This window comes from Burkholderia sp. MSMB1078WGS, from assembly GCF_001528895.1.
In the GTDB taxonomy this organism is placed as follows: domain Bacteria; phylum Pseudomonadota; class Gammaproteobacteria; order Burkholderiales; family Burkholderiaceae; genus Burkholderia.
The window spans coordinates 114,447-168,885 of record NZ_LPDI01000083.1; the positions used below are offsets into that span (position 1 = coordinate 114,447).

Consider the following 54,439-nt stretch of genomic DNA (forward strand, 5'->3'; position numbering starts at 1 on the left):
GATCTCTATGCGAATGAATTTGAAGAACATCGGCCTGATTGCCGCGGGCCTTGCCACGGGCGTGTTCGCCACGCTGCAGGTTTCCGCATCGGCCGAGCAGACCGCCACGGCGCCGCTTCCCCTCGACCAGCTCCGCCTGTTCGCGGAAGTATTCGGGCAGATCAAGCGCGAGTACGTCGAACCGGTCGACGACAAGAAGCTGCTGACGGCCGCGATCAAGGGCATGGTGTCGAGCCTCGATCCGCACTCGTCGTTCCTCGACAAGACCGACTATGACGAGCTCCAGGAGCAGACGAAGGGCCGCTTCGCCGGCCTCGGCATCGAGATCTCGCAGGAAGACGGCCTCGTCAAGGTGATCTCGCCGATCGAGGATACCCCCGCGTTCCGCGCCGGCATCCGTCCGGGCGACCTGATCACGCGCATCAACGACAAGCCGGTGCGCGGCATGACGCTCGACAAGGCCGTGAAGCAGATGCGCGGCGAGCCGGGTACCAAGGTCACGCTGACCATCTTCCGCAAGAGCGACGACCGCACGTTCCCGGTCACGGTCACGCGCGCGATCATCAAGGTCCAGAGCGTGAAGATGAAGATGCTCGATCCGGGCTACGCGTATGTCCGCATCACGAGCTTCCAGGAGCGCACGACGCCGGATCTCGCGCAGAAGCTGCAGGACATCGCGCGCCAGCAACCGAATCTGAAGGGCCTCATCCTCGACCTGCGCAACAACGGCGGCGGCCTGCTGCAGAGCGCGGTCGGCGTGGCCGGCGCGTTCCTGCCGCCCGACTCGGTCGTCGTGTCGACCAACGGCCAGATCCCCGATTCGAAGCAGGTCTACCGCGATACGTACGACAACTATCGCCTGCCGTCCTTCGACGGCGATCCGCTGAAGAACCTGCCGCCGATCTTCAAGACCGTGCCGATGATCGTGCTGACGAACGCGTATTCGGCGTCCGCGTCGGAAATCGTCGCCGGTGCGCTGCAGGATTCGAAGCGCGCGCAGATCATGGGCAAGACGACGTTCGGCAAGGGCTCGGTGCAGACGGTCCGCCCGATGACGGCCGACACCGCGCTGCGCCTGACCACCGCGTACTACTACACGCCGAGCGGCCGTTCGATCCAGAACAAGGGCATCACGCCGGACGTGCCGGTCGATCAGTACGCGGACGGCGATCCGGACGACGTGCTCGTCACGCGCGAGGTCGACTATTCGAACCACCTCGCGAACACGCAGGACCCGAACGAGAAGAAGGAGCAGGAAGAGCGCGATCAGCGCCGGATGGATCAGCTGCGCGTCCTCGAAGAGCAGAACGACAAGAAGACGCCGGAGCAGCGCCAGAAGGATCGCGATCGCAAGCCGATCGAGTTCGGCAGCGCCGACGACTTCATGATGCAGCAGGCGCTCAACAAGCTCGAAGGCAAGCCGGTCCAGGAATCGAAATCGCTGCTCGCCGAGAGCGTGACGAAGAGCCCGGCCGGCAAGGCCGCCGCGGCCGCGAAGGCATCGGGCGCGAGCGCCGCGAAGCCGGCCTCCGCACCGAAGCCGGCATCCGCGCCGAAGTAAGCGCCGGCCGGCATCCGACGGGCCATCGCGGGAAGACCGCGATGGCCCGTTTTTCATGCGCGCCTAAAATAACGAACGTCCGCCCGCCTCGCTCACGAGCCCCCATGAACGACGATCAACTCCTTCGCTACTCCCGCCACATCCTCGTCGACGAAATCGGCATCGACGCGCAACAGCGCTTTCTCGACGCGCATGCGATCGTCGTCGGCGCGGGCGGCCTCGGCTCGCCGGCCGCGATGTATCTCGCGGCATCGGGGGTCGGCACACTCACGCTCGTCGACGCCGATACGGTCGATCTCACGAACCTGCAGCGGCAGATCCTGCACGTGACGGCATCGGTCGGCCGCAGCAAGGTCGAATCGGGGCGCGACGCGCTCGTGCAACTGAACCCCGAGGTGACGGTGAACGCGGTCGCGGCGCGCGTCGACGATGCGTGGCTCGATGCCCACGTGCCGCATGCGAGCGTCGTGCTCGACTGCACCGACAATTTCGCGACGCGGCACGCGATCAACCGCGCGTGCGTCGCGCACGGCGTGCCGCTCGTGTCGGGCGCCGCGCTGCGCTTCGACGGCCAGATCAGCACGTTCGACTTCCGCGACGCGGCCGCGCCCTGCTATGCGTGCGTGTTCCCGGAAGACCAGCCGTTCGAGGAAGTCGCGTGCGCGACGATGGGCGTGTTCGCGCCGACCGTCGGGATCATCGGCGCGATGCAGGCGGCCGAGGCGCTGCGCGTGATCGGCGGCATCGGCAAGACGCTGAACGGGCGGTTGATGATGCTCGATTCGCTGCGGATGGAATGGACGACGATGAAAATCGCGCGCCAGGCCGATTGCCCGGTATGCAGGGGCCGGCACTGACGCGCGACGGGCATGCGCCAGGCCGCGCATGCATGACGTTTCGCCATGGTTAGCGGCGGCAAGAACGCCTAGGCAGCCGCATCCGCCCGCGGCTCGGCGACCGACAGCCGCTGCAGCGCCGCCTGCACTTCTTCCGGCTCGAACGCGGCCAGCACGTCGGCCGTCGGCTTTTCGAGCGCCTTCAGGTGTGCGCGCAGGATCTCCTGCTTCACGACGAGCAACTGGCTCGGGTGCATCGAGAACTCGGTGAGCCCCATCCCGAGCAACAGGCGCGTGAGCGCCGGGTCGCCCGCCATCTCCCCGCACACCGACACCGACACGCCCGCGCGCTTCGCTTCGCGCAACGTGTACGCGATCAGGTGCAGCACGGCCGGATGCAGCGGGTCGTACAGGTGCGCGACCGCGTTGTCGGCGCGATCGATCGCGAGCGTGTACTGGATCAGGTCGTTCGTGCCGATCGACAGGAAATCGAAGCGCTTCAGGAACAGCGGCAGCGCGATCGCCGCGGCCGGGATCTCGATCATCGCGCCGAGGCGCACGTTCGGATCGTACGCGAGCCCCGCGTCGTCGAGCTGGCGCTTCGCCTCGCGAATCAGGTCGAGCGTCTGGTCGATCTCCTGCGCGTGCGCGAGCATCGGGATCAGGATCTTCACCTGGCCGAACGCGGACGCGCGCAGGATCGCGCGCAACTGCGTGAGGAACATCTGCGGCTCGGACAGGCTCCAGCGGATCGCGCGCAGGCCGAGCGCCGGGTTCGGCGCCGTTTCGTAGCCTTCGTCGAGCGCCTCGAGCGGCTTGTCCGCGCCGACGTCGATCGTGCGGATCGTCACCGGCATGCCCTTCATCCACTCGACGGCGCGCTTGTACGCGGCGAACTGCTCTTCCTCTTCCGGCATCTCCTTCTGATGCATGAACAGGAACTCGGAGCGGAACAGGCCGACGCCGACCGCGCCGGCCTCGACGGCTGCCTTCGCGTCGTCGGGCAGCTCGATGTTCGCGTACAGGTCGATCTTCGTGCCGCACAGCGTTTGCGTCGGCGAGAACTTCAGGCGCTGAAGCTTGCGTTGCTCCAGCACCTTCTCGGACTGGCGGTACGAATATTCCTCGAGGACGATCGGCGCGGGATCGACGATCACGATGCCCTGGTCGCCGTCGACGATGATCAGGTCGTCCTGGCGGATCAGCGAACTCGCATGCTGCACGCCGACCGCGGCCGGAATGCCGAGGCTGCGCGCGACGATCGCCGTGTGCGACGTGCGGCCGCCGAGATCGGTGACGAACGCCTGGAACGACTGCGTCTTGAACTGCATCATGTCGGCCGGCGCGATGTCGTGCGCGACGACGATCATCTCGTTCGTGCCGTTCCTGGCCGCACCGTCGAGCGCCTGCGACGCGGACGGCGCACCGGCGAGCGCCTTCAGCACGCGCTCGACCACCTGCTCGATGTCGGCCTTGCGCTCGCGCAGGTATTCGTCCTCGATGTCGTCGAAATGGCGCGTCAGCAGTTCGAGTTGCTCGGTCAGCGCCCATTCGACGTTGTAGCGGCGCGTGCGGATCAGGTCGATCGTTTCCTGCACGAGCATCTCGTCGCTCAGGATCATCGTGTGGACGTCGATGAATGCGCCGACTTCGCTCGGCGTGTCGTCGGTCAGGTCGGCGCGCAGCGCTTCGAGCTCGCGACGCACGACGTCGCGCGCCGTGCGGAATCGCTCCACTTCGGCGTCGGTCTGGTTGGCCTCGATCAGGTAATGGGCGACGTCGAGCGCCGCCGGCGCGATCAGATAGGCTCGCCCGATCGCGATACCTCGTGAGACGGGAATGCCATGCAGCGTGAAGGACACGCGCACCTCCTCTGTACAAGTAAAGCCGCGGCACACTGCTGCGATGCGCTTATGACCCCGGTTAGCGATTATAAATTCCGCGACTCCCCGCTGACTGCATGCAGCGCAGCATTGCGCATTCCGCATCAATGCTTCCGACGAAAAAAATGCCGCGGTATCCGCGGCATTCTGACTGGAAACGGCAATGATTCCGCGTCGCGCTCACTGGCCTTCGCCGAACTTGTCGGCGATCAGCTTCAGCAGCGCGTCCATCGCTTCCCGCTCGTCGGGCCCGTCGGTCTCGATCGTCACGGTGCTGCCGATGCCGGCCGCCAACATCATCACGCCCATGATGCTCTTCGCGTTGATCTTGCGCCCGTTGCGTGTCATCCAGACTTCCGACTGGAAGTTGCCGGCCAGTTGCGTAAGCTTGGCCGATGCGCGCGCATGGAGCCCCAATTTATTGACGATGGTGGTTTCTTGTTGAAGCATGATTCTCGGTCGGGTCGGTCGGGACCGCCGGCGGCGCGCGCCGGCGGGTCGGTCTAAAACGGAAAACGGAGGCTCAGTGCGATTCGGTGCGCGGCTGCGGTTCGGGCGGAATCGGCGCGCACTGGCCGCAACCGGTTTCCGACGGCGGCGGCGGCGTGCCGGCCGACACCTCGTGGACGCCCTTCGCGCCGCCGGACAGCGCCTTGTCGACCAGCTTGTCGAGCGGCACGGTGCGGTAGCAGACGGCCCGCACGAGCATCGGCAGGTTCACGCCCGCGAGCACGCGCACGTTGTCGAGCTTCGCGAGCTGGCCCGCGATGTTCGCGGGCGTCGCGCCGTACATGTCGGTCAGCACGACCACGCCGTTGTCTTCCCGGAGCCGCGCGAGTTCCGCGTGCGCGAACGCCATCACCTGGGCCGGATCGCTGTCCGCCATCACGTCGATGCAGCCGATGCGGGCGGGCACGCCGCCGTAGATGTGCGCGATGCAGTCCCGCAGCGCGGTGGCGAGCGGCGCGTGCGCGATGATCAGAATCCCGGCCATGTCAGATCGCTCCCGGCCGCCCCTGGCGGGCCGATACCCCGCGGCGGGGCAATGAGCGTAGCGAGTGTGGGGAACGTTTCATGTTCAGCCTTGCAACAGTGTCGGCCCGACCGCCGGGCCTTCGGTGCGCCGATCGCGGCACCGGGCAAGCGGGCATTGTAGCAGGCCGGTCAGGCGGCTCCGGCGACGGGGGGCCTGCGCGGCCGCCGCCGGGGTTGCGCGGAAGGCGGCCTACGCGGCCGCACGCTCCAGCGCGTCGATGAACATCGCGGCGACGTCGAAGCCCGTCTGCTCCATGATCTCGCGGAAGCACGTCGGGCTCGTGACGTTCACCTCGGTCAGCCAGTCGCCGATCGCGTCGAGGCCGACCAGCAGCAGCCCGCGCGACGCAAGCACGGGCCCGAGCGTTGCGGCGATCTCGCGGTCGCGGGCCGTCAACGGCTGCGCGACGCCGAGCCCGCCCGCGGCGAGATTGCCGCGCACCTCGCTGCCCTGCGGAATCCGCGCGAGCGAATACGGCACCGGCTCACCGCCGATCAGCAGGATGCGCTTGTCGCCGGCCTTGATCTCGGGGATGAACTTCTGCGCCATCACCGAGCGCGTGCCGTCGTGGCTCAGCATCTCGACGATCGAGCCGAGATTCATGCCGTCTGGCTTCACGCGGAACACGCCCATTCCGCCCATTCCGTCGAGCGGCTTCAGGATCACATCGCCGTGCTCGGCGTGGAACGCGCGCAGCCGCTTCGCGTCGCGCGTGACGAGCGTCGGCGCGACGAACTGCGGAAATTCGCCGATCGCGAGCTTCTCCGAATGATCGCGGATCGACTGCGCCCGGTTGAACACGCGCGCGCCGGCGCGCTCGGCCAGCTCGAGCAGCCACGTCGACGTCACGTACTCCATGTCGAACGGCGGATCCTTGCGCATCAGCACCGCGCCGAACGATTCGAGACGGCGCGCATCGACCGGACCCGCGTCGAACCAGGTATCGCGATGCAGGTCGTCCAGTTCGCCGACGAACGTGATGCGCCGCACGTCGGCCTCGACGGCCGAGCCCGTCCACGCGAGGTGGCGCGGCTCGCACGCGTATACCGCATGCCCGCGCCGAGCGGCCTCCGCCATCATCGCGTAGGTCGAATCCTTGTAGATCTTGAAATGCTCGAGCGGGTCGGCGATAAAAAGAATGTCCATGCGGGTCCTGTACGTAGCGAAGGTCCGTTACACCTGGATGGCTTCGGGGTCGGTCTTTTCCAGTTCGATCGACGACGCGATCAGCGACAGCCGCGCGACGACGCCGTACATGTAGAAACGGTTCGGCGGCGCGGCGCCCGGCTTCGCGCCGGCATCCGGCAGCGCGGTGTGCTCGAAGCCGAGCGGCACGTAGTGCATGCCGGGCGCGTTCAGGTTCTGGTCGCGCTCGCGGCCGCCGTGCGTGCGGTAGAAGCCGCCGACCACGTAGCGGTCGATCATGTACACGACCGGCTCGGCCACCTCGTCGCCGACGCGCTCGAACGTGTAGACGCCTTCCTGCACGATCACGTCGCGCACCGCGAGGCCGGCCTTCGATTCGGCCATCTGCGCGCGCTCGGCCTTCGTCATGCGGCCGATCTCGGCCGCGTCGTGCACGGTCATCACGCCGCGGCCCGCGGTGCCCGCGTCGGCCTTCACGACGACGTACGGTTTCTCGCTGATCCCGTATTCGCGATACTTGCGCGCGATTTTCTTCAGCACGCCGTCGATCGCGTCGGCGAGCGCCTGCTCGCCTTCATGCGCCTGCCAGTCGACGCCTTCCACGTGCGCGAAATACGGATTCACCATCCACGGATCGACGCCGACCATCTTCGCGAACTTCTTCGCGACGTCGTCGTAGCACGCGAAGTGCGTCGACTTGCGGCGCACGGCCCAGCCCGCGTGCAGCGGCGGCAGCAGGTACTGTTCGTGCAGGTTTTCCAGCACGGCCGGGATGCCGGCCGACAGGTCGTTGTTCAGCAGGATCGAGCACGGATCGAAATTCTTCAGGCCGAGGCGGCGCTGCGAACGCTCGAGCGGCTCGAGCACGATCTTCTGGCCGTCGGCCAGCGTGATCGGCGTCATGTCGGTGATGCTGGGGTCGAGCGAGCCGAAACGCACGTTCAGGCCGGCCTGGCGCATGATCGTCGCGAGGCGCGCGACGTTTTCCAGGTAGAACGCGTTGCGGGTCGGCAGCTCGGGAATCACGAGCAGATTCTTCGCGTCCGGGCAGATCTTCTCGATCGCGGCCATCGCGGCCTGCACGGCGAGCGGCAGCACTTCGGACGGCAGATTGTTGAAAGCGCCGGGAAACAGGTTCGCGTCGACGGGCGCCAGCTTGAAGCCGGCATTGCGCAGGTCCACCGAACAATAGAACGGCGGGGTGTGTTCCTGCCATTCGAGCCTGAACCAGCGTTCGATCGCAGGCGTCGCGTCGAGGATCTTCTGCTCGAGTTCGAGCAGCGGACCGTTCAACGCGGTAACGAGGTGGGGAACCATGAATCACTCGCGAGCGGGAGAATGAAGATTGTAGAGCAATTGCCTTGCCCATTTGGGGATTGTTCCCGGCTTCACAAGGATATGGAGGAAGTTTTCGGCTATTGACCCGATAGAGTGAAGGGTTATCCGCTACGGCAGCACGCGTCAGGAGAAAAAAAGCCCGCCGGGTAGGCGGGCCGAAGTCGCTGCGCTCATTCGGGGCGGGCGCCGTCGTCGCGGCGGCCCGCCGTGGTTCGTGTGACTTATTCCACGTGCTCGCCGTGCAGCACCACGTCGAGGCCTTCGCGCTCTTCCTCTTCGGACACGCGCAAGCCGATCGTCAGATCGATCAGCTTCAGCAGCACGAAGCTCAGCACGCCGCTGTACACGAGCGTGATCAGCACGCCCTTCGCCTGCAGCAGCAGGCTGCCGTCCATGCCGCCGATGTCCTTGACCGCGAATACGCCGGTCAGCAGTGCGCCGAGAATCCCGCCCACGCCGTGCACGCCGAACGCGTCGAGCGAATCGTCGTAGCCGAGCTTCGACTTGAGCCACGTCGCCGACCAGAAGCACACGACGCCCGCCGCGATACCGATCACGAGCGCGCCCGCCACGCCGACGAAGCCGGCCGCCGGCGTGATCGCCACCAGACCCGCGACCGCGCCCGACACGATGCCGAGCACCGACGGCTTGCCCTTCGCGATCCATTCGGCAAACATCCAGCCGAGCGCCGCGCAGGCCGTCGCGACCTGCGTCGTCAGCATCGCGAAGCCGGCACGGCCGTCGGCCGCGACCGCGGAGCCCGCGTTGAAGCCGAACCAGCCGACCCACAGCATCGACGCGCCGATCATCGTCAGCACGAGGTTGTGCGGCGCCATCGATTCACGGCCGTAGCCGACGCGCTTGCCGAGCACCAGGCACGACATCAGGCCCGCGATACCGGCGTTGATGTGCACCACGGTGCCGCCCGCGAAGTCGAGCACGCCGTCCGCCGACAGCCAGCCGGTCGGCTCCCACACCATGTGCGCGATCGGCACATAGACGATCAGCGACCAGAGCGTCATGAACACGAGCATCGCCGAGAACTTCATGCGATCGGCGAATGCACCGCAGATCAGCGCCGGCGTGATGATCGCGAACGTCATCTGGTAGACGAAGTACACCGATTCCGGAATCGTCGACGCGAGATGGCTGACCGTCAGCGTCGTCGCCTTGTCGCCCTTGATGTAGCTCATGCCGTGCAGGAACACGCGCGACAGGCCGCCGATGAAGCCGTTGCCCGGCGTGAACGCGAGGCTGTAGCCGACCACCGTCCACAGCACCGTGATCAGCGCGGTGATCGCGAAGCTTTGCATCACGGTCGCGAGCACGTTCTTCTTGCGGACCATACCCGCGTAGAACAGCGCGAGGCCGGGGATCGTCATGAACAGCACGAGCGCGGTGGACGTGAGCATCCACGCGGTGTCGCCCGCGCTGATCTTCGACGAATCGACCGAGAACGGCGCGGTGGGCGCCGCCGGTGCGGCGGCGGCAGAAGCCGCGGCCGATGCGTCGGCCGCGCCCGAAGCGGGTGCGGCAGCGGCGGTGGCGGATGCGTCGGCGGCCGGCGCCGAAGCGGCCGGTGCGGCGGCAGCCGATGCGTCGGAAGCGGCGGCAGCGGGCGCGGAAGCAGCCGCGGTGGAACCAGCCGCGGCGGACGCCGCGTCGTCGGCGAGCGCGGAGCCGACGCCAGCCGCGATCAGCGAGCCGGCCATCAGCAGGGACATCAGAAGTTTGCGCATCTTGGGTTTCCTCTTGTCGCTTGTCTTGTCTGTTCTGTTACAGCGCGTCCGCGCCTGTCTCCCCGGTGCGAATCCGGATCACTTGTTCGATCGGCGTGACGAAGATCTTGCCGTCGCCGATCTTGCCCGTGCGCGCGGCCCGCTCGATCGCTTCCACCGCCTGGTCGACGAGATCGTCGGACACGGCCGCCTCGATCTTCATCTTCGGCAGGAAATCGACCACGTACTCGGCGCCGCGGTACAGCTCGGTGTGCCCCTTCTGGCGCCCGAACCCTTTGACCTCCGTCACCGTGATGCCCGAGACGCCGAGCGCCGACAGCGCTTCGCGCGTCTCATCGAGCTTGAACGGCTTGATGATTGCGGTAATGAGTTTCATGAAGTCCTCTCGCTGGGTTGTCCCGTCGGATGAGTTGGAATGTTGTGACGGACTCTTCTCAGCAACTCGCATGCCATGTTGGTCCGAGCACCGTCTCGAAGGGCTCCGGAACGGGGTCGCATCCCGCAACGTAAGGCGCGAAAGCCCGGCCGAATGGCCAACATGGCCCGGTTTGCTGGCGCGGCGAAAGGATCGTTGCTAGAGTGCACGCACGTCCCGGATCGCCGGGCCATTCACCCATGCGGGCGCCATGCCCGGAATTCGCGCCCCGCGCGCACCATTTCCGGTCATGCGTGCATCATGGGCACGTATGCAACTGAAGATGCACATTTTTTGTGCAAGGAAGGGGAATCACATGAAGCAACCCAGCGACGTTTTCAACGATCTGCAGTCGCGCGTCAGCGATTTGCTGAAAAACTCGCCGGCCAAGGACGTCGAGCGCAACGTGAAGGCCATGCTGTCGCAAGGCTTCTCGAAGCTCGATCTCGTCACGCGCGAGGAATTCGATACGCAGGCACAGGTGCTCGCCCGCACCCGCGTGCGCCTCGAGGAGCTCGAAAAGCGCGTCGCGGAACTCGAGCAGAAGCTCGCCGCCCCGCAGGCCTGACGCCCCACCCGGCCGCAAGGTCCGGGCGCGGGCCGCCCCGTGCGGCTCGCGCCCGCCACCCCGAAGCCGCTCCGCCGCACTTCATCGTCGGTCGTTCTTCGCAGCCCCTCTTCGTCGTCCATCGCTCTTCGTAGTCCATCGCTCTTCGTAGTTCGTCGCTCTTCGCAGTCCGTCGCTCTTCGCAGTTAGTCGTTCCGCAGCACCTCGTTCTTTCTCCGCGCCACGCCGGCAAGCGCGCATCCGATTCCTCCGCGTCCCGCGGCATGCGGCCCCGAACGGCCGTCGTCCGCCTGTTTACAGGAGCCTCGCCATGTCGCTCGCCGTGGTGCGCAGTCGCGCGCCCGCCTCCGGCCGCGCGCCGGACGTCACCGTCGAAGTCCATCTCGCCAACGGGTTGCCGTCGTTCTCGATCGTCGGGCTGCCCGATCTCGAAGTCCGCGAAAGCCGCGAGCGCGTGCGCGCCGCGCTGCAGAACTGCGGGTTCGAATTCCCGGTGCGCCGCATCACCGTCAATCTCGCGCCGGCCGACCTTCCGAAGGAATCGGGCCGCTTCGATTTGCCGATCGCGCTCGGCATTCTCGCCGCGAACGGCCAGATCCCGGCCGACGCGCTGGCCGGCCGCGAATTCGCGGGCGAGCTGTCGCTGACGGGCGCGCTGCGGCCGATGCGCGGCGCGTTCGCGATGGCGTGCGGCGCCGCGCGGGACCGGCGTGCGGAGGAATCCGGCGCGGGCCTGGCCGGCGGCCCAGGCGTGGATCCCGGCGCCCCGCGCGATTCGAGCGCGACATCGCGCCCGCCCGAGCTGTACCTGCCGCTCGACAGCGCCGCCGAGGCCGCGCTCGTGCCGGGCGTGACCGTATTCGGTGCGCGCGACCTGCCGGCGCTGTGCGCGCACCTCGCCGATGCGCCGGACGGGCGGCTCGCGCCGGTCGCCGCGCCCTGTCTCGACGGCCTGCCGGCACCTGCCGCGCCCGATCTCGCGGACGTCATCGGCCAGCGCGGCGCGCGACGCGCGCTGGAAGTCGCCGCCGCGGGCGGCCATCACATGCTGATGGTCGGCCCGCCGGGGGCCGGCAAGTCGATGCTGGCGGCACGGCTGGCCGGCCTGCTGCCGCCGCTGACCGACGACGAGGCGCTGACCTCGGCCGCGCTGCTGTCCGCGAGCCGGCTCGGCTTCTCGCCCGCGCAGTGGCGCCGCCGGCCGTTCCGCGCGCCGCATCACTCGTCGAGCGCCGCCGCGCTGGTCGGCGGCCGCAATCCGCCGCAGCCGGGGGAAATCACGCTCGCGCACCTCGGCGTGCTGTTTCTCGACGAACTGCCGGAATTCGACCGGCACGTACTGGAAATGCTGCGCGAGCCGCTCGAAGCCGGCCGCATCACGATCTCGCGCGCGGCCCAGCAGGCCGACTTCCCCGCCGCGTGCCAGCTGATCGCCGCGATGAACCCGTGCCCGTGCGGCTGGCACGGCGATCCGTCCGGGCGCTGCCGCTGCTCGCCGGACGTGGCCGCCCGCTATCTGCGCAAGCTGTCGGGGCCGCTGCTCGACCGCATCGACATCCAGATCGACCTGCCCGCGCTGTCGCCGGCCGAACTCGCGACCCGAGCGACGGCGCCCGGCGAACCGAGCGCGGCGGTGGCCGCCCGGGTCGCGCAGGCGCGTGCGCTGCAGCTCGATCGGCAGGGCAAGACGAATCACATGCTGAGCGGCCGCGAAACCGACGACCTGTGCCGACCGACCGACGAAGGCGAGCGGCTGCTGCGCGAGGCCGGCGAGCGCTTCGGCTGGTCGGCGCGTGCGTATTTCCGCGTGCTGAAAGTCGCGCGGACGATCGCCGATCTGGCCGGCGACCCGCTGCCGACGGCCGCGCAGATCGCCGAGGCGATCCGCTACCGGCGCGCGTTGACGGGGCTGTGAGCGGCCCAGGAGGACAAAATCATGCTGTCAAGACTTGACTTATGCACAATTTCGCGAATCCGGCCCCGGATCGCGGCTCGCCGCGGCCTTTGCCGGACGGAATTCGTATCCCTTTGTTTCGATTGATTTTTCTCAAAAGGAGAACGGGCGGCCAAACGGGCCGGAAGGCCGTCCCGCGCGGCTTCGCGAGAAATACCGGCCACTTTTCAACAAAGTTATCCACATGCGCTGTGGATAGCCGAAAAACCCTCGCAAAATCCGGCGATTAGCGTCGAAAGCTGCGAATGAACTTTCAGTTGTCACAGCGTGTCCGAGCGCCCTCGCCGGCCGTCGTCAATCCAGCTTGAACGAACCGAAAAACTGGTCGAGCTGCTCCTGCGCGAGCGGCCCATCGGCGATCACGACAGCCTGGTACGCGTGTCGGCCGCGCGCGGCGAGCCGCGCGACGATCGTCTTGCGCGCGCGATCGCCGCCGGCGGCGGCACCCGCGATGCGCAGCTCGAGCCCGTTCACGGCGCCGCCGGCCGCGAGGGGCACGGGCACCGTCGCCGTCTGCGGCGCGCCTTCGAGGTTGCGCGACAGCCCTGCGCGCAGGAATTCGAGCGCCGCGCGGCGTGTGTCGTCGCGGTCGTCGGGCAACGTCAGCGTGCCGACCGCGAATACCGCGCCGTCGACGTGCGCGGCCTGCATCCGCATCGGCATCGACGTACCGCCGAGCGCCACCGGCTGCTCCTCGACGGTCGGTTTCGCCGGCAGGTCGATCGTGTAGCCGGCGTCGTTGTGCAACGTGCGCCAGTCGTACGACGGCGAGCACGCGGCCAGCGCGGCGCTCAGGCAGGCCAGCGCGGCGAAGTGTCGCAGCGGGCGAAAAAGGGGGCGCAACGAATCGGTGACTTCCTTCGGCATGGCGTGGATCGCGGCAGGCAAAACCACCATTATCCGTCGAACCGGAAAACCGGAATGCGCGGCCGCCGCCGGTGCGCGCACCGCATTCGCGCTAAAATGAGCGCCGAATTTCGACGCCCTTTGCGTCGATCAGCGTCATCGACTCCGAGAGCACCAGATGAACACCACGCCTTCCGCCCGCCGCAGTGCCGGCCCCGTCCGCTACCTCGCCGCGGCCGCCGTCGTCGCGGCGATCGCCGTCGCCGGCTTCTTCGCGTTCAACGGCAAGTCCAGCGTGCCGGACGCGACCTTCACGCTGCTGTCGGGCCAGAAAGTCTCGACCGCCGGCGACCTGAAGGGCAAGGTCTATCTCGTGAACTTCTGGGCGACGAGCTGCGCGACCTGCATGCAGGAAATGCCGCAGATGGTCGACACCTACAATCGCTTCAAGGGTCAGGGGCTGGAGTTCGTCGCGGTCGCGATGAACTACGATCCGCCGATGTACGTCGCGAATTACGCGCAGACCCGCCAGTTGCCGTTCAAGGTCGCGCTCGACGACGGCAGCGTCGCGAAGCAGTTCGGCAACGTGCAACTCACGCCGACGACCTTCGTCGTCGACAAGGACGGCAAGATCCTGAAGCGCTACGTCGGCGCGCCGCAATTCGCGGAACTCGACGCGCTGCTCAAGAAGGCGCTCGACGGCAACGCTGCCTGAGCACCGCCGAATCCGGCCGGAAAGCGCGCGCACCGCGCCCCGCCGGCAAGAAACGGACCGCATGACCGGGCAACCCGGTTTCGCGGTCCGTTTGCTTTTCAGCGCTCGGTTTCGCCTTTCGCCGACAGCCCGTAGCGCTTCATCTTCTCGTACAGCGTCGCCTTGCCGACATGCAGCCGGTCGGCCGTTGCCGCGACCGCGCCGCCCGTCTGGTTCAGCGCCTGGGCGATCACTGCGCGCTCGAATTGCTCGACGCGCTCCTTCAGCGTCTGGTCGTTGTCGGCGTCGTCGCCCGCACCTGTTTGCTGCGGCACGTCGGCCACGCCGAGCACGAAGCGGTCGGCGGCGTTGCGCAGCTCGCGCACGTTGCCCGGCCAGTCGCGCTGCATCAGGCTCGCGCGCTGCCGGTCGGTCAGCACCGGCGCGGGCCGGCCGTAGCGCACGGCCGCATCGAGCATGAAGTGCTCGAACAGCGGCACGATGTCCTCGCGGCGCTCGGCGAGCGGCGGCAGCGCGATCGTCACGACGTTGAGCCGGTACAGCAGGTCGCGCCGGAACGTGCCGGCCGCGACGAGCTCGCTCATGTCGCCCTTCGCGGCCGCGACCACGCGGCAGTTCACGCGGATCGGCTGGTTCGAGCCGAGCCGCTCCAGCACGCCGTCCTGCAGCACGCGCAGCAGCTTCACCTGCAACGCGAGCGGCATGCTTTCGATTTCGTCGAGGAACAGCGTGCCGCCGGACGCGTATTCGAGCTTGCCGACGCGCCGCTTCGCGGCGCCGGTGAACGCACCGGGCTCGTAGCCGAACATCTCCGACTCGAACATCGGCTCGGGCAGCGCGCCGCAGTTCACGGCGATGAACGGCTTGTCGCGGCGCGGCGACAACTCGTGCAGGCTGCGTGCGATCAACTCCTTGCCGGCGCCCGTGTCGCCGTTAATCAGTACCGACGCGTCCGTCGGCGCGACGTTCGCGATCAGCTTGCGCACCTGCTCGATCGCGGGGCTGCGGCCGATGATGCGCGGCGCGACGACGTTCTGCCCGGCCAGCTCGCGCCGCAGCGCGTGATTCTCGAGCACGAGCTCGCGGCGCTCGAGCGCGCGGCGCACCGTCTCGATCAGGCGCTCGGCCGCGAACGGCTTTTCGATGAAGTCGTAGGCGCCGTCGCGCATCGCCTGCACGGCCATCGAGATGTCGCCGTGCCCGGTGACGAGGATCACCGGCACGTCGGGCACGCGCTCGCGGCACTGCGCGAGCACGTCGAGCCCGCTCGCGCCGGGCAGCCGGATGTCGCTGACGATCACGCCGGCGGTATCCGCGACGATCGCCTTCTCGGCCGCTTCGGCCGACTCGAAGCCGGCGACGTCGAAGCCCGCCAGTTGAAGGCTCTGCACGCTCGCCCGGCGCACGAGCGCATCGTCTTCGATATAGATCACTTGCAGCCGGTTGGCCATCGTACTCACTTGCTCCTGACGAGCCGCGCGCGGCTCTCGTTGATGCCGGTCGTTCGCCGACCGGGCCTGCTCACGCTAATGCGAGCCCGCCGGCTCGGACACGGAGTCCGGATGATGCGTGCGGGCGCGCCGCAGCGTCAAGACGAACAGCGCGCCGCCCGACGGTGCGTTGCGTGCGGTCAGCGCGCCGCCCGCGTCGCTCGCGATCGACGACGAGATCGCGAGGCCGAGCCCGAGCCCGCGCCCCATTTCCTTGGTCGTGAAGAACGGCTCGAACAGGCGCGGCAGCAAATCGGGCGCAATGCCGGAGCCGTTGTCGCGCACCTCGACCGCGAGCGTCGCGGCCGACACCGCGATCGTCACCTCGATGGCCGGCGCCGCGACGCCGGCCACCGCGTCGAGCGCGTTGCCGAGCAGGTTGATCAGCACCTGTTCGAGGCGCAGGTCCTCGCAGCGCGCGACGAGTTCGGGATAGTCGCGCGCCAGATCGAGCGGCGCGTCGCGCGCGGGCGAGACGGTCGCATCCTGCAGCGTCAGCGTGAGCGCGACGCCGCGCAGGCGCTCGTCGAGCAGCGACAGCACGCTGCGCAGCGCGCGCACGACGAGCGCCTGCTCGTTGCGCGGCTTCGCGCGGCCGACGAACAGCTTCAGCTGGTTGGTGATCTTGCCCATCCGCTCGGTGAGCGCGGCGATCGCCTCGAGATTCTCGCGCGCGGCGGCCTGCTCGCCGCGATCGAGCAGCACGCGCGTGTTGTCCGAGAAGCTGCGCAGCGCCGCGAGCGGCTGGTTCAGTTCATGCGTGATGCCGGCCGCCATCTGGCCGAGCGCGGCGAGCTTGCTCGCCTGGATCAGTTCGTCGTGCGCGGCGCGCAGCTCCTGCTCCGCGCGGATCCGGTCGCCGACTTCCTTCTGCAATTGCTCGTTCGCCTCCGACAGGTCGGCCGTCCGCTCCTCGACGCGCCGGTTCAGCTCCGCGTACGCCTGCTGCAGCAGCGCGCGGCCGCGGATCATCTCGCGCACGCGGGCGCGGCGCATCCGCCAGTAGAACGCGAGCAGCGCGACCGACACGAAGCCGAAGCCGGTGACGATCGTGGCGTTGCGCGCATCGGCATCGATCGGCGCGATCGGCGCGAGCGTGACGAGCAGCCAGTCGGGCTCGCCGATCCGGCGCTTGCTGGCGAGGAAGCGCGGCGCGCGCCGGCCGGCACCGAGGCGCACGATCTCCGCATCGGCGCCGAGCGTCTGCTCGACACGCAGCGGCAGCGGCGTGACCGGCTGCTGCGCGTACTGGCGCGTTTCGTAGATCGATGCGGCGACGGGCCCCGTGAGCGGGCGCAGCGTGTGGTACTTCCAGGCGGGCACGGACGACAGGAACACGACGCCGTGATCGTCCACGACGACGAGCGGCTCGGACGCGTCGGCGCCCTGGAACCATTCGAGATTGAGCTTCACGACGACGACGCCCGCGATCTTGCCGTCGCGCCACACGGGCTGCGAGATGTAGTAGCCGGGATCGCGCGAGATCGTGCCGATCCCGAAGAAGCGGCCGACCCGGCCGTTCATCGCATCGAGGAAATACGGGCGGAAACGGTATTCGATCCCGACGAAGCTGTCGGGTGCGCGCCAGTTGCTGGCGGCGACGCACAGGCCGTCCGCGCCGATCACGTAGGTGACGGTCGCGTGCGCGTGTTCGTTGAGATCTTCGAGATAACGATTGACGCGGGCGGTGTAATCGCCGCGCTTGGGCTCGGCCAGGAGGTCCTGCACGTACGGATGGCTGCCGAGCAGATAAGGCAACGATTCGTAGCGGTCGAGCGTGCTCTTGAGCGCGTTGGTGGTGCGCTCGACGCGCACCGCGGCATTGCGCTGCAGCTCGGCGACGCCCCGCTGCCACGTGATCGTCCACGTGAGCGCGCACGCCGCGACGAGCGCGGCGGCGAGCACGACGAGGATGAGCAGGCGGCGCGTCACGGTCGAGGCTTCCTGGCGATGCGGATCGCCTATTGTGTCATAGGCCTCCGCCCCGATGCCCCGACCGCCGCGGGCCGCACGGCCGGCGGGCCGTGCCGCCGCCTGCTCGTTCATCGCGTCAGACGCCGGCCGTCTCGGTCGGCGCGACTTCGGCGCCGCCCTTCAGCGCCTGGCGCAGCTTGTTGCGGTCGAGCTCCTTCTCCCACGCCGACACGACGACGGTCGCGACACCGTTGCCGACGATGTTGGTCAGCGCGCGGCATTCGCTCATGAAGCGGTCGATGCCGAGGATCAGCACCATGCCCGACAGCGGGATCGTCGGCACGACGGCCAGCGTCGCGGCGAGCGTGATGAAGCCCGCCCCCGTCACGCCGCTCGCGCCCTTGGACGTCAGCATCGCGACGGCCAGCAGCGTGAGTTGCTGCATCCACGTCAGCTCGATGTTGGTCGCCTGCGCGATGAACAGCACGGCCATCGTCATGTAGATGTTGGTGCCGTCGAGGTTGAACGAATAGCCGGTCGGCACGACGAGGCCGACGACCGAACGCGAGCAGCCCGCCTTCTCGAGCTTTTCCATCAGCTGCGGCAGCGCGGCTTCCGACGAGCTCGTGCCGAGCACGATCAGCAGCTCTTCCTTGATGTACGACACGAAGCGGATGATCGAGAAGCCGGTGAAGCGCGCGATCGCGCCGAGCACGACGAGCACGAACACGACCGACGTCAGGTAGAACGTGCCGATCAGCTTGAGCAGCGGCACCAGCGAGCCGACGCCGTACTTGCCGATCGTGAACGCCATCGCGCCGAACGCGCCGATCGGGGCCAGCTTCGTGACGATGTGCACGATGCCGAACAGCACGCGCGTCAGGCCGTCGATGAAATCGGTGACCACGCGGCCGCGCTCGCCGAGGTGTGCGAGCACGCTGCCGAACAGCAGCGCGATCAGCAGGATCTGCAGGATTTCACCCTGCGCGAACGCGTCGACCATCGTGTTCGGGATGATGTGCATCAGGAAATCGACCGTCGATTGCCCGTGCGCCTTCGCCGCGTACGACGCGACGGCCTTGCCGTCCAGCGTCGCCGGATCGATGTTGAAGCCGACGCCCGGTCGCAGCAGGTGCGTGGCCGCGAGGCCGAGCACCAGCGCGAAGGTCGACACGATCTCGAAGTACAGCAGCGCCTTGCCGCCGACGCGGCCGACCTTCTTCATGTCCTCCATGCCGGCGATGCCGGTGACGACCGTACAGAAGATGATCGGGCCGATCACCATCTTGATCAGCTTGATGAACCCGTCGCCGAGCGGCTTCATGTCGGTGGCGAGCGCCGGGTAGTAGTGGCCGAGGATCACGCCGACGATGATGGCGAAGATCACCTGCACATAGAGCACTTTGTAGAAGGGTTTCTTCTTCACGATGGTTCCTGCTGAAGTAGATGATGAGCCGGTGGAAACGGCGTCACGCGCGCGGGCGAATGTCACAGGAGAAAGCCAATCGCCCGCGCGGCTGCCGTGCCGCAACAAGCGATGCCTCAGAACATCCGACAGGGGAAGAAGGCGCTGGTCATCGATTGTCTCCTTGATGTAATAGTCAGGCCGAGGGGCGGCCATGCGCTTTATATTGCAAGGTCGATGCCAGGTTTCCGGAACCCCTCAAGCCGTTGTTTTCATTGTATTTCCCACAATGCGGCAGGCAAGGAAATCCGGGATTCCGGATTTCCGGAAAAGATCCGTCCGGCGATCCGGACGGATGGGCACATTGATCCGACGAATCAGTGCTGCACGGCCCGGCTCGCGAGCACGCCGGTCTGCGCGTAGAACTCCTGCCGCGCGAACGCGTCGCGCTCGCGGCGCGCGCGCTCGCCGCGATCCGCGAGCGAGCCGACGACGATCCCGACGAACGCGAGCGGCACCGACACGAGCGCCGGGTTGTCGAGGAACACCGGCGCGTGCGCATGATGCAGCACGTCGACCCACACCGACTTCGACAGCACCGTGAGCGCGACCGCCGACACGAGGCCGAGGCCGCCGCCGAGCACCGCGCCGCGCGTCGTCATCCCGCGCCAGAAGATCGACATCGCGAGCACCGGGAAATTCGCGCTCGCGGCCACCGCCGCGACGAGCCCGACCATGAACGCGACGTTCACGTGCTCGAACAGGATCGACAGCGCGATCGCGACGGCCGACAGCGCGATCGTCGCCGCGCGCGAGATGCGCATTTCCAGCCGCTCGTCGGGCTTGCCGCGCGCCCACATCTGCGCGTACAGGTCGTGCGAGATCGTCGTCGCGCCCGCGAGCGTCAGGCCGGCAACCACCGCGAGGATCGTCGCGAACGTGACGGCCGCGATGAACCCGTAGAACCAGTTGCCGCCGACCGCCTGCGCGAGCTTCACCGCGACCATGTTGGAGCCGCCGAGCAGGTCGTGCGTCAGGTTGAACGTGCCGTTCGCGCCGAGCCGGAAGAATTCCGGATGCTGCGCGAGCAGCACGATCGCCGAGAAGCCGATCACGAAGGTCAGCAGGTAGAAATAGCCGATGAAGCCCGTCGCGTAGAGCACCGACTTGCGCGCCTCCTTCGCGTTCGGCACCGTGAAGAAGCGCATCAGGATGTGCGGGAAGCCGGCCGTGCCGAACATCAGCGCGATGCCGAGCGACAGCGCATTGGCCGGATCGCGGATCAGCTTGCCCGGCCCCATGATCGACAGCGCACCCGGATGCACGGCCACCGCGCGGCGGAACATCGCGTCGATGTCGAAGCCGAATTCGCCAAGCGCCAGCAACGCGAGCAGCGTCGCGCCGAGCAGCAGCAGCACGGCCTTGATCACCTGCACCCAGGTGGTCGCGGTCATCCCGCCGAAGAACACGTAGACCACCATCAACACGCCGACGATCAGCTCGGCCGTGCCGTACGACAGCCCGAACAGCAACTGGATCAGCTTGCCCGCACCGACCATCTGCACGACGAGGTACAGCACGACGATCGTCAGCGCGTTCGCGGACGTCAGCAGCCGGATCGGCCGCTGCGCGAAGCGGTACGCGACGACGTCGACGAACGTGAACTTGCCGAGGTTGCGCAACGGTTCGGCGATCAGGAACATCACGAACGGCCAGCCCACCAGGAAGCCGATCGAATAGATCAACCCGTCGAAGCCGAACATGAACACCATGCCGGACAGCCCGAGGAACGACGCGGCCGACATGTAGTCGCCGGCGATCGCGAGCCCGTTCTGCAGGCCGTTGATGCCGCCGCCGGCCGTGTAGAAGTCGCGTGTCGAACGCGTGCGGCGCGCGGCCCAGCGCGTGAGCGCGAGCGTCGCGAACACGAACGCGAAGAACATCCCGATCGCGACCGGGTTCAGCTCGACCTTGTCGGGCATCGGGCCGGCGACGCCGGTCGCATGGGCGGCGGAAGAAACGAGAACGGCCAGCGCGCCGAGCGCGCTCGAAAGGAATCGCATGTCGGCCTCCGTTACGAACGCTGCAGGATCGCGTCGACGCGGCGATCGAACGCGCGGTTCGCGCGCAGCACGTAGCACGCGGTCAGGCCGATCGCGACGAGGATGATCGCGACGCCCGCGGCGATCCCGACCGTCGTCGTCGCGCCGCGGTACAGCGGCGCGGCGAGCACGTGCGGCGCGAGCGCGACGAGCAGGATGAAGCCGTAGTACGTGGCGATCATCAGCGCCGTCAGCATGAAGCTGAAGCGGCGCCGTGCCCGCACGAGCTGCTGGTAGTCAGGGCGCGCCGTGACCGATTCGATGACGGAAAGCTCCATGTTGTCTCCAATATCGTCTCGTCGTATCGCGAGAGCTGTCTCGTGGATGGTCGGCGCGTGTCGACTGCTCCGCCCGCGCCGCGGCGGCAATCCCTGCAACGCGTTACACGACGCGATCCGCACGCAGCCGCGCAACCGCGTCGGCCGACATCCCGAGCCAGTCGCCGAGCACCGCGTCGGTATCCGCGCCAAGCACCGGCGGCGCACCGCGCACCGGCAGCCGCGCGCCGTCGAAGCGGTACGGCGGCGCGAGCACGTCGACACCGCCCGCGACCGGATGCGGCTGCCGCGTGACGAGCCCGGCGCGGGTGGCGCGTTCCGACGTCAACGCTTCGTGCAGCCCGAGCACTTCGCCGCACGGAATGCCCGCGGCGGCGAGCGCCGCCAGCAGCGTCGCACGCGAGCGGCGCGCGAGTTCGCGGCGGATCTCGGGCAGCAGGTCGGCGCGATTCTCCGAACGGCCGAGGTTGGTCCTGTAGCGTTCGTCGGCCGCGAGATCGGGCCGCTCGATCGCGTCGCAGAAGCGCGCGAACTGCGTGTTGTTGCCGACCGTGATCACGAGCGGGCCGTCGGCCGCATCGAATACGCCGTACGGCACGATCGACGGATGCGCGTTGCCGTAGCGCGGCGGGTCCTCGCCCATCAGCAGCGCATCGAGCCCGTAGTACGCGGTGATCATCAGCCCGCAGTCGAACAGCGCCATCTCGATGCGGCGACCGCGCCCCGTCGCATGGCGTTCGTACAGCGCGGCGAGGATCGCCTGCGCCGAATACATGCCGGTGAACAGGTCGACCGCCGCGACGCCGAACTTCAGCGGCGGCTGGCCGGCCTCGCCGTTCAGCGCCATCAACCCGGCCTCGCCCTGGACGACGAGGTCGTAGCCGGGCCGCGCGGCCTCCGCGCCCGATCGGTCGTAGCCCGAGATCGCGCAGTGCACGAGGCGCGGATTCAGCTCGGCCAGCGCGTCGTAGCCGAGCCCGAGCTTCTCCGCGCCGCCGAACTTGAAGTTGTGGAGCACCACGTCGGCCCGCGCGGCCAGCTCGCGCGCGATGCGCTGGCCGGCTTCCGTCTGCAGGTCGACGCAGATCGAGCGCTTGCTGCGGTTCACGCTGTTGAAATAGGTGGTTTCGGTGTCGCCGATCCGCAGCCCCCAGTCGCGCGTATCGTCGCCGCGCGCCGGATGCTCGACCTTGATCACTTCCGCGCCGAAATCGGCGAGCACCATCGCGCACCACGGGCCCGCGAGCACGCGCGAGAAATCGAGCACCTTCACGCCGGCCAGCGGCAGCGCGCGCGCTTCGTTCGTCATCGTCGTCTCCTCCATTCGCGTTTGCGCCGTTATCGTTTGGACAGCGCGATGTAGCGCGCGAGATGGTGATCCTCGTCGCCGAGCTGGTGATCGATCATCACGAGCCGCTTCGCGTAGTGCGCCAGCGGCAACTCCCACGTCATCCCGATTCCGCCGTGCAGCTGGATGCTTTCCTCGGCGACGAGCGTGCCGATCCGGCCGATGCTGTATTTCGCCGCCGCGAGCGCGCGCTCGCGCACCGCACGCGGCGCATCGAGCTGCGCGGCCGCGTTGATCACGGCCGAGCGCGCCTGCTCGACTTCGAGCAGCAGATCGGCCATCCGGTGCTGCAGCGCCTGGAAGCTGCCGATCGGCAACCCGAACTGCTTGCGCGTGCGCAGATACTCGAGCGTCGCTTCCTTCGCGACGTCCATCGCGCCGAGCGCTTCCGCCGACAGCGCGAGCAGCCCGTAGCCGAGCACGCGTTCGAGCAGCTCGGCGCCCGCTTCGCCGTCGTGCGCGCCGAGCGCCGCATCGGCCGGCAGCGCGACGCGCTCGAAGCGCACTTCGGCCGCGCGGCCGCCGTCGATCTTCCGGTAGTCGCGCAGCGACACGCCCGGCGCCTCGGCCGGCACGACGAACAGGCCGATGCCGGCCGCGTCGTCGTCGCGCCCCGACACGCGCGCGCTGACGACGAAGAACGCCGCCTGCGCGGCCTGGTCGACGACGCCCTTCGCGCCCGTCAGCACCCAGCCGTCGCCTGCACGTTCGGCGCGCGTGCGCACGGTCGTCAGCTCGTAGTGCGAACCCGGCTCGTCGTGCGCGAACGCGGCGCTCGCGCTGCCGTCGATCAACGCGGCGAGCTTGTCGCGATGCGCATCGCCGCCCGCGAGCGACAGCGCACGGCCGGCCAGCAGCGCGCCGAGGAACGGCTCGACGACGAGCCCGCGCCCGAGGCATTCGAACACCACGGCGATGTCGAAGCCGGCGCCGCCGAAGCCGCCGTCGGCTTCCGGAAACAGCGCGCCGACCGTGCCGAGTTCGGCGAAGCGCCGCCACATCGCGCGGTCGAAGCCTTCGGCCGACTGCGCAATGCGGTCGCGCACCGGGAACGCGTACTGTTCGGCGATGAAGCGGTTCAACGTGTCCGCCAGCATCCGGCGATCTTCTGTGTGCTGAAAATCCATCGTCGCGTCCCTCGTTACAGCCCGAGCATCATCTTCGCGATGATGTTCTTCTGGATCTCGTTCGAGCCGCCGAAGATCGACAGCTTCCGGTTGTTGAAATACTGCTGCGCGGCGCTCGCGGCTTCGTCGGGGCCGACCGGTTCGCCAGCGTAGTCGGCGTCGAGCGCATCTTCGACGAACGGCTGCGCATACGGCCCCATCGCGCGCCGCATCAGCGCGGTGATCTCCTGGCGAATCTGCGTGCCGCGAATCTTCAGCATCGAGCTTTCCGCGCCCGGCACGCCGCCGCCCGCGACCGCGGCCAGCACGCGCAGGTTGGTCGTGCGCATGTTTTCCAGTTCGATCTCGACGCGCGCGACGCGTGCCGCGAAGAACGGATCGTCCGCGAGCGGCCGGCCGTTCTTCGTGACCTTCGCGGCCACCGCGCGCAGCCGGTCGAGGGCAGCGGTCGAGAAGCCGATGCCGGCGATGTTGGTGCGCTCGTACGTGAGCAGGTATTTCGCGCAGGTCCAGCCGCGGTTCTCTTCGCCGACCAGGTTTTCCACGGGCACGCGCACGTCGGTGAAGAACACCTCGTTCACCTCGTGCTCGCCGTCGAGCGTGATGATCGGGCGCACCTCGACGCCCGGCGTGTTCATGTCGATCAGCAGGAAGCTGATGCCTTCCTGCTTGCGCACGTCGGTCGCGGTGCGCACGAGGCAGAAGATCATGTTCGCGTAGTGGCCGAGCGTGGTCCACGTCTTCTGGCCGTTCACGACGTAGTGATCGCCATCGCGCACCGCGCTCGTCTTCACCGCCGCGAGATCGGAGCCGGCGCCCGGTTCCGAATAGCCCTGGCACCACCAGTCGGTGCCGTCGAGAATGCGCGGCAGCCAATGGCGCTTCTGCGCGTCGCTGCCGTACTTGATCAGCACGGGGCCGAGCATGTTCACGCCGAACGGCACGATGCGCGGCGCGCCGGCGAGCGCACATTCGTTGTCGAACAGGAACTTCTGCGCGACGCTCCAGCCAGGGCCGCCGTATTCGCGCGGCCAGTGGCTCGCGAGCCAGCCGCGCGCGTTCAGGATCGCGTGCCATTCGCGCATGTCGTCGCGCGTCAGATGCAGCCCGCCCTTCACCTTGCGCGCGATGCGCTCGGGCAGTTCGGCTTGCAGGAAGCGCTGCACTTCCGCGCGGAAGGCTTCTTCTTCGGGCGTGAAATCGAGGTCCATCTTCGTTCCGTTGCAAATGCGGTTGGCGTTCAGTCGATGCGGTTCAGGCTCGCGAAATCCGCGCCGCGCGCGACGAGATCGACGAGCAGCGGCGACGGCTTCCAGAACAGCGGATCTTCCTTCGCGAACGCGCGGATATCGGCGAGCACGTTCGCGAGGCCGACCGTGTCCGCGTAGTGCATCGGGCCGCCGCGATAGCGCGGAAAGCCGTAGCCGTACAGGAACACCGCGTCGACGTCGAGCGGGCGCAGCGCGATCTTTTCGTGCACGACGTTCGCGCCTTCGTTGATCATCGCGGCGAGGTAGCGGCGCAGGATCTCGCCGTCGCTGAACGTGCGCGGCGTGACGCCCTTCTTCGCGCGTTCCTGCGCGACGATCGCTTCCACTTCCTGGTCGGGCGTGCCGACGCGCGCGCCGTCCGGATACAGGTAGTAGCCGCGGCCGGTCTTCTGCCCGAACCAGCCGCGCTCGCACAGCCGGTCGGAAATCTCCACGTAGCGCGCGTTCGGGTCGCGCGTCGCCGCGCGGCGCTTGCGGGTCGCCCAGCCGATGTCGCCGCCCGCGAGGTCGACCACCTGGAACGGGCCCATCGGGAAGCCGAACTCGCGCACCGCGCGATCGATCTGGTACGGCGACGCGCCGTCTTCCATCAGGTAGTCGGCCGCCGTCCGGTAGACGGCGAGGATCCGGTTGCCGATGAAGCCGTCGCATACGCCCGCGCGCACCGGCGTCTTCTTCAACTGCTTCGCGAGCGCGAACGCGGTCGCGACGACGTCCGGGCTCACGCGCGCCGGCACGACGATCTCGAGCAGCTTCATCACGTTGGCCGGCGAGAAGAAATGCAGGCCGATCACGTCGGCCGGCCGGTCGATGCTTGCGGCGAGCGCGTCGATGTCGAGATACGACGTGTTGGTCGCGAGCACCGCGCCCGGCTTGCACACGCGGGCGAGCTCGGCGAACACGACCTGCTTCACGGCCATGTCCTCGAATACGGCCTCGATCACGACGTCGGCCTGCGCGAGCGCGTCGTACGACGTGCTGCCCTTGAAGCGCGCGAGCCGCGCGGCATGCGCGGCCGGCGTCATCCGCCCTTTCGCGACGAGGCCGTCGTACACCTTCTCGACGTGCGCGCGGCCGCGCGCGAGCGACGCTTCGTCGCGCTCGATCATCGTCACCGGCAGCCCCGCGTCGAGCGCCGCGACCGCGATGCCCGCGCCCATCGTGCCGCCGCCGACCACGCCGATCCGCTCGACCGGCCGTGCGCTCGCGCGCCGCGCCTCGGGCGCCTTCGCCGCCTCGCGCTCCGCGAAGAACGCATGCACGAGGCCCGCACGCTGCGGGCTGTCGAGGCACTGCAGGAACAGGCTCCGTTCGAGCTTCATCCCCGCATCGAACGACTGCGTGAGCGCGGCCTCGACCGCGTCGACGATCTTCGCCGGCGAGAAAAGGCCGCGCGACTTCTTCGGCAGTTCCGCGCGCGCCGCGTCGAGCGCGGCCTGCGCGGCCGCGCGGTCTGCCAGGCCCTGCGCGTCGCGCGTGCGGCGCACGGGCGCGCCGAGCGACACGAGCTCCTGCGCGTACGCGAGCCCTTCGGCGAGCGTGTCGTCGCTGTGCGCGATGCGATCGACGAGGCCGAGCGTGAGCGCCTCCTCGGCGCTCGCATGGCGGCCCGTCAGCATCAGGTCGAGCGCGGCTTTCGCGCCGATCAGGCGCGGCGTGCGCTGCGTGCCGCCCGCGCCGGGCAGCAGGCCGAGCGTCACTTCGGGCAGCCCGAGCTTCGCACCCGGCACCGCGAGCCGGTAGTGCGCGGCCAGCGCGACCTCCAGGCCGCCGCCGAGCGTCGCGCCGTGCAGCGCGACCACGACCGGCTTCGTGCTCGACTCGATGCGTTCGCACACGTCGGGCAGCGACGGCGGCACGGGCGGCTTGCCGAATTCGCGGATGTCGGCGCCCGCGATGAAGTTGCGGCCGGCGCCGACGATCAGCACCGCGCGGATCGCGTCGTCGGCCTGCGCGGCATCGATCGCGTCGGCGAGGCCGCGCCGTACGTCGGCGGACAGCGCGTTGACGGGCGGATGGTCGATCGTGACGACGAGGATCTTGTCGCGCCGCTCGCGCGTGACGGTGCCGGTTGGAGGGGTAGCGGGGGAATTCATGGCGTCTCCTGTCGAAGCTGTCGATGCAGCAGGCATGACCCGATTCTCGATTGATCGAGATTCGTTGACAATTCCCGCACGCTTTTACAAGCTGTCAAGTCCGACTTGACACCGAATCTTTCCGACCGTTAAACGGGCCGGATCAGGAGACACCCCGCATGGACCTGAACGCGCTGACGCTGCTCGTCGAGATCCTCGACGCCGGCAATCTCAGCAAGGCCGCGCAGCGGCTCAAGATGAGCCGGGCGAACGTCAGCTACCGGCTGAACCAGTTCGAGCGCTCGATCGGCCAGCAGCTCGTGCGGCGCACGACGCGGCGCATGGAGCCGACCGAGATCGGACTGAAGCTGTACGAGCACGGCCGGCGCATCCGCAACGAACTGCTCGCCGCGCAGGAATCGGTGACCACGCTCGGGCAGGATCTGCAGGGACGCGTGCGGCTGTCGGTGCCGAGCGGCTACGGGCAGATGGTGATGTCCGACTGGCTGCTCGCGTTCAAGCGGCGACATCCGGGCATCGTGCTCGACGTGGTGTTCGAGAATCGCGTGGAAGACCTGATGCGCGACGAAGTCGACATCGCGATCCGCGTGATGTCCGAGCCGCCGCAGAACCTCGTCGCGCGCGACATGGGCGCGGTGCGCTACGTCGCGTGCGCGTCGCCCGCGTTCGCGGCCGCGCACGGGATGCCGGCGAGCCTCGGCGCGCTGGCCGCCGCGCCGGTCGTCACCGCGACGGTGATGGGCCGGCAACTCCGGATCGCCGCGTATCTCGGCGACGAACGCCACGAGGTGCTGCTCGAACCCACGCTGATTTCGGAGAACTTCCTGTTCCTGCGCCAGGCGATCCTCGCGGGGATCGGCGTCGGCATCGTGCCCGACTACGTGATGCAGGACGACCTGCGCCGCGGCGCCGTCGTCACGTCGCTCGACGCGTACCGGCTCAGCATCTTCGGCACCCACATGTACATGCTCTACATGCCGAACCGCCACCATACGCGCGCGACGTCGACGTTCATAGAGTTCATCCTCGAACAGGCCGGAAAGACCGGCCGCGGCGGGCCCGGCGGGATGCGTCAGGGTTTCCTGTCGGATGACAAGCCGCCGGCCACGCGGCGACAATAGCGCGCCGGGGCGGGCAGCGCCGTTGCGTCAGCGCCAACGTCGACGCCGCCGTCTCCTTCGAATTCACTGCTGCCGAGGGTTCAATGTTCGACCGGATTCGTCCGCATTCGCGTCCCTGGACGCTGCTCGCCGCCGTCGCGCTCGTCGCGCTCGACGCCGGCTGCACGTCCCCGTCCGCGCCGTCGGGCGCCGTCGTCCCGGTTGCCGCCGCGTCGGGCGCGGCCGTCCCGCTGCCCGGCGTTCACGCGCCCGAACTGTCGTCCGGCTGGACCGACAAGCCGGGCTGGACTTCGCAGCACTTCATGATCGCGGCCGCGAACCCGCTCGCCACGCAGGCCGGCTACGACATGCTGAAAGCCGGCGGCACCGCGATCGACGCGGCCATCGCGACGCAGATGGTGCTCGCGCTGGTCGAGCCGCAATCGTCGGGCATCGGCGGCGGCGCGTTCATGCTGTACTTCGACGGCAAGACGACGCAGGCGTACGACGGCCGCGAAACCGCGCCGGCCGCCGCGACCGAGCGCCTCTTCTACGGGCCGACCGGCCAGCCGATGGGCTTCTACGAAGGTGTCGTCGGCGGGCGCTCGGTCGGCACGCCGGGCGTGCTGCGCATGCTCGACGCCGCGCACCGCGCGCACGGCAAGCTGCCGTGGCGCCGGCTGTTCCAGCCGGCCATCCGGCTCGCCGAGCGCGGCTTCACGATCAGCCCGCGGCTCGCGATGCTGATCGCGAACGACAAGTACCTGCACGACGACCCGGCCGCCCGCGCGTACTTCTACAATGCGGACGGCACGCCGAAGACTGCCGGCACGGTACTGAAGAATCCCGCCCTCGCGACCGTGCTGCGCCAGGTCGCCGACCGCGGCGCGAACGCGTTCTACAGCGGCGCGATCGCGCGCGACATCGTCGCGAAGGTGCGCAAGCACCCGACCAACCCGGGGCTGCTGTCGCTGCAGGATCTCGCGCGCTACAAGGCGAAGGTGCGCGCGCCGCTGTGTGCCGACTATCGGCGCTCGGTGGTCTGCGGGATGCCGCCGCCATCGTCGGGCGGCCTCGCGATCGCGCAGATGCTCGGCATTCTCGAGGCGATGCCCGACTGGCAGCAGATCGGCGCGCAGAAGCCGGTGCGCACCGAGCTCGGCTACGAGCCGACGCCGTTCGCCGCCCATCTGTTCAGCGAAGCCGGGCGTCTCGCGTACGCGGACCGCGCGCGCTACGTGGCCGATCCCGATTTCGTGCCGCTGCCGGGCGGCAACTGGGCGAGCCTCACCGACAAGACCTATCTCGCGCAGCGCGCGCGGCTGATCGGCGACAACAGCATGGGTGTCGCACAGGCCGGCACGCCCCAGGGCGCGACGCTCGCGACGGCCGACGACCGCAGCGCGGAATTGCCGTCGACGTCCGACATCGCGATCGTCGACCGCTACGGCCAGGCGCTGTCGATGACGACCAGCATCGAGGACGCGTTCGGCTCGCGGCTGATGGTGCGCGGCTTCATGCTGAACAACCAGCTCACCGACTTCTCGTTCGCGTCCACCGACAACGGCCGGCCGATCGCGAACCGCGTGCAGCCCGGCAAGCGGCCGCGCTCGGCGATGTCGCCGGAACTCGTGTTCGACAAGAAGACGAAGCAGGTGACGATGATCGTCGGCTCGGCCGGCGGCCCCGCGATCATCAATCACGTCGCGAAGACGCTGGTCGGCGTGCTCGACTGGGGGATGACGATGCAGCAGGCGATCGCGCTGCCGAACTTCGGGTCGATGAACGGGCCGACGCAACTCGAACGTGGGCGTGTATCGGACGCGCTCGTCGACGGGCTGAAGGGCCGCGGGCACGACGTGCAGATCGTCGAGATGAACTCGGGGCTGCAGGGAATCCAGCGGCTGAACGTGCAGGGGCAGACGGTGTGGTTCGGCGGGGCGGATCCGCGCAGGGAAGGAGTGGCGATGGGGGAATGAGGCCGGTAACGCGTGCGCGATCGTTGCGCATCGAACTGACGGCCCTCCCCTCCTCCACCGACGCATTGCGCCATGAATGCGACGACGCGCCTTCCGGACGTCGTCGCCGTTTCCCGGCTACGTGCCCCCCAACCCGCGCTCCCCTCATCGCATCGCGACATCGAACCGCCGCGCGATCGCGCACCCATAGCGTGTCCTATCCGCGCTAAATCACTTTCGTAACTGTCTGATCGACGACGCCTGCGTCCGTCCGTATAGTCGCTCGCTCAGTCCGGGCCCACGCGATAGCGGTCCGCCACTCGCGGCAACGACGCTGCGCCCCGCGCCTTTCGACGAAGCCGCACATGGATCCCGGGCTGCATCGAACATCTCATCGATCAGGATTACGAATAATATGTCACGCACATCCGCTGCAGATTCCCGTACCGCTCGGATCCGCTCGCATGCTTGCCCCGAACGGCAACGCGCGCCCTCCGCCCGCCTGCCGGCACTCGCCGTCGCCGTCGCCATCGCCGCGCTCGCACCGTACTACGTCCATGCGACCGAAAACGATCTGGTTCAGCACTACCTGACGATCAAGGACGGCGCCGGCGGCGAGCCGACCGCGTCCGGAGCCGGGTCGATCGCGATCGGACCTGGCGCAAAGGCGAATGGCGAGACGGGCGAGGACTACTCGGCGCTCGCGATCGGCGCACATGCCACCGCCGATGGGCGCGCCACCGTGGCCGTCGGCGAAGCCGCCCATATCCAGGGCGACCGCTCGAGCGCGGTCGGCGTGTCGTCGTACATCACGGGCGATCGTTCGAGCGCGTTCGGTTCGTCATCGCGAGTCGAAGCCGTGCGCGGCGTGGCGCTCGGCGCGGACTCCAAGGTCACCGCCAACGGTGCGGTCGCGCTCGGCCAAGGTAGTGTCGCCGACCGCACGAATACCGTGTCGATCGGCACGGCGGGCACCCAGCGCCAGCTCGTCAACCTCGGCGCCGGCACCCGCGACACCGACGCTACCAACCTGTCGCAGCTGAAACCCGTCGTCGCCGCGCTCGGCGGCGATGCGACCGTCGACGCGAACGGAACCGTGCGCGGCCCGACCTACACGGTCGACGGACAATCGTTCGACAACGTCGGCGGTGCACTGACCCAGCTCGACGGACGCGTCACGACGATCGACGGACGTGTCGCCACCGTCGAAAACAACGTGACGTCGATCCGCAACGACGTCACCGATCTCGGCACGCGGCTCGACAACGGCACGGCCGGCCTCGTCCGGCAGGATCCGGCGAGTCTCGCGATCTCGATCGGCGCCGGCAAGGGCGGCACGTCGGTGAGCGTCGCCGGCACGGACGGCACGCGCACGCTGACCGGCCTGTCGAACGGCATCGGCGACACCGATGCCGTGACGGTCGCGCAGCTCAAGGCGACCGGGCTGATCGATCCGAACGGCAAGGCGCTCGGCGCGATCGTGTACGACGACCTGAAGCTGGATCGCGCTACGCTCGGCGGCGTCGGCGGCACCTTGCTCGACAACGTCAAGGCAGGCGCCATCGCGGCGAACAGCATGCAGGCCGTGAACGGCGGGCAGCTCTTCTCGATGCAGCAGCAATTCGAAACTCGCCTGGAATCGCTCGACACGCGCATCAACAACATCGAGCAGGTCGGCCCCGGCACCAGGCCGCCGATCGGCGAGCAGGGCGGCCAGTTGGCGCAGCTGGGCGACGGCTCCGGCGCGACCGGCTCGAACTCGATGGCGCTCGGCCAGAATTCGAGCGCATCCGGCAACGGCAGTCTCGCGCTCGGCAACAACGCGACCGCATCGGGCCAGAATTCGGTTGCACTCGGCAACGGCTCCGTCGCCGATCGCGACAACACAGTGTCCGTCGGCGCGCCGGGGCAGGAGCGGCAGATCACCCACGTGGCGCCCGGCACTGCCCCGACCGATGCCGTGAACGTCCAGCAACTGAACGACCACATCGGCAGCGTTCGATCCGACATGGATCACTATCGACGTGACGCAAGCGGCGGCATCGCATCCGCCGTCGCGATCGCGAACCTGCCGCAGGCGTCGCTGGCGGGCGAAAGCATGGTCTCGGTCGCCGGCGGCACCTACAGCGGGCAATCGGCCGTCGCGTTCGGCGTGTCGACCGCCACCCGCAACGGGCGCTGGGTGGTCAAGGCGTCCGGGTCGACCAATACCCGCGGCACGGTCGCGGTCGGCGCCGGCGCCGGCTATCGCTGGTAACGCGCGCCACGGCGGCACCCTCCGCTTCAAACGGCAGGGGCCCGGGTCAGATCGACACGCACCCCGGCCCCTCGTCTTCTCGACGCGGGCGCCAACCGGCGTCCGTGCAGCCTGTACGGCCTACCCTCGCCCCTTCCACGGCACCACCCGCCGCTCGACCCACCGCATCGCCAGATCGAACAGCCACGCGATCGCGCCGATGATCAGGATCCCCATCACGACGATGTCGGTGCGCAGGAAGCTCGATGCGTTGAGCACCATCTGCCCGAGCCCGGCCGTCGCGGCGACCATCTCGGCCGCGACGAGCGTCGTCCACCCGAACCCGATCGCGATCCGCAGCCCGGTGAGAATTTCCGGCAGCGCAGCCGGCAACACGACGTGCCGCACGATCTGCGCGAAGCTGCCGCCGAGCGAGTACGCGGCGTTGATCTGCTCGACCGTCGCCGCGCGCACGCCGGCGCGTGCGGCCATCGCGATCGGCGCGAAGCATGCAAGGAAGATCACGACGAGCTTCGCCGTCTCGTCGATGCCGAACCAGATCACGACGAGCGGCAGATACGCAAGCGGCGGCAGCGGCCGGTAGAACTCCAGCAGCGGATCCAGCACGCCGCGTGCGATGCGGCTCACGCCCATCAGGATGCCGGCCGGCACACCGATCGCGGTGGCAAGCGCGAACGCACCGAACACGCGGGCAGCGCTCCACAGCAGATGGTCGGACAACGGCAGGCCGCCCTGGATACGGCCGTGCCACGCGTCGACGAACGCCGCCCACACCGCTTCCGGCGCGGGCAGGAACAGCGGCGGCAGCCACTGCAGATGCGTCGCGACCCACCACAGCACGGCCAGCGCCGCGATCGTCGCCGCGCTCAGCGCGGCCGTCTTCCCCTGCCCGGGCAAGCGATAGCGGCCCGACGAACGACGCGCACGCACAGCACGCGCCGCAGCCTCGGCCCGCGTCGTGCGACCGTCGTCCGGCTCGAAATCCGCGGCCGTTCGGTCGGCCGCCCACGAATCCTGCGTGCTCATGGTGTCCTGCCTGTGCAATGTACTGATCCGGCCACGCCCGACGGACGCACCCTGCCTCGCGAACTCGTGCATCACGCGGTCCCGGCGACTACCGGCTCGTCGCGATGCAGATACGCGATCAGCCGCTCGCGCCATCCGATGAATTCCGGCGACGACTTCACCGCACGTGCATCGCGCGTTTCGACGTAGCGGCGCGCGAACGGCAATTCGAAGGTTTCCGCGATCCGGCCGGGGCCCGGCGTCATCACGACGAGACGCGTCGCGAGAAAGAGCGCCTCCTCGACGTCGTGCGTGATGAAGAACACCGTCTTGCCTGTCCGCGCCCACACGTCGAGCACGAGCGCCTGCATCGTGCCGCGCGTCATCGTATCGAGCGCGCCCATCGGCTCGTCCATCAGCAGCACGCGCGGATCGCTCGCGAGCGCGCGCGCGATGCCGACGCGCTGTTGCATCCCGCCCGACAGTTCGTACACGCGCGCGTGCGCATGGCGCTCGAGGCCGACGAGCGCGAGCATCTCCGCCGCGCGCGCTTCGCGTTCGGCCTTCGGCACGTGTGCGAAGCGCAGCCCGAGCGCGACGTTGTCGAGCACGTCGAGCCACGGCAACAACGCGTATTTCTGGAACACGACGCCGCGATCGGCGCCGGGGCCCGTGATCGGCACGCCGTCGACGGATACGTCGCCCGTCGTCGGTGCGACGAAGCCGGCCATGCAGTTCAGCAGCGTCGTCTTTCCACAGCCGGACGCACCGAGCGCGACGACGAATTCACCGGCATCGATGCGCAGGTCGACGCGCGCGAGCGCCTGCGTCGTCGGCCTGCCGCGCTCGCCCGGATAGGCGACCGATACCTGGCGGACTTCCAGCGTACTCATGATCGAAGGGCTCCGCGATGAATGGGCCGAATGACCGCGCTCAGCGCGCGGCCTTCTGCACGAACTGCGGATCGACGCCCGCCGAATAGTCGGCGAGCACCGTCTGGATCGTGCCTTGCGATTTGAGGAACGCGGCCGTGGCCGCGAGCGACTTCGCGGCGCCCGATTGCGCGCCGCCGCCGAGCCACGTCGGCGAAGCCTGCTCGGCCGCCGTCGGGAATGCGTAGAGCGCGAGGCTCGCGGGCACATCTGCCGCGTTCGCGCCCGACACCTTCGCCACCGCCGCGACCTGCGGCGAGCCAACCTTCCAAGCCGCGGCATGCGCGCGGTAGTCGGCATCGGCGGCCGCGAGCACCTTCACGAAGCGCGTGACGAATTCGGGATTCTCGCGCGCGAACTTGCGGCTCACGACGAAGCCGTCGAAGGTCGACTTGCCGCTTTCCTTCGCAACTTGGCCCGACGTCGTCAGCACCGTGCCCGACTGCTTGACCTTCGCGAGCACCGGATCCCAGATATAGGTCGCGTCGATGTCGCCGCGCGTCCACGCGGCCGCGACTTCGGGCGGACGCAGGTTGATGATCTTCACGTCGTTCGGATTCACGCCCGCGGCCTGTAGCGCGACGAGCGTATGGAAGTGCGACGTCGACACGAACGGCACGCCGATCTTCTTGCCCTTGAGTGCGGCGACGCTGGTCACGCCCGAGCCGTTGCGCGCGACGAGCGCCTCGGCGTCGTTGATGTTGTCGAGCACCCAGAACAGCGAGATATCGAGCCCCTGCGACAGGCCGGCCGCGATCGGGCTCGAACCGGCTTCGCCGAGCTGCACGGAGCCCGACGCGAGCGCGCGGATCACGTCGGCGCCGCTGTCGAGCTTGCGGAACGTGACCTTGTAGCCGGTCGCCTTTTCGACTTCACCGCTCGCCTGCGCGTAGCGCCACGGCACGACCATGTCCTGGTACGCGATCACGACTTCGCGCGATTCGGCGTGCGCCGCGCCGAGCGCGGCAAAGGCGGTCAGCGCGACGGCGGCGCGACGGATGAAGCTGAAACGGGACATGCGGCTCTCCTTCGGAATGCGGGTGTTGCAAGCGGAGAGCCGACTTTACGAGCTTTGCGCGCGGCGGGAGCGAACTTATCGTGCGAAGCTATCGATGCCGTTTCAGCTTTGCTTTTCATGCTGGATCGGATCGCGCGTCCGGTCGGGTGACGATTGCCGTGCACATGCGCGGATCACCGCCGCGCCAACGAAAAAGCCCGCATCGCTGCGGGCTTTCGGGACTGCGGGTCTTGCGCGGATGGAGGCAAACGCCGTGCTCAGACCACCCCCGCCCCATGCGCCTGCAGATCGGCGTGATAGCTCGACCGCACCATCGCGCCGACGGCCGCGTGCGTGAAGCCCATCTTGTACGCCTCTTCCTCGTACATCTTGAACGTGTCCGGATGCACGTACGCGCGCACCGGCAGGTGGTGCTCGGACGGCTGCAGGTACTGGCCGATCGTCAGCATGTCGACGTCGTGCGCGCGCAGGTCGCGCATCACCTGCAGGATTTCCTCTTCCGTTTCGCCAAGGCCGACCATCAGCCCCGACTTCGTCGCGACGTCCGGATGCAGCGCCTTGAAGTCCTTCAACAGCTTCAGCGAGTGCGCGTAGTCCGAGCCCGGGCGCGCTTCCTTGTACAGGCGCGGCACCGTTTCGAGGTTGTGGTTCATCACGTCGGGCGGCGCCGCGTTCAGGATCGAAATCGCACGGTCGAGACGGCCGCGGAAGTCCGGCGTCAGGATCTCGATGCGCGTGTCGGGCGACTGCTCGCGCACCTCGCGGATGCACTCGACGAAGTGGGCGGCGCCGCCGTCGCGCAGGTCGTCGCGGTCGACGCTCGTGATCACCACGTACTTGAGCTTGAGCGCGGCGATCGTGCGTGCGAGGTTCTTCGGCTCATCCGCGTCGAGCGGATCGGGGCGGCCGTGGCCGACGTCGCAGAACGGGCAGCGGCGCGTGCACTTGTCGCCCATGATCATGAACGTCGCGGTGCCCTTGCCGAAGCATTCGCCGATGTTCGGGCAGCTCGCTTCCTCGCACACGGTGTGCAGGTTGTGCTCGCGCAGGATCGTCTTGATCTCGTTGAAACGCGAGCTGCCGGTGGCCGCCTTCACGCGGATCCATTCGGGCTTCTTCAGCTTTTCGATCGGAATGACCTTGATCGGGATGCGCGCCGTCTTCGCCTGCGCCTTCTGCTTGGCGGTCGGATCGTAGGCCGGGGTCGCGGCCGTATCGGCCGGTGCGGGAGAAGCGGTAACGTCAGTCATTCGATTGTTCCAGTGCGTGCGGCTTGTCGGCGGCCGCGGATGCGCCGTCGAGGTTGGCGATCAGACGGCCCACCAGCGTGTGGGCGACGTCGTTCCAGTCGGCGGCAACCTCGAGGCTCGCCATGTCGACGGTTTCCAGTCCGGCATAGCCGCACGGATTGATCGCAAGAAACGGGCGCAGATCCATCTTCACGTTCAGGCTCAGCCCGTGATAGCTGCAGCCGTTGCGGATCTTCAGGCCGAGGGCCGCGATCTTCGCGCCTTCGTGCACGCCGGATGCCACGTAGATGCCCGGCGCGCCCGCCTTGCGGACCGAAGCGAGATTATACGCCGCGAGGGTGTCGATCACGGCCTGCTCGATCTTCGTCACGAGCGTGCGCACCATCAGCTTGCGCCGGCGCAGATCCAGCAGCAGGTAGACGACGATCTGGCCGGGGCCGTGGTAGGTGATTTGCCCGCCGCGGTCGACCTTCACGAGCGGCACGCCGCTGTCGGCCACCAGCAGGTGCGCCGGGTCGCCGGCCTGGCCGAGCGTGTAGACGGGCGGATGCTCGACCACCCAGATCTCGTCGCCGGTGTCGGCCGTGCGCGTGTCGGTGAACGCGCGCATCGCGTCGAAGCTCGTCTCGTAGGCCTCGCGGCCCCGCCACCGCACGGTGACCGGCTGAGCCGGGGCGCCGGCGGGCGATGCGGAAACGGCGACAGGCGTGGACACGATGGAAACCGGCGAAACGGACATGGGCGGTAGTTTACCGAAAACCCGTGGGTCTCGCCGGCCTTGGGTGGGGGACGGATCGCCGGTATCCGTCGGACGAAACGACGGTCAGACGGTGCGCCAGCCGTCGTGGACCAATGCAGCGACGCGTTCGCGCAACCGGGCCAGCCCGCCGAGCGCGACTTCCCGCGGCGGCCGCGACACCGAGAACGCGACGCGCGCGCCTTCCCGGCTTTCCGCGCTGAGCCACAGCCGCTCGCCGCGGCGCAGCTTGAGCGTCTCGCCGTCGACCAGGAAGTAATCGTCGACGTCGTTGCTGCGCGTCGCCCAGACCGGCCCGCACTGGACGATCAGCCGCGTGCTGCGTTGCACCTTCATCGGCACGGTCTCGCCCACGGGAATTTCAAACGTGATGCTTGAAGAGATTTCTTGCATGATCGACTCCGCCAATAAGTGCTTCGATGGCTACAATCGTAGTCACTCGAAGGCGCCCGACCAAACGACCAATTTTCACGTCGATGTGAGGAAAATTAGCAAATGGACCTCCGCCAGCTCCCGGCGCTGAACGCGATTCGCGCGTTCGAAGCCGCCGCCCGCCACGAGAACTTCTCGCGCGCCGCCGACGAGCTGTTCGTCACGCACGGCGCGGTCAGCCATCAGGTTCGCGCGCTCGAGGAAGAGCTCGGCGTGCAGCTGTTCACGCGCAACGGCAAGCGGCTGTGCCTGACCGACGCCGGCATGCGCTACGCGCAGCAGGTCCGCACCGCGCTGATGGTGATCGCCGATGCGACGCGCGACGTGCGCGCGAGCGACCGCGACCGGCGGCTGGTGGTGTCGATGCTGTCGTCGTTCGCCGCGCGCTTCATCACGCCGCGCATCGGCACGTTCATCGAGCGGCATCCGGAAATCGACGTCGAGCTGCAGTCGACCAACTCGCTCACCGATTTCGCGCGCGACGACGTCGATCTCGCGATCCGCTTCGGCTTCGGCAGCTATCCGGGGCTTCACGTGGAGCCGCTGTTCGAGGAGGTGTTCTTTCCCGCGTGCGCGCCGACACTGAACGGCGGCAAGCTGCCGCAGACGCCCGCCGATCTCGTGAACTACCCGCTGCTGCGCTCGGACGACGAGCTGTGGCGGCCATGGTTCGACGCAGCCGGGCTCGACACGCTGACCGAGCCGAAACGGGGCATTCTGTATCAGGATTCGTCGAACCTGCTGCTCGCGGCGATCGAGGGCCAGGGGATCGCGCTGGTGCGCCGCTCGCTCGCGGTGCACGACCTGCTCGACGGGCGCATCGTGCGCCTGTTCGACATCGACGGGCCGAGCCCGTGGCACTATTTTTTCGTGTGTCCGCCGCCGCTCTTGAACACGCCGCGCGTGCAGGCGTTCCGGACCTGGCTGTTCGAGGAAGTCGCCGAATACAAGCGGCTATGCGACGAGTTGGACGCGCGGCGCGCGGCGGGGAAATGCCCCGCCGAGTGCGCGCTGGAGGGCGGATGGAAAGGGATCAGCGGCCGTTTGCGCTGATCCCCGGCCGCAGAACGGGCCTTAAAGTACGACCTTGACCATCGGATGGCCGGTCAGCGCGCGGTAGATGTTGTCGAGCTGCTCCTGGCTCGTCGCGCGCACGGTGATCGTGAGGCCCGTGTAATTGCCGCCGCTCGACGCGCGCTCCTCGATCTTCTCGACGTCGATCTCGTTGTCGTGAACGGCCACGACCTTGAAGATCGTGTCCTTGAATTCGGGGTGCGCCTTGCCCATGATCTTGATCGGGAAATCGCACGGAAACTCCAGCAGCGACTCCTTCCGGGTTTCGATCGCGCCGGTGACCTCGACGGTTTTGGTCGGTTCGCTCATCATTTTCTCCGGGTTAGGTCAAACTGTTCAAACTCGCGCGCCTTCGCACGCTGGTACGCGTCATACAGCGCCGCGAACACGGGGCCCGGCTTGCCGCCCTGCACGGGCAGATCGTCGAGCGACGTGACGGGCAGGATTTCCTTGGTGGCCGACGTGATCATGATTTCGTCGGCCGAACGCAGCTCGACCTCGCTGATCTCGCGCGCGACGAACCGGATCCCGCATTCGTCGGCCAGTTGCTCGACCAGCGCGTAGCGGATCCCTTCGAGGATCTTGTTGCTGCGCGGCGGCGCGAACAGCTCGCCGTTCTTCACGATCCACACGTTCGACGACGAGCCTTCGGTCACGTTTTCGTCGCGCAGCTGGATCGTCTCGAACGCGTCGCGTTCGGCCGCATGCTGCGCCATCAATACGTTGCCGAGCAGCGAGATCGACTTGATGTCGCAATGCAGCCAGCGGCGATCCTCGGCCGTCACGCAGCGCACACCCTTCGCACGCTCTTCTTCCGACGGCAGGCGCAGCGGGCTCGTCATCGCGAACACCGTCGGCACCGCGTTCGCCGGGAATGCGTGACCGCGCTTCGCGACGCCGCGCGTCACCTGCAGGTAGACGAGCGCGTTGCCGTCGCCGAGGCCTTCGGCGTTCGCCGCGACCACCCGCTCGATCAGCGCGCGCCAACCGGCCGCATCGTGCGGGTTGTCGATGCCGATCTTCTTCAGGCTGCGCGCGAGCCGGTCCAGATGCTGTTCGATCCGGAACGGCACGTGCGCGCCGTCGTGCGCATACACGGGGACGACTTCATACACGCCGTCGCCGAAGATGAACCCGCGGTCGAGCACCGGCACACGGGCTTCGGACAGCGGCACCAGTTCCTCCTGCGACGAGACGCTGAGGTAGACGATCGGTTCGAATTCGGCTTGGCTCATGGCTATGACAGATGGGGATGAAGTCGTGAAAACAAAGGCCCGTCGCGCTTACTTCTTCTTGCTGAACATCAGCAGGATCGAGTCCCAGATACGTCCGAAGATACCCGCTTCCGGCACGGCCTGCAGCGCGACGACCGGGAATTCGGACAGCGTCTTGCCGTCGGCGACGATCTTCACGGTGCCGACCTGCTGGCCTTGCGCGAGCGGCGTGATCAGCGGCGCGTTGACGTCGACTTCGGTCTTGACCTTGTCGCCGAGGCCGCGCGGCACGGTCGCCCACTGGTCGGCGCTCACGCCGACCTGCACGGTGTTCTCCTTGCCCTTGTAGAGGCGCGGCGTCGCGATCGCCTGGCCGCCCTTGAACAGGCGCACCGAATCGAACGCGCTGTAGCCGTAGTTCAGCATCTTCATGCTGTCCTGCGTACGGTCGCTTTCCTTCTGCTCGCCCATCATCACCGACACGAGGCGGCGCTGGCCGTCGACACCCGGGATCGCGCGCTTGGCCGACGCGATCAGGCAGAAGCCGGCCGCCTGCGTATGGCCCGTCTTCAGGCCGTCGACCGTCGGGTCGAGCCACAGCAGCCGGTTGCGGTTGCCCTGGCGGATGTTGTTGTACTTGAATTCCTTCTCCGAGAAGATGCCGTAGTACTGCGGAAAATCGCGGATCAGGTGCGCGGACAGCTTCGCGAGGTCGCCGGCCGTCGTGTAGTGGTTCGGGTCGGGCATGCCGTTCACGTCGGCGAAGTGCGTGCCCTTCATGCCGAGGCGCGCGGCCTCGTCGTTCATCATCGTGACGAACTGGCCTTCGCTGCCGCCGACGAGTTCGGCCAGCGCGATCGCGGCATCGTTGCCCGACTGGATGATCATCCCGTACACGAGGTCATGCACGGACACCGGCTTGTTCGCCTCGATGAACATGCGCGACTCGTCGCGGCCGACGCGGCGCACCGCGTCGCTCGGCGTGACGATCTGCTCCATCGAGATCTTCTTCTTGTCGAGCGCCTCGAACACGAGGTACGCCGTCATCAGCTTCGTCAGCGACGCCGGCTCGACGCGTTCGTCCGCATTGCCCGATGCGAGCACCGTGTTGCTCGTCGCGTCGACGAGCACCCACGAGCGCGCGTTCACGCCCGGCGGCGGCACCGCGCCCGGCATGTAGGTCGCGGGCGCGCCGGTGGACTGCTCGGCGGCCGGCGCCGCATGCGCGGCCTTGGCCTTGGCGGCCGGCTTCGCCTCGGCGACGACGATGGTCGATGCGAGCGCGACGGGCAGCATCACGCCGAGCGCGACGTTGCGCGCGGCGGTGGCGAAGGCGATGGAGGAAGCGAGGGACTTGAGGCCTTGGGAAGACAGACGCATGATCGATTCAGGCTGATGGCAGAAAGTGCGGTGCGAAACGCGCAGGGTTGAACGGCAAGGCGGCGGGCGTTTCGGGTACTCGCCCGACACCGTCGGGCGACGCGAAACGCGCCGGTTGGACTCGCGCGGACGCGTTCGGTTCGCGGCCGTCGCGAGCGGACGGACAGGCGGCGAAACGAGCGCCGCATGGGCCCAGCCGGGCCGCGGGCAACGCGGAATGCGGCCATTATACGTGGCCGCGAACGGCGTTTTCGCGAACCTGCCGCCGAACGCCCGCATACCGGCTGCGCGCGCATCGCGCGGCGACGCATCGGGCACGCTTGCTCGACGCCGCACGAGAGACGGGCGCGGGCGGCGTGCAACGCGCGTTGCGCCGGCGTGCGGCAGCCGGGTTGCGGCGCGGCGTCGCGTGAAGTGTCGGGAAGGGTCGCGCATCATCCGGCCGGGCGCCGGTGCGCGGCACGGGCCCCGGCGCTTACGCCGGCGCCCGCATGCAGGCTGTCGCCTGTTCACGCTGATAACGGGCTTGCGCTGGCCCTAGCGCCACGCGTCGACGATGATGCGCTTCAGCACGTGCAGCTTGCGATGGAGGAAATGCTCGGCGCCGGGGATCACGACGACCGGCAGCTCCTGCGGCCGCGCCCAGTCGTACACCGACGCGATCGGCACCGTGTCGTCGGTTTCGCCATGGATCACGAGCGTGTTCTCGGGCACGTCGGCCACCTGCCAGCGGCTCGCGGCCGTGCCGACGAACACCATCCGCTCGATCGTCTCGCCCGCGTCGCGCAGCCGCTTCGCGACGTGCGACAGCACGAAGGTGCCGAACGAGAAGCCCGCGAGCACGAGCGGCAGGTCCGCATACGCGGGCTGCGCGCGCATGTGCGCGAGCACCGCGAGCAGGTCGTCGGCCTCGCCGGCGCCGTTGTCGTGCACGCCTTCGGTCGCGCCGACGCCACGGAAGTTCGACCGGTAGACGACGTAGTTCAATTGCACGAGCGTGCGCGCGAGCGTCTGCGCGACCTTGTTGTCCATCGTGCCGCCGAACAACGGATGCGGATGCGCGACGAGCGCGATGCCGCGCGGCGCGGCGCCGCCTTCGCGCACGGCGTCGGGCAGGTCGACCGCGATTTCGATCTGGCCGATCGGGCCCGCGATCAGCGATTTCTGCGTATGAACGTTCATTCGGCCGGCCCGCTCAGATCTTCAGGCGCTCGACGACCTTGCCGTCGCGCAGGTGCGACTCGACGATCTCGTCGATGTCGGCCCGATCGACGTACGTGTACCACGTGCCTTCCGGATACACGACCATCACCGGCCCTTCCTCGCAGCGGTCGAGGCAGCCGGCCTTGTTGATGCGGACCTTGCCGGGCCCCGCGAGACCGAGCTCCTTCACGCGCTTTTTCGCGTATTCCTGCATGGTCTGCGCGTCGCATTGCGCGCAGCTCGGGCGTTCGGCGCCCGGTTCGCGCTGGTTCAGGCAGAAGAAGACGTGGTGCTGATAGTAGGAATCCATGATGGTGACGAGCGGCCCGGCGCAAGGCCGTGCGGAAAGAAGGGCGATGAATTGCCGTTACGCGAAGCGGCAACGGAGGATGCGGACGATTATAGCGACCGGCGCACGCGGCTGCCCGCGGCGCGACCGCCGCCGCACGGGTCCGGGCTGCCGCGTCAGCGGCGCAGCGCGGCCGGCAGCCACGCGTGCTCGACGCGCTGGCCGAGCCAGATCAGCGCTGCGTAGGGCCAGATCCATGCGAGCCAGCGCGCGATGCTGTTGAAGTGCACGTAGCGGCCCTGCCGCCACCCCGACAGCGTGAAGTCGAAGAACGGATTGACCGGCAGCAGGTTCACGAGCGCGACGCCGGCCAGCAGCGCGAGCGCCGCGAGCATCGCGCGCCACGTCGCCGGCACGCGCAATGCGACGAGCGCCGCCGCGAAACCCAGCTCGATGCCGAGCCGCGCGCCGGGCGTCGCCCACACGACGACGAGGCCGGTGGCCGACTGCATGAACGTCGCGGCCGCCTTCAGTACGAGCGTGGCGACCACCAGCGCGACCAGCAGCCGGATGCGCGGCGCGCGCGGGCGCATCGCGAGCGACGCGATCGCCAGCGCGGGGAACAGCATCAGCCCGCCGAGCACGGCTTCCCACGCGGAATCCGACAACCAGCCGTCGACCCGCTCGGGCCATTCGCTGACGTGCCACGCGGCCGGCAGCCATGCGAGCAGCGCGTCCTGCATCGACGCGTCGGCGCGCTCCCACAGCGCGGCCGGCCAGTCGCCGATGCCGAACAGGAACGGCGACGGAAACACGATCGCGAACGGCCACAGCGCGGCGAGCAGCAGCGGCGTCGACCCGTCGGCCTCCAGCCACGCGAGGCGCAGCCGGCGCAGCACGCCGCGGTCGAGCAGCGCGCCGGCGACCGGCGCAGCAAGCGCCGCGCCCAGCAGCGCGCCGAGCGCGTTGGCGCCGAGATCGAGATTCGACGCGACGCGCGTCGGCAAGTAGGTCTGCAGTGCTTCCATCGTCCCCGACAGCAGCACGCCGAGCACGCTCGCGATCAGCGTCGCGGCCACGCCGCGCCAGCGCGGGTGCAGCGCGAGCACGCCGAGTGCGCCGAACGGCAGATAACCGAGCACGTTCGTGACCACGTCGAACGCCGTCACGTAGCGCTGCATCGGCGCGAACAGGTAATCGAACGGGCCGATGCCGAGCGACGCCCAGCCTTCGAACGGATACAGCGACGCATAGACGATCAGCGCCGCGTAGGCGGCAAACGCCTGCCGCGCGAGCGGCGACGCGCGATGCGTGCCGGGCGCGCTCATCGCGGCTGCCCGCCGGGCGTCACGGGGTGCCCGCGTACGCCTGCACGCCGACCCACGCGGCGATCTGCGACACGAGTTCGTCGCTGGCCGCCGCGAGCGCACGCGCGCCGCCGGCCGCGTCGGGCGTGCTCGACGGCGCGCGCGCGACGAACGTACGCTGGCCGAGCACCTTGCCGTCGAGCATCAGGGTCGCGCGCGCGGTCACCGCACCGTGGCTTTGCGACTGCCCGTCGAAGACCTGTTCGAATTCGCTCAGGTCGACCTTGAGGGTCGGCGCGCGCACGCCGTCGGCCCCTTCGAGCACCGTGCCGCGCGACGACAGCGCGCCGCGTAGCCGTTGCGTGAGCAACTGCGCGGGCGGCGCGGTCCAGCGGCTGTCGCGATAGACGGCCACGTGCTGCGCATCGGCGTACGCGAGGCGGTACGCGAACTTGTCCGTATCGAGCGCGTCGGGCGCGGCGACGTCGAGCACCTTCAGCGCGGGGCCCGACCCGGCGGTCGCCACCGACGACACGGGCCCGAGGTCGTAGCGGATGTTCGACAGCACCGCGTCGTTGCCGGCGCAGCCGGCCGCCAGCGCGAGCGTCAGCACGGCAAGCGCGGCCGCGGCCGGACGCAGCGCGCGGTCAAGGATTCGTGGCATGGCGTATTCCTGCATGATGTTTCCGGTTTCGATGAACGTCATTGCCCGGCCGTCGCGCCAGGCCAGACGAAGCCCGCTTCGCCGGGCCCCGGCGCCGCGCCGGGCGACCCGAACAACAGACTGCGCGGGTTGCGGCCGAGTTCGCCGGCGACGTCCTTCAATTGCCGCGACGCGTCGCCGACGCTGTCGGCCAGCGCATTGAAGCGCGGCAGCGTGTCGTACTGCACGCGCGCGTTGAGCCCGTTCAGCGCGACGCCGACCTGCTCGGCGGCCGTGCCGGCCTTGTTCAGGTTCGACACGAGCGGCCCGTTCGGCTGCAGCAGCGTGTTCGCCGACGCCATCGCGCGATTCACCTCGTGCATCGTCTCCGGCAGCGCGGTGACCGCCGGGCCGAGCTGCTTCGTCAGCGTCGCGGCGCCGTCGGCCGCGTGCTGCAGGCTTTCGGCGGTCGCGCGCAACTGCTCGCGCATCTCGGGCGACATCAGCGCGTTCGCGCTCTTCGCGGCCAGTTCGAGTTGCCTCAGCAGCACGTCGCCGCGCTCCTGGATCTGGTCGAACAGGCTCGGCCGCATCGGGATCTGCGCGATCGACTTCGGCGACGACGGCAGCGGCGACAGATCGCGCCCCGTATCCTCGAGCTGCACGAACGCGATGCCCGTCACGCCCTGGAAGCCGAGGCTGCCGTAGGTCGACTGCGTGATCGGCGCGTCGTGATCGACGAGGATGCGGATCCGGATCTGACCCGGATGCGTGCGATCGAAGCCGATCGACTGCACCTTGCCGACGTCGAGGCCGCGAAAGCGCACGGCCGCGTCCGGGAACAGCCCCGTCACGTTGGTGCGCGCGAGCAGGTCGTACGGCACGCGCACGGTGCGGTCGACGTTGAACCAGAACACGGTGCCCGCGATCGCGAGCGTCAGCGCGATCGTGAACAGGCCGGCCCAGAACGCATGTGATTTGTTTTCCATTCGCGGGTTCCTTGCTTCTACAGCTCGACGCTCGACAGCGCCGGTTCGAGGGCCGCCTTCGGCAGCTTCGCGCGCCGCTCGGGCGGCAGCGCCTGCAACGCGCGGCGCCCGCGCAGCCCCAGGAAATATTCGTGGATGAACGGATGGTCGACGTTCGCGGCCTCCTCGACGGGCGCGGCGACCAGCACCTTGCGGTCGGCCAGCACCGCGACGCGCGTCGACAGCGCGACCATCGTATCGAGGTCGTGCGTCACCATCACGACGGTCAGCCCGAGCGTGCGGTGCAGCGTCGCGATCAGCTCGACGAATTCGTCGGAGGCCTGCGGATCGAGGCCGGCCGTCGGCTCGTCGAGGAACAGCAGCTCGGGCTCCAGCGCGATCGCGCGCGCGATGCCGACCCGCTTCACCATCCCGCCCGACAGCGCGGCCGGCATCTTCGACGCGTGCTTGCACGGCAGCCCGACCATCTCGAGCTTCAGCATCACGATGTCGTGCAGCAGGTCCGGCGGCACGCGGCCGAGCTCGCGCAGCGGCTGCGCGACGTTGTCGAACACCGTCATCGACGAGAACAGCGCGCCCTGCTGGAACAGCATCCCCGAACGCGTGCGCATCATCCGCGCGCTCGCGTCGTCGATCGTCGCCGTATCCTCGCCGAACACCTTGATCGTGCCCGACGTCGGCCTTTCGAGGCCGAGGATCTGGCGCACGAGCGTCGTCTTGCCGGAGCCCGAGCCGCCGACGATCGACACGATCTCGCCGCGCCGCACGTCGAAGTCGAGCTTCTGGTGAACGATGTTGCGCCCGTAGCGCTTGGTCAGGTTGCGCACCTCGATCACGAGATCGCCGGCATCGGCGGCCGCGTCCGGCCGGGGGCCGACCGACCCGGCGCCGATCGCCGCGGCATGCGCGGTCGTTTCGTTCGATGCGTTCATCCGAGCCCCACGTTCTGGAACAGGATCGCGAATACCGCGTCGGCGAGGATCACGACCGTGATCGACGACACCACCGACGTGGTCGTGCCTTCGCCGAGGCTCTGCGAATTCGCCTTGATCCGGAAACCGAAATGGCACGCGACCAGCGCGATCAGCATGCCGAACACGACGCCCTTGCCGACGCCGATGTACAGGTTCGCGATCGGCACGACGCCCGGCAGCGAGCGCACGAAATAGTTGATGTCGATGCCGAGCACCAGCTTCGCGGCGAGCGCGCCGCCCGTCAGCGCGATGATGTTGGTCCACATCACGAGCAGCGGCATCGCGACGCCGAGCGCGAGCACGCGCGGCAGGATCAGCCGCAGCCCGTGCGGGATGCCCATCACGCGCATCGCGTCGAGCTCCTCGGTCACGCGCATCACGCCGATCTGCGCGGTGATCGCCGAGCCCGAGCGGCCCGCGACGAGAATCGCCGACAGCACGGGGCCGAGCTCGCGGATCACCGACAGCCCGAGAATGTTCACGATGTAGCGGTTCGCCCCGAACATCTGCAACTGCTGCGCGGACAGATAGCTGAGCACGATGCCGATCAGGAAAGCGACGAGCGCGGTAATCGGCAGCGCCTGTGCGCCGGCGCTGTAGATGTTCGCGGAGGTTTCCCGCCACGGCATCGTCCGCGGGCGGCGCAGCACCGACAGCGCATCGAGGATCACGAGGCCGAACATCGCGATGCCGCCCTGCAGGTGTTCGCCGAACGAGAAGATCGCCTGGCCGAGCCGCGTGACGGGATCGAACCGCACGATGCGCTCGGGCGCCTCGCGCTGGCTGTCGAGCCGCTCGATGCGCTCGAAGATCGTGCGCTGCGTGGCACTCAGCGCGACGCCGGCCGGCAGCTTGCGGCCCCACACGCGCCACAGCGCCTGGCCGCCGACGTGATCGAGCCGCTCGATGCCGGACAGATCCCATTCGCTCACGCGCCCGGCGGCGATGCTCGCGATGCGGCGCGCCACGGCGCCGCGGTTGCGCGCGAGCGACAGCGCAGTCCACTGGCCGGTCAGGCGCACCGTCTGGCCCTGGCCGCCGGCGTCGACCGACAGGCCGGGAGGAGTCTCGAAGTCCAAGGGCAGGTTGTTTGCAAAAGGATGACAGCGGCCATTGTAGCGAACCGTCCGACGCCGCGACGTGAGGATTTCCGGCGCGGCGTCGGCGGCGCGGTGCGCAGCCGGGAGCATGGCGCCGGCCGGGACCGGCCCGAAGCCGCCGCCGGCCGCGGCCCGCTGCCGGCATCGCAACCTTTCATTGTTCCGTCACGTTTCCTTTCGATACTCTCACGCGCCGCACCTCAGGCCGTCGGCGCACCGCGCCGCCATTCGTGCGTACCTCGCGCTTCATAAAACAGAACACCGAACAGGACAACCGATGCGTCTCCCCCCGCTTTCCCGCCGCCACGTACCGGCCGCCGCCGCGCTCGCCAGCCTCGCCTTCGCCCTCGCCGGCTGCGGCGGCGACGACGTCACCGCCACGCCGCCGTCGCAGCCCGAGGCCCAGGCGCCCGTCGGCACGACGGCCACGCTCGCGCTGCTCGAGACGACCGACCTGCACACCAACGTGCTGTCGTACGACTATTTCAAGCTCGCCGCCGACAATTCGCTCGGCTTCGAGCGCGTGTCGACGCTGATCGCGCAGGCGCGCAAGCAGTACCCGAACACGCTGCTGCTCGACAACGGCGACACGATCCAGGGCACCGCGCTGTCGGACTACCAGGCGCTCGTGAAGCCGGTGGGCTGCGACCAGACGCTCGCGATCTACAAGGTGATGAACGCCGCGAAATTCGACGGCGGCGGGATCGGCAACCACGAGTTCAACTACGGGCTGCCGTACCTGTCGCAGGTGACCGGCAACACGTTCGAGGTCGACGGCCTGCCGGCGCCGGCCCAGCAGAAGAAGTGCGCGGGCCCGAACTTCCCGCAGGTGCTCGCGAACGTGATCAGCGCGAAGACCAACGCGCCGCTGTTCACGCCGTACACGATCCTCACGCGCACGGTGACGGCCACGACGCCGGACGGCAAGACGGTCAGCGCGCCCGTGAAGATCGGCATCATCGGCTTCACGCCGCCCGCGATCATGAACTGGGACAAGCGCTGGCTCGACGGCAAGGTCTATACGACCGGGCTGAAGGAGGCGGCCGAGAAGTACATTCCGGAAATGCGCGCGAAGGGCGCCGATCTCGTCGTCGCGATCTCGCACGGCGGTCTCGACAATGCCGCGTACTCGCCGACGATGGAAAACGGCAGCTGGTGGCTGTCGAAGGTGCCCGGCATCGACGCGATGCTGATCGGCCACTCGCACCAGGTGTTCCCGGACGCGAACAGCACGGTGTCGCAGTTCAACCTGCCGGGCGTCGACAAGGTCAAGGGCACCGTCAACGGCGTGCCGACCGTGATGGCCAACTACTGGGGCAAGCATCTCGGCGTGATCAAGCTCGGCCTGAAGTTCGACGGCAAGACGTGGGCCGTCGACAAGTCTCAGACCACCGTCGAGGCGCGGCCGATCCAGAACGCCGACAAGAGCTACGTCGCCGCCGACCCATCGGTCTCCGCCGCGATCGCGGCCGAGCACCAGGCGACGATCGACTACGTGAAGACGCCGATCGGCTCGACCGACTACCGGATGAACTCGTACTTCGCGGACGTCGGCGATCCGGGCGCGATCCAGATCGTCAACGAGGCGCAGGCCGACTACGTGAAGACCTACGTGCAGGCGAACCTGCCGCAATACGCCTCGCTGCCGGTGCTGTCGGTCAGCGCGCCGTTCAAGAGCGGCTTCGGCGGCGGCACCGACTACACCGACGTCGCGCCGGGCGCGCTCGCGATCAACAACGCCGCCGACCTGTACCTGTATCCGAACACCGTGTACGCGGTGAAGGTGAGCGGCGCCGACGTGAAGAACTGGCTCGAGACCGCCGCGAAGCGCTTCAACACGATCGACCCGACGAAGGCGACCGTGCAGCCGCTCGTCAGCACCTTCCCCGGCTACAACTTCGACATGTTCACGTCGGCCGATCTCGCCTATGAAATCGACGTCACGCAGCCGGTCGGCAGCCGCATCCGGAACCTGACGTACAAGGGTGCGCCGATCGACCCGAACGCGCAGTTCATCGTCGCGACCAACAACTACCGTGCGAGCGGCGGCGGCAACTTCCCGGGCCTCGACGGCAGCAAGACGATCTTCGCGTCGCCCGACGCGAACCGCGACGTGCTGATCGCGTTCATCAAGAAGCGCGGCGCGATCACGCGTGCGGCCGACGGCGCGCAGCGCAGCTGGCGCTTCACGAAGCTCGCGAGCTCGGTCGCGCACGTGCGGTTCGCGTCCGCGCCGAACCGCCTCGGCGACGCGACGGCGGCCGGCCTGACCGGCATCACGCAGGTCGCGGCCGACGACGGCTCGGGCAAGAACCTCGCGACCTACGAGATCGACCTCACGCAATGAGACACGCGATGCAACCGATCCGGACGATGCGGCCTGCCGAAACCGGCTTCGCCGCTGCCGCGCGGCGCGTGCTGCGCGCGAAGCTCCCGCCCGCCGCGCTGCTCGCGGCGGCGGCCGTGACCGTCGCGGCCGTCGTCGCGGCGACCGGCCTGCGCGGCGCCGGCCCCGCGCCGAGCGCCGCGCAACTCGACGAATGGCAGGCGATGGTCGCGCAGGCGACCGAGCCGCATGCGCTGGCCCAGTTGCGCACGCTCGCACGGCGCGGCTCGGCCGACGCGCAGACGGCGCTCGGCATCGCGCTCGTCGATGCGCACGAACCGGGGCTGCGCGACGAGGGGCGCGGCTGGCTGGAAACGGCCGCGGCGGCGCACGACACGGCTGACGCGCCGGCTGCACGGCGCGCGCAGCTGGCGCTCGGCAAGGCGTTGCTGCTCGGCAGCGGCGACCTGCCGAAAGACTATGTACGCGCACGCGCGCTGCTCGGCGCCGCGGCCGAACAGGGCGACCCGGCCGCCGCGTATTACCTCGGGCTGATCTACCGCAGCGGCTACGGCATCGCCGCCGACCCGGTGCAGGCCGCGCACTGGTTCGACATCGCATCGCGCGCGGACATCCCGGCCGCCGACTTCATGCTCGCGAACGCGTACCGCGACGGCAGCGGCGTGCCGCGCGACGATGCGCGCGCGCTCGCGCTGTATCGCCGGGCCGCCGAACACGAGCTGCCGGAAGCCGTACAGACGCTCGCGATGGCCTATCGCAACGGCGAACTCGGGCTTCGGCCCGACGCGGACGAATTCCACGCGCAGTGGATCGAGACCGCGCATGCGCTGAAACACCCGGTCGTCGCGCCGTGACGGCCGTTCGGCCAAGGGGCGTGCGAGCGCGACCCGGCCGAACGGTAGTGACGTCGCATGCTTGACGCGCGCGCCGCGTATCGATATCGGTCCCGCAACCGAGTCGGCCGCGCGGCGCCGGTGGCGCACCGGCTCTCATGTCGACCGGCCAGGGCCCGGCGCCGACGGGCAAGACGCCGCTCGCCCGCGAGATGACGCCCGAATACGACATCGAGATACCGGTGCGGACGAAGCAGCCGCACGGAGCCATGCCATGCCGCCCGGCGGGTTGCGCTCGCGCTCCGGCGCGCGCCAACGTCCCCTGTCGCTACAATAGGCGCCATGAACGCCCCCACCTCCTCCGACACGCCCGAATCCGGCGACGCGCACATCGCGCGCAACCGGCTCGAGGCGCACCTGGACGCCGCGCCGCGCGCGTGGCCGCTCGACATCGTCGCCGCCACCGGCTCGACCAACGCCGACGTCGCAACGCGGCTCAAGGCGCTGCCGCGCAGCGCGAACGCGCTGCCCGCGCCGCTCGTGCGCGTCGCGTTCGAGCAGACGGCCGGGCGCGGCCGGCAAGGCCGCCCGTGGTTCGCGCAGCCCGGCAATGCGCTGCTGTGCTCGGTCGGCTGCATCGTGCCGCGCGCCGTCGATGCGCTCGGCGGCCTCAGCATCGCGATCGGCGTCGCGCTCGCGGAAGGGCTGGCCACGCTGCCACTCGACGCCCGCATGCGCGTTGCGCTCAAATGGCCGAACGACCTGCTGCTGACGACCGACGACAACGGCACGCCGCACATCGTCGGCAAGCTCGCCGGGATCCTGATCGAAACCGTCTGGACCACCGCCGACGCCACCGCCGTCGTGATCGGCTTCGGCATCAACGTGCGCGGCGCGGAAGCCGTCGCCGCACAGGTCGACGCGCTGCGCGCGCGCGAAGCGACGCTCGCGAGCGGGCTGCCGCCTGCCGCGCTGTCGATCGCGTGCCCATCGGCGAACCTCACCGATACGCTCGCCGCGTCGCTGAACGCGCTCACGCCCGCGCTCGCACAATTCGGCGCCGACGGCCTCGCGCCGTTCCTGCCGCGCTGGCACGCGCTGCACGCGTACGCGGGCCGCGAAGTCGTGCTGCTCGAGCAAGGCGTCGAACGCGTGCGCGGCATCGCGACGGGCATCGATGCGACCGGCCAGTTGCTGCTCGACACGCCGAGCGGCGTGCAGACGATCGCGGCCGGCGACGTGTCGCTGCGCGAAGCGCAATGAGCGAACCGCACCTGCTGATCGACGCCGGCAACAGCCGGATCAAGTGGGCGCTCGCCGACGCGCGGCGCACGCTCGTCGACACGGGCGCGTTCGGCCACACGTGCGACGGCGGCGCCGATCCCGACTGGTCGCGCCTGCCGCGTCCGCGCGGCGCATGGATCTCGAACGTCGCGGGCGCCGACGTGGCCGCACGGATCGACGCGCTGCTCGACGCACGCTGGCCGGGCCTGCCGCGCACGACGATCCGCTCGCGGCCCGCGCAATGCGGCGTGACGAACGGCTATACGACGCCCGAACAGCTCGGCAGCGACCGGTGGGCCGGCCTGATCGGCGCGCACGCGGCGTTTCCGGGCGAGCATCTGCTGATCGCGACGTTCGGCACGGCGACGACGCTGGAAGCCCTGCGCGCGGACGGCCGCTTCACGGGCGGCCTGATCGCGCCGGGCTGGGCGCTGATGATGCGCGCGCTCGGCACGCACACCGCGCAGTTGCCGACGCTGACCACCGATATCGCCAGCGGCCTGCTCGCGTTCGCGCAGGCCGAACCGTTCCAGATCGATACGCCGCGCTCGCTGTCGGCCGGCTGCCTGTACGCGCAGGCCGGCCTGATCGAACGCGCGTGGCGCGATCTCGTCGACGCGTGGCAGGCGCCGGTGCGGCTCGTGCTGGCAGGCGGCGCGGCGGACGACGTCGCGCGTGCGCTGACGGTCCCGCATACGCGGCACGACGCGCTGATCCTGTCCGGGCTCGCACTGATCGCCGCGGACACGGCCGGCCGGGCAACGGCGCGGGATTGACGCAACGGCGCCGGCATCGCAGCGGGCGCGTGGCGATGCCGGCCGAACCGAAGCGGGCCTGCGCCCCGCCGACGACGCAGTACGCGCGGCGCCGCGCCAGCGGCCCGCACGAACGGTCGACGGAAGCTACGAAAAAGCCGGCCATGCGGCCGGCTCGACTGAACGACGTGAATCACGTCGATGACGACAAGGAGTTTCGACGATGCTGCGCTGGCTGATCGCTGTTCTCTTTCTCGCCAACATGCTCGCGTTCGTGGCGGCGCGCGGCGTGTTCGGGCCGCTGCCGGCGGCCGGCCCGCGCGAACCCGGCGTGCTGGCGCGGCAGGTGCGGCCGGACGCGCTGCGCGTGACGCCGCTCATGCGGGCGACCGACCAGCCCGTCGTCGGCGACCCGATCGCGGCGCCGGCCGTCACGACCGCACCGCTCCCGGCGTCCGCCCCGTGACGACACCGCGTCGCGCTCAGGGCCGTTGCGCGCGCACCTTCTTCAGCAACGCAGTGGTCGAGCGGTCGTGCTCGAACGGAATCGCCAGCGCCCGGCCGCCCCAGCCGCGCACGAGCGCGGATTCCGGCAGCGCGTCCATGTCGTAATCGCCGCCCTTCACGAGGATGTCCGGACGGACGGCCTCGATCAGCGATACGGGCGTCTTTTCCCCGAACGTCACGACCCAGTCGACGCTTTCCAGCGCCGCCAGCAGTGCCGCGCGATCCTCTTCGCGGTTGATCGGCCGGTCGTCGCCCTTGCCGAGCATGCGCACCGACGCATCGCTGTTCACGCCGACGATCAGGCAGGCGCCAAGCGCTTTCGCATCGGCGAGATACGTGACGTGACCGCGATGCAGGATGTCGAACACGCCGTTGGTGAACACGACGGGCGACGGCAGCGACGCGCGCAGCGCGACGAGGGCATCACGGGTGATCAGCTTGCGTTCGAAGGTGGCGGACATGATGGAGATCGGACGGAATGAACGACGGCGCGCGCGACGGCGGCGCCAGATAAAAAGCCCGCCGGACCGGCCGGGCGGGCTTCATGCAACGAACGCGACACGGTGCCGCGAGCCGGGCGCGAGCCAGACGCGACTCGCGCCGCCGCCGGCACCCGCCGGCCTCAGGCCGGCTGCGCGGCCGACGACGGGCCGCTTTCCGCCTGCAGGCGGCTGGTGACTTCCTTGCGGTAGCGGTTCAGCTCCTGCGCGGTCGCGAACGTGCGCTCGAACAGGATCGACAGGTTGTGCAGGATCCGCTCGAC

The 54,439-nt window shown here is 68.8% G+C and carries 48 protein-coding genes and 1 pseudogene; 14 read left to right on the forward strand and 35 right to left on the reverse strand.

Annotated elements, in window-relative coordinates:
• Window positions 1-7 precede the first annotated feature (7 nt).
• Both WT24_RS20255 and WT24_RS20260 read left to right on the forward strand, forming a co-directional pair.
• Window positions 8-1,561, forward strand: a complete 1,554-nt coding sequence (locus WT24_RS20255) for a S41 family peptidase (protein WP_059506561.1) — start codon at window positions 8-10, stop codon at window positions 1,559-1,561.
• 104 nt (window positions 1,562-1,665) lie between these two features.
• The gene (locus tag WT24_RS20260; protein ID WP_059795482.1) at window positions 1,666-2,418 is read left to right on the forward strand and encodes a molybdopterin-synthase adenylyltransferase MoeB; all 753 of its coding nucleotides are present in this window, start codon (window positions 1,666-1,668) and stop codon (window positions 2,416-2,418) included.
• Window positions 2,419-2,486: 68 nt separating this feature from the next.
• Here WT24_RS20260 and ptsP read toward each other — a convergent pair whose 3' ends face one another.
• The 7 genes from ptsP to WT24_RS20295 form a co-directional block, all read right to left on the reverse strand.
• On the reverse strand, window positions 2,487-4,259 hold the full coding sequence (gene ptsP / locus WT24_RS20265) for a phosphoenolpyruvate--protein phosphotransferase (protein ID WP_059506695.1): 1,773 nt from the start codon (window positions 4,257-4,259) through the stop codon (window positions 2,487-2,489).
• Window positions 4,260-4,460: 201 nt separating this feature from the next.
• The gene (locus WT24_RS20270) at window positions 4,461-4,730 is read right to left on the reverse strand and encodes an HPr family phosphocarrier protein (protein ID WP_059506557.1); all 270 of its coding nucleotides are present in this window, start codon (window positions 4,728-4,730) and stop codon (window positions 4,461-4,463) included.
• Window positions 4,731-4,803: 73 nt separating this feature from the next.
• Window positions 4,804-5,274: a PTS sugar transporter subunit IIA gene (locus tag WT24_RS20275; protein WP_034208464.1), complete on the reverse strand. Its 471-nt coding sequence runs from the start codon at window positions 5,272-5,274 to the stop codon at window positions 4,804-4,806.
• Between the two features lie 231 nt (window positions 5,275-5,505).
• Window positions 5,506-6,462, reverse strand: coding sequence for a glutathione synthase (gene gshB / locus WT24_RS20280; RefSeq protein ID WP_059795481.1), 957 nt, complete (start codon window positions 6,460-6,462; stop codon window positions 5,506-5,508).
• A gap of 27 nt (window positions 6,463-6,489) precedes the next feature.
• Window positions 6,490-7,779 carry a glutamate--cysteine ligase gene (gene gshA / locus WT24_RS20285; protein ID WP_034208466.1) on the reverse strand — a complete coding sequence of 430 codons (1,290 nt, stop codon included), beginning with the start codon at window positions 7,777-7,779 and terminating at the stop codon, window positions 6,490-6,492.
• A 242-nt stretch (window positions 7,780-8,021) separates the two neighbouring features.
• Window positions 8,022-9,539: an ammonium transporter gene (locus WT24_RS20290; RefSeq protein ID WP_059506553.1), complete on the reverse strand. Its 1,518-nt coding sequence runs from the start codon at window positions 9,537-9,539 to the stop codon at window positions 8,022-8,024.
• A 37-nt stretch (window positions 9,540-9,576) separates the two neighbouring features.
• Window positions 9,577-9,915: a P-II family nitrogen regulator gene (locus WT24_RS20295; RefSeq protein ID WP_006398175.1), complete on the reverse strand. Its 339-nt coding sequence runs from the start codon at window positions 9,913-9,915 to the stop codon at window positions 9,577-9,579.
• Between the two features lie 355 nt (window positions 9,916-10,270).
• On the opposite strand from WT24_RS20295, the gene WT24_RS20300 reads away from it, so the two are divergent.
• Entirely contained in the window at window positions 10,271-10,522 is a 252-nt protein-coding gene (locus WT24_RS20300) for an accessory factor UbiK family protein (RefSeq protein WP_006489451.1), read from the forward strand.
• A gap of 310 nt (window positions 10,523-10,832) precedes the next feature.
• Window positions 10,833-12,437, forward strand: a complete 1,605-nt coding sequence (locus WT24_RS20305) for a YifB family Mg chelatase-like AAA ATPase (protein WP_060035698.1) — start codon at window positions 10,833-10,835, stop codon at window positions 12,435-12,437.
• 333 nt (window positions 12,438-12,770) lie between these two features.
• Here the strand turns inward: WT24_RS20305 and WT24_RS20310 are convergent, their stop codons facing one another.
• A complete protein-coding gene (locus WT24_RS20310) occupies window positions 12,771-13,343 on the reverse strand; it encodes a hypothetical protein (protein ID WP_059795411.1) in 573 nt (190 codons plus the stop codon).
• Window positions 13,344-13,500: 157 nt separating this feature from the next.
• On the opposite strand from WT24_RS20310, the gene WT24_RS20315 reads away from it, so the two are divergent.
• Window positions 13,501-14,037: a peroxiredoxin gene (locus tag WT24_RS20315; protein WP_034208469.1), complete on the forward strand. Its 537-nt coding sequence runs from the start codon at window positions 13,501-13,503 to the stop codon at window positions 14,035-14,037.
• 98 nt (window positions 14,038-14,135) lie between these two features.
• On the opposite strand, the gene WT24_RS20320 is transcribed toward WT24_RS20315, so the two are convergent.
• The 9 genes from WT24_RS20320 to WT24_RS20360 form a co-directional block, all read right to left on the reverse strand.
• Complete coding sequence (locus tag WT24_RS20320; RefSeq protein WP_059506693.1) at window positions 14,136-15,488, reverse strand: sigma-54 dependent transcriptional regulator; 1,353 nt, start codon at window positions 15,486-15,488, stop codon at window positions 14,136-14,138.
• Window positions 15,489-15,563: 75 nt separating this feature from the next.
• Entirely contained in the window at window positions 15,564-17,573 is a 2,010-nt protein-coding gene (locus tag WT24_RS20325; RefSeq protein WP_059506548.1) for an ATP-binding protein, read from the reverse strand.
• A 4-nt stretch (window positions 17,574-17,577) separates the two neighbouring features.
• Window positions 17,578-18,867, reverse strand: a complete 1,290-nt coding sequence (locus WT24_RS20330) for a dicarboxylate/amino acid:cation symporter (RefSeq protein ID WP_059506547.1) — start codon at window positions 18,865-18,867, stop codon at window positions 17,578-17,580.
• Window positions 18,868-19,223: 356 nt separating this feature from the next.
• Window positions 19,224-20,909 carry a cation acetate symporter gene (locus WT24_RS20335; protein WP_060035699.1) on the reverse strand — a complete coding sequence of 562 codons (1,686 nt, stop codon included), beginning with the start codon at window positions 20,907-20,909 and terminating at the stop codon, window positions 19,224-19,226.
• A gap of 11 nt (window positions 20,910-20,920) precedes the next feature.
• Window positions 20,921-21,226, reverse strand: a complete 306-nt coding sequence (locus WT24_RS20340; RefSeq protein WP_034208474.1) for a DUF485 domain-containing protein — start codon at window positions 21,224-21,226, stop codon at window positions 20,921-20,923.
• Between the two features lie 103 nt (window positions 21,227-21,329).
• A complete protein-coding gene (locus WT24_RS20345) occupies window positions 21,330-22,535 on the reverse strand; it encodes a CaiB/BaiF CoA-transferase family protein (RefSeq protein ID WP_060035711.1) in 1,206 nt (401 codons plus the stop codon).
• A 29-nt stretch (window positions 22,536-22,564) separates the two neighbouring features.
• Window positions 22,565-23,701 carry an acyl-CoA dehydrogenase family protein gene (locus tag WT24_RS20350; RefSeq protein ID WP_059795402.1) on the reverse strand — a complete coding sequence of 379 codons (1,137 nt, stop codon included), beginning with the start codon at window positions 23,699-23,701 and terminating at the stop codon, window positions 22,565-22,567.
• Between the two features lie 14 nt (window positions 23,702-23,715).
• The gene (locus tag WT24_RS20355; RefSeq protein ID WP_059506540.1) at window positions 23,716-24,912 is read right to left on the reverse strand and encodes an acyl-CoA dehydrogenase family protein; all 1,197 of its coding nucleotides are present in this window, start codon (window positions 24,910-24,912) and stop codon (window positions 23,716-23,718) included.
• A 29-nt stretch (window positions 24,913-24,941) separates the two neighbouring features.
• Window positions 24,942-27,068 carry a 3-hydroxyacyl-CoA dehydrogenase NAD-binding domain-containing protein gene (locus tag WT24_RS20360; protein WP_060035700.1) on the reverse strand — a complete coding sequence of 709 codons (2,127 nt, stop codon included), beginning with the start codon at window positions 27,066-27,068 and terminating at the stop codon, window positions 24,942-24,944.
• Window positions 27,069-27,226: 158 nt separating this feature from the next.
• Here WT24_RS20360 and WT24_RS20365 point away from each other — a divergent pair, with 158 nt between their 5' ends.
• The 3 genes from WT24_RS20365 (at window position 27,227) to WT24_RS20375 (ending at window position 32,383) form a co-directional block, all read left to right on the forward strand.
• Window positions 27,227-28,189 (forward strand): LysR family transcriptional regulator, encoded by a 963-nt coding sequence (locus tag WT24_RS20365; protein ID WP_060035701.1) that lies wholly within the window; start codon window positions 27,227-27,229, stop codon window positions 28,187-28,189.
• Between the two features lie 83 nt (window positions 28,190-28,272).
• Entirely contained in the window at window positions 28,273-30,147 is a 1,875-nt protein-coding gene (ggt, locus tag WT24_RS20370) for a gamma-glutamyltransferase (RefSeq protein WP_060035702.1), read from the forward strand.
• Between the two features lie 394 nt (window positions 30,148-30,541).
• A complete protein-coding gene (locus tag WT24_RS20375) occupies window positions 30,542-32,383 on the forward strand; it encodes a YadA family autotransporter adhesin (protein WP_060035703.1) in 1,842 nt (613 codons plus the stop codon).
• Window positions 32,384-32,503: 120 nt separating this feature from the next.
• Here the strand turns inward: WT24_RS20375 and WT24_RS20380 are convergent, their stop codons facing one another.
• The 6 genes from WT24_RS20380 to WT24_RS20405 form a co-directional block, all read right to left on the reverse strand.
• Window positions 32,504-33,481, reverse strand: coding sequence for an ABC transporter permease subunit (locus tag WT24_RS20380; protein WP_060035704.1), 978 nt, complete (start codon window positions 33,479-33,481; stop codon window positions 32,504-32,506).
• The gene (locus tag WT24_RS20385; RefSeq protein ID WP_060035705.1) at window positions 33,481-34,281 is read right to left on the reverse strand and encodes a taurine ABC transporter ATP-binding protein; all 801 of its coding nucleotides are present in this window, start codon (window positions 34,279-34,281) and stop codon (window positions 33,481-33,483) included. Before WT24_RS20385 ends, WT24_RS20380 begins: the two co-directional genes overlap by 1 nt.
• A 40-nt stretch (window positions 34,282-34,321) precedes the next feature.
• Entirely contained in the window at window positions 34,322-35,338 is a 1,017-nt protein-coding gene (tauA, locus tag WT24_RS20390; protein ID WP_060035706.1) for a taurine ABC transporter substrate-binding protein, read from the reverse strand.
• 257 nt (window positions 35,339-35,595) lie between these two features.
• On the reverse strand, window positions 35,596-36,588 hold the full coding sequence (gene lipA, locus WT24_RS20395; protein WP_006499067.1) for a lipoyl synthase: 993 nt from the start codon (window positions 36,586-36,588) through the stop codon (window positions 35,596-35,598).
• Window positions 36,581-37,327 (reverse strand): lipoyl(octanoyl) transferase LipB, encoded by a 747-nt coding sequence (lipB, locus tag WT24_RS20400; protein WP_059795377.1) that lies wholly within the window; start codon window positions 37,325-37,327, stop codon window positions 36,581-36,583. The genes lipA and lipB overlap by 8 nt, the downstream gene beginning before the upstream one ends.
• A gap of 84 nt (window positions 37,328-37,411) precedes the next feature.
• Window positions 37,412-37,738, reverse strand: a complete 327-nt coding sequence (locus WT24_RS20405) for a DUF2917 domain-containing protein (protein WP_059795533.1) — start codon at window positions 37,736-37,738, stop codon at window positions 37,412-37,414.
• A 102-nt stretch (window positions 37,739-37,840) separates the two neighbouring features.
• Between WT24_RS20405 and WT24_RS20410 the strand changes: the two genes are divergently transcribed.
• Window positions 37,841-38,830 (forward strand): transcriptional regulator GcvA, encoded by a 990-nt coding sequence (locus tag WT24_RS20410; RefSeq protein ID WP_060035707.1) that lies wholly within the window; start codon window positions 37,841-37,843, stop codon window positions 38,828-38,830.
• A gap of 21 nt (window positions 38,831-38,851) precedes the next feature.
• Here WT24_RS20410 and WT24_RS20415 read toward each other — a convergent pair whose 3' ends face one another.
• The 10 genes from WT24_RS20415 to WT24_RS20460 form a co-directional block, all read right to left on the reverse strand.
• The gene (locus tag WT24_RS20415; RefSeq protein ID WP_011546305.1) at window positions 38,852-39,160 is read right to left on the reverse strand and encodes a YbeD family protein; all 309 of its coding nucleotides are present in this window, start codon (window positions 39,158-39,160) and stop codon (window positions 38,852-38,854) included.
• Complete coding sequence (locus tag WT24_RS20420) at window positions 39,160-40,086, reverse strand: D-amino acid aminotransferase (RefSeq protein ID WP_059506520.1); 927 nt, start codon at window positions 40,084-40,086, stop codon at window positions 39,160-39,162. Before WT24_RS20420 ends, WT24_RS20415 begins: the two co-directional genes overlap by 1 nt.
• Window positions 40,087-40,134: 48 nt before the next feature.
• The gene (locus tag WT24_RS20425) at window positions 40,135-41,445 is read right to left on the reverse strand and encodes a D-alanyl-D-alanine carboxypeptidase family protein (RefSeq protein WP_060035708.1); all 1,311 of its coding nucleotides are present in this window, start codon (window positions 41,443-41,445) and stop codon (window positions 40,135-40,137) included.
• 537 nt (window positions 41,446-41,982) lie between these two features.
• Window positions 41,983-42,627 (reverse strand): alpha/beta hydrolase, encoded by a 645-nt coding sequence (locus WT24_RS20430; protein WP_059506516.1) that lies wholly within the window; start codon window positions 42,625-42,627, stop codon window positions 41,983-41,985.
• A gap of 13 nt (window positions 42,628-42,640) precedes the next feature.
• Window positions 42,641-42,958, reverse strand: a complete 318-nt coding sequence (locus WT24_RS20435; protein WP_034208488.1) for a ferredoxin — start codon at window positions 42,956-42,958, stop codon at window positions 42,641-42,643.
• A 155-nt stretch (window positions 42,959-43,113) separates the two neighbouring features.
• Window positions 43,114-44,265: a VanZ family protein gene (locus WT24_RS20440; protein WP_059506513.1), complete on the reverse strand. Its 1,152-nt coding sequence runs from the start codon at window positions 44,263-44,265 to the stop codon at window positions 43,114-43,116.
• A gap of 19 nt (window positions 44,266-44,284) precedes the next feature.
• A complete protein-coding gene (locus WT24_RS20445) occupies window positions 44,285-44,908 on the reverse strand; it encodes an ABC-type transport auxiliary lipoprotein family protein (RefSeq protein WP_060035712.1) in 624 nt (207 codons plus the stop codon).
• Window positions 44,909-44,946: 38 nt separating this feature from the next.
• Window positions 44,947-45,876 (reverse strand): MlaD family protein, encoded by a 930-nt coding sequence (locus tag WT24_RS20450; protein WP_059506512.1) that lies wholly within the window; start codon window positions 45,874-45,876, stop codon window positions 44,947-44,949.
• 17 nt (window positions 45,877-45,893) lie between these two features.
• Window positions 45,894-46,808, reverse strand: a complete 915-nt coding sequence (locus WT24_RS20455; RefSeq protein ID WP_034208491.1) for an ABC transporter ATP-binding protein — start codon at window positions 46,806-46,808, stop codon at window positions 45,894-45,896.
• Window positions 46,805-47,929: an ABC transporter permease gene (locus WT24_RS20460; RefSeq protein ID WP_059795530.1), complete on the reverse strand. Its 1,125-nt coding sequence runs from the start codon at window positions 47,927-47,929 to the stop codon at window positions 46,805-46,807. Before WT24_RS20460 ends, WT24_RS20455 begins: the two co-directional genes overlap by 4 nt.
• A 298-nt stretch (window positions 47,930-48,227) precedes the next feature.
• On the opposite strand from WT24_RS20460, the gene WT24_RS20465 reads away from it, so the two are divergent.
• The 5 genes from WT24_RS20465 (at window position 48,228) to WT24_RS20485 (ending at window position 53,635) form a co-directional block, all read left to right on the forward strand.
• Window positions 48,228-50,297, forward strand: coding sequence for a bifunctional 2',3'-cyclic-nucleotide 2'-phosphodiesterase/3'-nucleotidase (locus tag WT24_RS20465; protein WP_059506508.1), 2,070 nt, complete (start codon window positions 48,228-48,230; stop codon window positions 50,295-50,297).
• Window positions 50,298-50,305: 8 nt separating this feature from the next.
• Window positions 50,306-51,151, forward strand: a complete 846-nt coding sequence (locus tag WT24_RS20470) for a tetratricopeptide repeat protein (protein WP_059506505.1) — start codon at window positions 50,306-50,308, stop codon at window positions 51,149-51,151.
• Between the two features lie 321 nt (window positions 51,152-51,472).
• Window positions 51,473-52,393, forward strand: coding sequence for a biotin--[acetyl-CoA-carboxylase] ligase (locus WT24_RS20475; RefSeq protein WP_059795365.1), 921 nt, complete (start codon window positions 51,473-51,475; stop codon window positions 52,391-52,393).
• Window positions 52,390-53,190, forward strand: coding sequence for a type III pantothenate kinase (locus tag WT24_RS20480; RefSeq protein ID WP_060035709.1), 801 nt, complete (start codon window positions 52,390-52,392; stop codon window positions 53,188-53,190). Before WT24_RS20475 ends, WT24_RS20480 begins: the two co-directional genes overlap by 4 nt.
• Window positions 53,191-53,392: 202 nt before the next feature.
• The gene (locus WT24_RS20485) at window positions 53,393-53,635 is read left to right on the forward strand and encodes a hypothetical protein (RefSeq protein WP_059506497.1); all 243 of its coding nucleotides are present in this window, start codon (window positions 53,393-53,395) and stop codon (window positions 53,633-53,635) included.
• Window positions 53,636-53,651: 16 nt separating this feature from the next.
• On the opposite strand, the gene rfaE2 is transcribed toward WT24_RS20485, so the two are convergent.
• Window positions 53,652-54,137, reverse strand: a complete 486-nt coding sequence (gene rfaE2, locus WT24_RS20490) for a D-glycero-beta-D-manno-heptose 1-phosphate adenylyltransferase (RefSeq protein ID WP_059506495.1) — start codon at window positions 54,135-54,137, stop codon at window positions 53,652-53,654.
• A gap of 161 nt (window positions 54,138-54,298) precedes the next feature.
• Window positions 54,299-54,439 (reverse strand): annotated as a pseudogene (locus WT24_RS34520) (ferritin-like domain-containing protein); the annotation flags it as partial.

What these genes read in the sequence shown, in the direction of transcription:
- WT24_RS20255 (WP_059506561.1), top strand. Translation starts at nt 8, where the DNA reads ATGCGAATGAATTTGAAGAACATCGGCCTGATTGCCGCGGGCCTTGCC.
- WT24_RS20380 (WP_060035704.1), bottom strand. Translation starts at nt 33,481, where the DNA reads ATGCACGAGTTCGCGAGGCAGGGTGCGTCCGTCGGGCGTGGCCGGATC.
- WT24_RS20445 (WP_060035712.1), bottom strand. Translation starts at nt 44,908, where the DNA reads ATGCCACGAATCCTTGACCGCGCGCTGCGTCCGGCCGCGGCCGCGCTT.
- rfaE2 (WP_059506495.1), bottom strand. Translation starts at nt 54,137, where the DNA reads ATGTCCGCCACCTTCGAACGCAAGCTGATCACCCGTGATGCCCTCGTC.
- WT24_RS20410 (WP_060035707.1), top strand. Translation starts at nt 37,841, where the DNA reads ATGGACCTCCGCCAGCTCCCGGCGCTGAACGCGATTCGCGCGTTCGAA.
- gshA (WP_034208466.1), bottom strand. Translation starts at nt 7,779, where the DNA reads ATGGTTCCCCACCTCGTTACCGCGTTGAACGGTCCGCTGCTCGAACTC.
- WT24_RS20420 (WP_059506520.1), bottom strand. Translation starts at nt 40,086, where the DNA reads ATGAGCCAAGCCGAATTCGAACCGATCGTCTACCTCAGCGTCTCGTCG.
- WT24_RS20435 (WP_034208488.1), bottom strand. Translation starts at nt 42,958, where the DNA reads ATGGATTCCTACTATCAGCACCACGTCTTCTTCTGCCTGAACCAGCGC.
- WT24_RS20305 (WP_060035698.1), top strand. Translation starts at nt 10,833, where the DNA reads ATGTCGCTCGCCGTGGTGCGCAGTCGCGCGCCCGCCTCCGGCCGCGCG.
- WT24_RS20455 (WP_034208491.1), bottom strand. Translation starts at nt 46,808, where the DNA reads ATGAACGCATCGAACGAAACGACCGCGCATGCCGCGGCGATCGGCGCC.
- WT24_RS20315 (WP_034208469.1), top strand. Translation starts at nt 13,501, where the DNA reads ATGAACACCACGCCTTCCGCCCGCCGCAGTGCCGGCCCCGTCCGCTAC.
- WT24_RS20350 (WP_059795402.1), bottom strand. Translation starts at nt 23,701, where the DNA reads ATGGATTTTCAGCACACAGAAGATCGCCGGATGCTGGCGGACACGTTG.
- WT24_RS20365 (WP_060035701.1), top strand. Translation starts at nt 27,227, where the DNA reads ATGGACCTGAACGCGCTGACGCTGCTCGTCGAGATCCTCGACGCCGGC.
- WT24_RS20345 (WP_060035711.1), bottom strand. Translation starts at nt 22,535, where the DNA reads ATGACGAACGAAGCGCGCGCGCTGCCGCTGGCCGGCGTGAAGGTGCTC.
- WT24_RS20320 (WP_059506693.1), bottom strand. Translation starts at nt 15,488, where the DNA reads ATGGCCAACCGGCTGCAAGTGATCTATATCGAAGACGATGCGCTCGTG.
- WT24_RS20290 (WP_059506553.1), bottom strand. Translation starts at nt 9,539, where the DNA reads ATGCGCAAACTTCTGATGTCCCTGCTGATGGCCGGCTCGCTGATCGCG.
- lipB (WP_059795377.1), bottom strand. Translation starts at nt 37,327, where the DNA reads ATGTCCGTTTCGCCGGTTTCCATCGTGTCCACGCCTGTCGCCGTTTCC.
- WT24_RS20275 (WP_034208464.1), bottom strand. Translation starts at nt 5,274, where the DNA reads ATGGCCGGGATTCTGATCATCGCGCACGCGCCGCTCGCCACCGCGCTG.
- tauA (WP_060035706.1), bottom strand. Translation starts at nt 35,338, where the DNA reads ATGTCCCGTTTCAGCTTCATCCGTCGCGCCGCCGTCGCGCTGACCGCC.
- WT24_RS20260 (WP_059795482.1), top strand. Translation starts at nt 1,666, where the DNA reads ATGAACGACGATCAACTCCTTCGCTACTCCCGCCACATCCTCGTCGAC.
- ggt (WP_060035702.1), top strand. Translation starts at nt 28,273, where the DNA reads ATGTTCGACCGGATTCGTCCGCATTCGCGTCCCTGGACGCTGCTCGCC.
- WT24_RS20470 (WP_059506505.1), top strand. Translation starts at nt 50,306, where the DNA reads ATGCAACCGATCCGGACGATGCGGCCTGCCGAAACCGGCTTCGCCGCT.
- WT24_RS20405 (WP_059795533.1), bottom strand. Translation starts at nt 37,738, where the DNA reads ATGCAAGAAATCTCTTCAAGCATCACGTTTGAAATTCCCGTGGGCGAG.
- WT24_RS20270 (WP_059506557.1), bottom strand. Translation starts at nt 4,730, where the DNA reads ATGCTTCAACAAGAAACCACCATCGTCAATAAATTGGGGCTCCATGCG.
- WT24_RS20440 (WP_059506513.1), bottom strand. Translation starts at nt 44,265, where the DNA reads ATGAGCGCGCCCGGCACGCATCGCGCGTCGCCGCTCGCGCGGCAGGCG.
- WT24_RS20475 (WP_059795365.1), top strand. Translation starts at nt 51,473, where the DNA reads ATGAACGCCCCCACCTCCTCCGACACGCCCGAATCCGGCGACGCGCAC.
- WT24_RS20385 (WP_060035705.1), bottom strand. Translation starts at nt 34,281, where the DNA reads ATGAGTACGCTGGAAGTCCGCCAGGTATCGGTCGCCTATCCGGGCGAG.
- lipA (WP_006499067.1), bottom strand. Translation starts at nt 36,588, where the DNA reads ATGACTGACGTTACCGCTTCTCCCGCACCGGCCGATACGGCCGCGACC.
- WT24_RS20450 (WP_059506512.1), bottom strand. Translation starts at nt 45,876, where the DNA reads ATGGAAAACAAATCACATGCGTTCTGGGCCGGCCTGTTCACGATCGCG.
- gshB (WP_059795481.1), bottom strand. Translation starts at nt 6,462, where the DNA reads ATGGACATTCTTTTTATCGCCGACCCGCTCGAGCATTTCAAGATCTAC.
- WT24_RS20310 (WP_059795411.1), bottom strand. Translation starts at nt 13,343, where the DNA reads ATGCCGAAGGAAGTCACCGATTCGTTGCGCCCCCTTTTTCGCCCGCTG.
- WT24_RS20325 (WP_059506548.1), bottom strand. Translation starts at nt 17,573, where the DNA reads ATGAACGAGCAGGCGGCGGCACGGCCCGCCGGCCGTGCGGCCCGCGGC.
- WT24_RS20300 (WP_006489451.1), top strand. Translation starts at nt 10,271, where the DNA reads ATGAAGCAACCCAGCGACGTTTTCAACGATCTGCAGTCGCGCGTCAGC.
- WT24_RS20335 (WP_060035699.1), bottom strand. Translation starts at nt 20,909, where the DNA reads ATGCGATTCCTTTCGAGCGCGCTCGGCGCGCTGGCCGTTCTCGTTTCT.
- WT24_RS20340 (WP_034208474.1), bottom strand. Translation starts at nt 21,226, where the DNA reads ATGGAGCTTTCCGTCATCGAATCGGTCACGGCGCGCCCTGACTACCAG.
- WT24_RS20465 (WP_059506508.1), top strand. Translation starts at nt 48,228, where the DNA reads ATGCGTCTCCCCCCGCTTTCCCGCCGCCACGTACCGGCCGCCGCCGCG.
- WT24_RS20415 (WP_011546305.1), bottom strand. Translation starts at nt 39,160, where the DNA reads ATGAGCGAACCGACCAAAACCGTCGAGGTCACCGGCGCGATCGAAACC.
- WT24_RS20355 (WP_059506540.1), bottom strand. Translation starts at nt 24,912, where the DNA reads ATGGACCTCGATTTCACGCCCGAAGAAGAAGCCTTCCGCGCGGAAGTG.
- WT24_RS20360 (WP_060035700.1), bottom strand. Translation starts at nt 27,068, where the DNA reads ATGAATTCCCCCGCTACCCCTCCAACCGGCACCGTCACGCGCGAGCGG.
- WT24_RS20295 (WP_006398175.1), bottom strand. Translation starts at nt 9,915, where the DNA reads ATGAAACTCATTACCGCAATCATCAAGCCGTTCAAGCTCGATGAGACG.
- WT24_RS20480 (WP_060035709.1), top strand. Translation starts at nt 52,390, where the DNA reads ATGAGCGAACCGCACCTGCTGATCGACGCCGGCAACAGCCGGATCAAG.
- WT24_RS20425 (WP_060035708.1), bottom strand. Translation starts at nt 41,445, where the DNA reads ATGCGTCTGTCTTCCCAAGGCCTCAAGTCCCTCGCTTCCTCCATCGCC.
- WT24_RS20485 (WP_059506497.1), top strand. Translation starts at nt 53,393, where the DNA reads ATGCTGCGCTGGCTGATCGCTGTTCTCTTTCTCGCCAACATGCTCGCG.
- WT24_RS20430 (WP_059506516.1), bottom strand. Translation starts at nt 42,627, where the DNA reads ATGAACGTTCATACGCAGAAATCGCTGATCGCGGGCCCGATCGGCCAG.
- WT24_RS20375 (WP_060035703.1), top strand. Translation starts at nt 30,542, where the DNA reads ATGTCACGCACATCCGCTGCAGATTCCCGTACCGCTCGGATCCGCTCG.